Annotated in this window: 34 protein-coding genes (1 of these 34 running past the window's edge); 13 read left to right on the forward strand and 21 right to left on the reverse strand. The window is 70.6% G+C overall.

Annotated elements, in window-relative coordinates; translation table 11 throughout:
• Positions 1-229: 229 nt before the first annotated feature.
• The 8 genes from ABD340_RS34980 to ABD340_RS35015 all read right to left on the reverse strand — a co-directional run bounded on the left by ABD340_RS34980 (position 230) and on the right by ABD340_RS35015 (position 6,723).
• Positions 230-874, reverse strand: coding sequence for a DUF305 domain-containing protein (locus ABD340_RS34980; RefSeq protein WP_344594903.1), 645 nt, complete (start codon positions 872-874; stop codon positions 230-232).
• Positions 875-943: 69 nt separating this feature from the next.
• A complete protein-coding gene (locus ABD340_RS34985) occupies positions 944-1,348 on the reverse strand; it encodes a hypothetical protein (RefSeq protein WP_344594905.1) in 405 nt (134 codons plus the stop codon).
• Between the two features lie 595 nt (positions 1,349-1,943).
• Positions 1,944-2,474, reverse strand: a complete 531-nt coding sequence (locus ABD340_RS34990; RefSeq protein WP_344594906.1) for a carboxymuconolactone decarboxylase family protein — start codon at positions 2,472-2,474, stop codon at positions 1,944-1,946.
• Positions 2,475-2,674: 200 nt separating this feature from the next.
• A complete protein-coding gene (locus ABD340_RS34995; RefSeq protein WP_344594908.1) occupies positions 2,675-4,135 on the reverse strand; it encodes an MFS transporter in 1,461 nt (486 codons plus the stop codon).
• 120 nt (positions 4,136-4,255) lie between these two features.
• Complete coding sequence (locus ABD340_RS35000; RefSeq protein WP_344594910.1) at positions 4,256-4,609, reverse strand: hypothetical protein; 354 nt, start codon at positions 4,607-4,609, stop codon at positions 4,256-4,258.
• Between the two features lie 201 nt (positions 4,610-4,810).
• Entirely contained in the window at positions 4,811-5,935 is a 1,125-nt protein-coding gene (locus ABD340_RS35005) for a hypothetical protein (protein WP_344594911.1), read from the reverse strand.
• Positions 5,936-5,977: 42 nt separating this feature from the next.
• Positions 5,978-6,190, reverse strand: coding sequence for a DUF397 domain-containing protein (locus ABD340_RS35010; protein ID WP_344594913.1), 213 nt, complete (start codon positions 6,188-6,190; stop codon positions 5,978-5,980).
• Positions 6,191-6,198: 8 nt separating this feature from the next.
• A complete protein-coding gene (locus ABD340_RS35015) occupies positions 6,199-6,723 on the reverse strand; it encodes a DUF5753 domain-containing protein (RefSeq protein WP_344594914.1) in 525 nt (174 codons plus the stop codon).
• 138 nt (positions 6,724-6,861) lie between these two features.
• Here ABD340_RS35015 and ABD340_RS35020 point away from each other — a divergent pair, with 138 nt between their 5' ends.
• From ABD340_RS35020 to ABD340_RS35040, 5 genes are all read left to right on the forward strand, one after another.
• Positions 6,862-7,098: a hypothetical protein gene (locus ABD340_RS35020; RefSeq protein ID WP_344594916.1), complete on the forward strand. Its 237-nt coding sequence runs from the start codon at positions 6,862-6,864 to the stop codon at positions 7,096-7,098.
• 511 nt (positions 7,099-7,609) lie between these two features.
• Positions 7,610-7,810 carry a hypothetical protein gene (locus tag ABD340_RS35025; protein WP_344594917.1) on the forward strand — a complete coding sequence of 67 codons (201 nt, stop codon included), beginning with the start codon at positions 7,610-7,612 and terminating at the stop codon, positions 7,808-7,810.
• Positions 7,811-8,104: 294 nt separating this feature from the next.
• A complete protein-coding gene (locus tag ABD340_RS35030) occupies positions 8,105-8,845 on the forward strand; it encodes a hypothetical protein (RefSeq protein ID WP_344594918.1) in 741 nt (246 codons plus the stop codon).
• 91 nt (positions 8,846-8,936) lie between these two features.
• On the forward strand, positions 8,937-10,196 hold the full coding sequence (locus ABD340_RS35035; RefSeq protein WP_344594920.1) for an MFS transporter: 1,260 nt from the start codon (positions 8,937-8,939) through the stop codon (positions 10,194-10,196).
• 317 nt (positions 10,197-10,513) lie between these two features.
• Positions 10,514-13,342, forward strand: coding sequence for a SpoIIE family protein phosphatase (locus tag ABD340_RS35040; RefSeq protein WP_344594921.1), 2,829 nt, complete (start codon positions 10,514-10,516; stop codon positions 13,340-13,342).
• Positions 13,343-13,363: 21 nt separating this feature from the next.
• Here ABD340_RS35040 and ABD340_RS35045 read toward each other — a convergent pair whose 3' ends face one another.
• Entirely contained in the window at positions 13,364-21,187 is a 7,824-nt protein-coding gene (locus ABD340_RS35045) for a SpvB/TcaC N-terminal domain-containing protein (protein WP_344594922.1), read from the reverse strand.
• Positions 21,188-21,790: 603 nt separating this feature from the next.
• On the opposite strand from ABD340_RS35045, the gene ABD340_RS35050 reads away from it, so the two are divergent.
• The gene (locus tag ABD340_RS35050) at positions 21,791-31,726 is read left to right on the forward strand and encodes a Tc toxin subunit A-related protein (RefSeq protein ID WP_344594924.1); all 9,936 of its coding nucleotides are present in this window, start codon (positions 21,791-21,793) and stop codon (positions 31,724-31,726) included.
• A 25-nt stretch (positions 31,727-31,751) separates the two neighbouring features.
• Here ABD340_RS35050 and ABD340_RS35055 read toward each other — a convergent pair whose 3' ends face one another.
• The 4 genes from ABD340_RS35055 to ABD340_RS35070 form a co-directional block, all read right to left on the reverse strand.
• The gene (locus tag ABD340_RS35055; protein WP_344594926.1) at positions 31,752-33,350 is read right to left on the reverse strand and encodes a hypothetical protein; all 1,599 of its coding nucleotides are present in this window, start codon (positions 33,348-33,350) and stop codon (positions 31,752-31,754) included.
• The gene (locus tag ABD340_RS35060) at positions 33,350-34,270 is read right to left on the reverse strand and encodes an ABC transporter ATP-binding protein (protein WP_344594927.1); all 921 of its coding nucleotides are present in this window, start codon (positions 34,268-34,270) and stop codon (positions 33,350-33,352) included. Before ABD340_RS35060 ends, ABD340_RS35055 begins: the two co-directional genes overlap by 1 nt.
• A 126-nt stretch (positions 34,271-34,396) precedes the next feature.
• The gene (locus ABD340_RS35065) at positions 34,397-35,050 is read right to left on the reverse strand and encodes a response regulator (RefSeq protein WP_344594928.1); all 654 of its coding nucleotides are present in this window, start codon (positions 35,048-35,050) and stop codon (positions 34,397-34,399) included.
• Positions 35,047-36,120 carry a sensor histidine kinase gene (locus ABD340_RS35070; protein ID WP_344594929.1) on the reverse strand — a complete coding sequence of 358 codons (1,074 nt, stop codon included), beginning with the start codon at positions 36,118-36,120 and terminating at the stop codon, positions 35,047-35,049. The genes ABD340_RS35065 and ABD340_RS35070 overlap by 4 nt, the downstream gene beginning before the upstream one ends.
• Positions 36,121-36,238: 118 nt before the next feature.
• Between ABD340_RS35070 and ABD340_RS35075 the strand changes: the two genes are divergently transcribed.
• Entirely contained in the window at positions 36,239-38,104 is a 1,866-nt protein-coding gene (locus ABD340_RS35075) for a protein-arginine deiminase family protein (protein WP_344594931.1), read from the forward strand.
• Positions 38,105-38,179: 75 nt separating this feature from the next.
• On the opposite strand, the gene ABD340_RS35080 is transcribed toward ABD340_RS35075, so the two are convergent.
• The 3 genes from ABD340_RS35080 to ABD340_RS35090 all read right to left on the reverse strand — a co-directional run bounded on the left by ABD340_RS35080 (position 38,180) and on the right by ABD340_RS35090 (position 42,667).
• On the reverse strand, positions 38,180-39,352 hold the full coding sequence (locus ABD340_RS35080) for an ROK family transcriptional regulator (protein WP_344594932.1): 1,173 nt from the start codon (positions 39,350-39,352) through the stop codon (positions 38,180-38,182).
• A 203-nt stretch (positions 39,353-39,555) separates the two neighbouring features.
• Positions 39,556-40,935 (reverse strand): hypothetical protein, encoded by a 1,380-nt coding sequence (locus ABD340_RS35085; RefSeq protein WP_344594934.1) that lies wholly within the window; start codon positions 40,933-40,935, stop codon positions 39,556-39,558.
• Positions 40,936-41,002: 67 nt separating this feature from the next.
• Complete coding sequence (locus tag ABD340_RS35090; protein ID WP_344594935.1) at positions 41,003-42,667, reverse strand: prenyltransferase/squalene oxidase repeat-containing protein; 1,665 nt, start codon at positions 42,665-42,667, stop codon at positions 41,003-41,005.
• Positions 42,668-42,975: 308 nt separating this feature from the next.
• Here ABD340_RS35090 and ABD340_RS35095 point away from each other — a divergent pair, with 308 nt between their 5' ends.
• The 4 genes from ABD340_RS35095 to ABD340_RS35110 all read left to right on the forward strand — a co-directional run bounded on the left by ABD340_RS35095 (position 42,976) and on the right by ABD340_RS35110 (position 47,765).
• Positions 42,976-43,179 carry a hypothetical protein gene (locus ABD340_RS35095; protein WP_344594936.1) on the forward strand — a complete coding sequence of 68 codons (204 nt, stop codon included), beginning with the start codon at positions 42,976-42,978 and terminating at the stop codon, positions 43,177-43,179.
• A gap of 65 nt (positions 43,180-43,244) precedes the next feature.
• Entirely contained in the window at positions 43,245-44,768 is a 1,524-nt protein-coding gene (locus tag ABD340_RS35100) for an ABC1 kinase family protein (protein WP_344594938.1), read from the forward strand.
• 142 nt (positions 44,769-44,910) lie between these two features.
• Positions 44,911-45,876: a leucine-rich repeat domain-containing protein gene (locus ABD340_RS35105; protein ID WP_344594940.1), complete on the forward strand. Its 966-nt coding sequence runs from the start codon at positions 44,911-44,913 to the stop codon at positions 45,874-45,876.
• Positions 45,873-47,765 carry a hypothetical protein gene (locus ABD340_RS35110; RefSeq protein ID WP_344594941.1) on the forward strand — a complete coding sequence of 631 codons (1,893 nt, stop codon included), beginning with the start codon at positions 45,873-45,875 and terminating at the stop codon, positions 47,763-47,765. Before ABD340_RS35105 ends, ABD340_RS35110 begins: the two co-directional genes overlap by 4 nt.
• Before the next feature lie 40 nt (positions 47,766-47,805).
• On the opposite strand, the gene ABD340_RS35115 is transcribed toward ABD340_RS35110, so the two are convergent.
• Positions 47,806-49,728, reverse strand: coding sequence for an ATP-binding protein (locus tag ABD340_RS35115; RefSeq protein WP_344594942.1), 1,923 nt, complete (start codon positions 49,726-49,728; stop codon positions 47,806-47,808).
• Complete coding sequence (locus tag ABD340_RS35120; RefSeq protein ID WP_344594943.1) at positions 49,725-51,197, reverse strand: DUF2201 family putative metallopeptidase; 1,473 nt, start codon at positions 51,195-51,197, stop codon at positions 49,725-49,727. The genes ABD340_RS35115 and ABD340_RS35120 overlap by 4 nt, the downstream gene beginning before the upstream one ends.
• A gap of 469 nt (positions 51,198-51,666) precedes the next feature.
• Here ABD340_RS35120 and ABD340_RS35125 point away from each other — a divergent pair, with 469 nt between their 5' ends.
• A complete protein-coding gene (locus ABD340_RS35125) occupies positions 51,667-54,330 on the forward strand; it encodes a WD40 repeat domain-containing protein (protein WP_344594944.1) in 2,664 nt (887 codons plus the stop codon).
• Positions 54,331-54,414: 84 nt separating this feature from the next.
• On the opposite strand, the gene ABD340_RS35130 is transcribed toward ABD340_RS35125, so the two are convergent.
• Positions 54,415-54,807 (reverse strand): VOC family protein, encoded by a 393-nt coding sequence (locus ABD340_RS35130; RefSeq protein WP_344594946.1) that lies wholly within the window; start codon positions 54,805-54,807, stop codon positions 54,415-54,417.
• Between the two features lie 57 nt (positions 54,808-54,864).
• Here ABD340_RS35130 and ABD340_RS35135 point away from each other — a divergent pair, with 57 nt between their 5' ends.
• Positions 54,865-55,470, forward strand: coding sequence for a TetR/AcrR family transcriptional regulator (locus tag ABD340_RS35135; RefSeq protein WP_344594947.1), 606 nt, complete (start codon positions 54,865-54,867; stop codon positions 55,468-55,470).
• 82 nt (positions 55,471-55,552) lie between these two features.
• Here the strand turns inward: ABD340_RS35135 and ABD340_RS35140 are convergent, their stop codons facing one another.
• Together ABD340_RS35140 and ABD340_RS35145 are read right to left on the reverse strand one after the other, a co-directional pair.
• Positions 55,553-56,104 carry a dihydrofolate reductase family protein gene (locus ABD340_RS35140; protein WP_344594949.1) on the reverse strand — a complete coding sequence of 184 codons (552 nt, stop codon included), beginning with the start codon at positions 56,102-56,104 and terminating at the stop codon, positions 55,553-55,555.
• A 199-nt stretch (positions 56,105-56,303) separates the two neighbouring features.
• A protein-coding gene (locus ABD340_RS35145; RefSeq protein WP_344594950.1) for an aldehyde dehydrogenase family protein crosses the window boundary here: on the reverse strand, positions 56,304-57,671 show its 3' portion. It continues 114 nt past the right edge of the window; 1,368 of the gene's 1,482 nt are visible here — the last part of the coding sequence; its start codon lies off the right edge, out of view — the gene reads right to left on this strand; it ends in the stop codon at positions 56,304-56,306.

A 57,671-nucleotide genomic window follows, 5' to 3' on the forward strand; every position in this document is an offset into this window, starting at 1 on the left:
GGGCGATGGCGTTCTCCTCGGTCTTCGTCGTCAGCAACAGCCTCCGACTCCGCCGCTTCAAGCCCGTCAAGGGACAGCGGTCTGGGAGCGGTGGCACGACGGACTCCCGCAAGCCGCGAGAGGTCCGGACCGCCACTACCTGATCTCAGGTCCGCGGCGGTCGTCGCGGACGACGAGCGGGCCCGGCGCCGAGATCGGCGCCGGGCCTTTTCGTGTCATTCCTCCGGTGTCACATCTTCTTGAGCATCCCCTGCATCGTGGCGATCTCGGCGGTCTGCGAGGTGACGATGGTGCCCGCCATCGCCTTGGCGGCCGGGAACTGGCCCGCGGTCTGCTGCTTCTTGGCCATGGTGACGGCCCCCTGGTGGTGCTTGATCATCATCTCCAGGAAGGCCTTGTCGTAGGCCATGCCCGACAGCTTCTCGAGCTTCTGCATGTCCTGCGCGGACATCATCCCGTGCTCGCCTGCCTTCATTCCGCCGCCGTCGTTCATGCCGCCGTGGTCCATGCCGGTCATCTCCGGCGCGGGCATCGAGGCGCCCCAGCTGGTGAGCCAGGCGGTCATCTGCTTGATCTCCGGATCCTGGGCCTTCTCGATGTCGGCGGCCAGCTTCTTCACCTCCGGCATGGCGGCCTTCGTCTTGGCCGCCTTGGCCATCTCGAGCGCCTGCTGATGATGCGGGATCATCATCTGGCCGAACTTGACGTCCTCCTGGTTGTGCTGGCCCGCCTGCTGCCCGGCACCCGGTGCCGCGCTGCTGGACGTCGCCTGGCTCGGGCCGGCGGCCCCGCCCGATTCCTTGTCTCCTCCGCCGCACGCGGCGAGCGTGACGGCGAGGACGGGCGTGAGGATGAACGGGATCGTGTGCTTCATGGTGTGACCTTCCGTGTTGTCGTGACATGATCGGGAACGCGGACGCCGGGAGGCGACGCGCGGTCCCTGTCACAGCCGCAACACGGCCGATCTGAAGGTCAGGGGCGGGGGCGAGCGGCCCGAGCCCCGAGGACGTGCCCGAGTGGTAGTGGTGCGCGGGAGCAGAGACCCGGGCCGCAACACACGCAGTACGAGCAGGAGGAGCGCGGCGAGGGCCGAGAGTGCCAGCAGAGCCAGGCAGATCTCACCGCCGGCGTGTTGTTCGGGGTCGTGCGGCCGGTCGCTGTGCGATGTGCCGCGCTCGGTCGCCGCGCCGCCCGCTGGTGCGTGCACGGCGCTGACGTCCGGCATGCCCGAGGAGGCCATGGGGCTGTTGGAGGCTTGAAAGCCGTGCATGGCCATCACGCAGCAGGCCAGTGCCAGCCCGAGCAGGAGTGTCCAAGTCGCGCGATCTCGCGCGGGTGTCTTCAACATGGACCTCCCGCTCTCCAGAGACGACGGCATGGCACTGCGACGGTCAACTACATCCCTTAGTAAAGAAGGCGCCTAGGCGTGCGACCTCAGGCGGTGATGCGTGCGGGACGTAGTCGAATCCTCCCCTGTATCGCAGACTCGGCATTTGCTTGACCTACGTATACGCGCAGTGCGGCGGTTCGGATTGGCGCATCCTGCCGCCCTGCTCAGTGGCTACTATAAGCCTTAGTACGCGGCTGCGTTGCGGCGGGTTCGATCGCTCGGGGAATTCGTTGGTCCATGGTCCGTGCCGGCCGGACGTTCAGTCTCCGGAGTCGGGTTCACCAGTCCTAGCGCTTTTAGTAGCAGGTGGGCGGTCGACCGGAATGCTCATGCGTCCCGATCGTTCCGACGCGAGTGGACAGGGGAGTAGCTGGATACTACTCTCCTTAGTAGATGGAGAGAGCGATTCCCCGTCGCGAGAGGGCGTCCACGATGTCAGGGATACGCGGCGCCAGATGCGCCGCGTCCCCTCTCAATCTCCATAGGTGCCACGGGGCGGGACGCTGCCGCCCCGTGGCACTCTTCTTCTGCCAGCGACTGACCGCGGCCTCCGTCAACGTGTCCGAGCCTCGCCCGGTTGGATGCCCGCGACGAGGTTGAAGGCACCCGTGAGCATGTTGAGGGTCACCAGGCCGACGACCTCGGCGATGACGCGGTCGCTCCAGCCGTGCTCGCGCAGTGCGGTCACGTCGTCGCCGGTGAGGGAGGACGGCTCCGCCAGCACGCGGATCGCGAAGGCCAGCAGCGCCGCCTCACGGCTGTCGGTCGATGTGCCCTGCCGGGCCAAGGCGATGTCGGTCTCGCTCAACCCGGCGGCACGGCCGGCGGCGGTGTGGGCGGCCATGCACGTCCCGCAGCCGATCCACTCCTGCGCCGCGATGGAGAGTTTCTCGCTCAGCGCGCGCGGGAGTTTGGCCCGTTTCATCGCACGGGAGAAGTCGAGGTAGCCCTGGAGGAGCGCCGGAGAGTGGGCCATGGTGCTGACCATGTCCCCGACGGAGCCGCGGCGGCCGATGATCTCGTCCAGGAGCTCTCTGGACTTGGCCGGCGCGTCGGCGGGGTCGAGCGGAGGCAGGTTGCGCATTGCGATTTCTCCAGTTCTTCGAGGGGGTGGCCCGTGTGTCCGGGCCGAGTAGGTATGGACGGCACCGCCGGGCGGGGGTTCCGCCCGGCGGTGCCTTGGGCTAGACAGGGCAGGGCGGCCGGACCGGCTAACCGGCCTTGACCCGGGCTCTGGACATCGACATGGCATTCCTCGTGTCGGCGTGTCGTGGGCCGCCGGGGTCAGCGCCCCGCCGTCTCGCGGTCGCCCGCCTGGACGGCGCCGCTCTTCGGCCGCGGCTCCGGTCGCGGAGTGCGCAGCGTCAGCACAGCCAGCAGCGCCGCGGCCAGGGCGATGAGACCGGCGCCGATGAAGGCGGCGGAGAAGCCGTCGGTGAGCGCGGGCAGGTCACCGAGCCGGTCGGCTCCCTGCCCGGCGGCGACGGCGGTCATCGCGGCCAGGCCAAGGGCGGACCCGACCTGGTAGCTGGTGTTGACGATGCCGGAGGCCAGGCCGCCCTCCTCGGGACGGGCGGCGGAGATCGCGGTGCCCAGCGAGGGGATGAAGGCCAGCGACATGCCCAGCGCCGCCACCAGCGATGCCGGGAGCACGTCCACCCAGAAGTCGCCGCCGGGCCGGACCAGCGACAGCCAGCCCATGCCCGCCGCGAGAACGAGCAGACCGGTGACGGTGACCGCCTTCGGGCCGAAGCGGCCGATGGCCCGCGGCGCCAGGGTGATCATCCCGATCATGATCAGGATGGTCATCGGCAGCAGGGCCGCGCCGGAGGGGAAGGCGCTGTAGCCCAGCACCTGCTGCAGGTAGAGGTTGAGGAAGAACCACATCGGGATCCACGCCGCGCCCAGCAGCAGCTGGGCCAGGTTGGCGGCGCCCAGGTTCGGCGCGCGGAAGATCGACAGTGGCATCAGCGGTTCGCGGCGGGCGGCCTGGATTCCCAGGAACGCCGCGAGGAGCACGAGCCCGGCGGCCATCACGCCCCAGGTGGCGGCCGAGCCCCACCCGACTTCGGGAGCGCGGACGATCGCGTACACGGTGGTGCCCAGCCCGGCGGTCACGGTGAGGGTGCCGAGCACGTCGATCGAGCCGCGCGCCCCGGTGGTGCCGCCGGGCATCAGCTTCGGCGTGGCGGCCAGCGCCAGGACGGCGATGGGGATGTTGATGTAGAAGACCCAGGGCCAGGAGGCGTACTCGGTGATGACGCCGCCCAGGAAGACCCCGGCGGTGCCGCCGGCCGGGGCGGCCGCGCCGTAGAGGGCCAGGGCCCTGGTGAGTTGGCGCGGCTCGGATCCGAACAGCATCATCAGCAAGGTCAGGGCCGAGGGGGCGATGAGCGCGGCGCCCACGCCCTGCACGGCGCGGCCGGCCAGTTCGACGGCCACGGTGCCCGCGGCGCCCGCGACGGCCGAGCCGGCGAGCAGGACCAGCCATCCGGCGCTGAACATCTTCCGGGCGCCGAACAGGTCCGACAGCCGGCCGCCTAGCAGCAGCAGGCCGCCGAGGGCGACGACGTAGGCGTTGAAGACCCACGACAGGTCTTCTTGGGAGAACTCGAGGTCCTCCTGGATGCGGGGCAGCGCGACACCGATGATCGAGGTGTCCATGATCACCATGAACTGGGCGGCGGCGATGAGCGCCAGCGCCCAGTGGCGGCGCGCCGCCGATGGAGCCGATACAGGAGACATGACCCTTCCTTATACGCCTAGGGGGTATGTGATGATCGCAGCATACCCTAGGGGGGTAAATCTCAAACGGCAACCCGAGGGGCCATCGCGACGAGATGCACACGCGGGTCTGCCCGGACTTCAAGTACGGCGACACCGTCCGCACCGCGGAAACACCTGCGCGTAGAGGAACGCGTTACGTCGTCGCGGCCCGGTGGTCGATGTGCCGACGTCGCTCGTCAGTGCCTCGATGGTGGCTTTCACGGCCGCGCGGGGCTCGTCGCGCCGGGACACCAGGGCCCAGCAGTGCGGCGCCGGGTTCACGACCGGTCGCCGCGCGAGGTCGGGCGGCACCGGCATGGTCTGGCCCTTGGGCGAGTTGATGACCGGACGGCGGAGGCGGCGCACGTGGTCGAAGAAGGCCGGGCCGGTGATGCCGCCGTCGTCGTCGATGCTGCCGTCCGCGACCCGGGCCGCCTGCGTGTGGGACGGCATGACCCAGGCGTCGATGTGCAGTCGGGCGACACGCGAAGCGCGCGCGGCCAGGTCGTCCGGACGCCAGTTGACGTACCCGAGCCGGACCGGTTCGCGAGCCCCGGCGCCTCGCGGACGACCTCGTCCTCGGCTACCTCAACGCGTGGCCGTCCACCTCAGCGTGATCGTACGGAGGATCGGCGACGACCGGCTCATCAGCCACTACCAGGTATCAAGGCTCTGACGGACGCGGGTGGCGCGCTTGGCGTCGGCACGCAGCGCCGTGTCGATCTGCTTGCGGGCGACGTGGTCGAATGCGCGCGATCGGAGCCGCTCCAGCGCGGCCTCCGCCGACGGATCGTCGATGATGCCCAGAGCGTGGACCACCGCCGTGGCCACTGGGGCCTCGGGGTGATGGGCGAGGCCGAACGCGGTGTGGAGATAGACCGCCTCCAGTGCGGGCACGGCGGCCTTCCCCTCCAGCAGGGCAGTCGCCCACACCACCCCACGCGCCACCTCGACGTTGCGGACGTGGTCGAGCAGCACCTCCTGCTGCATCCCGTGGCGGCGCATTCGCGTCGGCTCGCACGTCAGCAGGATCCGCAGCGCCGTCCGCAAGAACTCACGGGCTTCCTCGGCCGTCCCCAGGTCGACGCACATACGCTGCCAGGCGCGCGTGGGCCGGTTCTTTCCGATCGTGGCCAGGTGCACCGCCAGCTCGATCGCCTCAGGCGCCGGATTCTCCTCGAACCAGTCGCGCAGCTCGATCGCCCACCGGTCGCGGGGCGGCAGCACCGAGATCGGCAGGGTGGTCGCCGGGCCGTCGACGCTCTTCAGGTGTGACCGCAGCTCCCTGATCAGCGCGGCGGTCCCGTCCCACCTGCTGATCGACCGCTGCGAGAGCCTGGTGTCGACGGCGCGCAGCGACGGCGCCGGCCTGCCGATGTCGGTGGTCGGCAGGCCGTTCAGCGCCACCTGTACCCAGCGGGCCCAGGAGACACCGTCGTGTGTTTCCAAGAATCGCCACAGGGCGTCGAGCTGGTCCGGCGTCCAGCTCAACCTGAGCCGGGTGAAACGCTGCACCCACTCGATGCCCGGGTCCTCACCGCTGAGTGCGAGGCAGAGCGCCGCGGCCCGCACGCTCGCGTCCTCCTCCGCAAGGCGCCGGTCCAATTCCGCACTCAGCCGCCGGAGCTCCTCGAACCGCACCGACATGTCACTGCTGCCGCCGACAACGGCCTCGTAGTCGTCCACCAGGTCCAGGACCCAGCGGCCATTGGCCAGGGCGTCCGACCACACCGAGTCGTCGATCGCGCCCACCTTGTCCGCGACGCTGTCGTAAAGCATGGAGCGATCATGGCAGCCCGCCCTGACACCTGACGGCCGGGCTTACCGCCCATCCGTGCCGCTTTTGATCACTTCAAGGAGTGTGTTCCACTCGTGGTGCCCGAAGGTGAGTGTCGGGCCTGCGGGGTCTGTGCTGTCGCGGACGGCGATGCCCGCACCCGCAAGATCGGCCACCTCGACACAGGCATTGCCGCTTCCGCTATGGCTGCTCTTCCGCCAGGCGGCGGTGCTCGGATCGAGGGCGCGACTGGACATGGTGACCTCTAATCCTTCGCGGCGGCATCGACCAACGCCACCGACTCCCCGGGGCTGAGTGCTGCTTCGCTAAGTTGTTTGAAAGCGATGCTACAACGGTCGATCTCTGCGGGACTTTCCAAATAGACGTCGCCATAGACGCCCTCGGTGTAGGCCACGTCCGGGTCGGCCTCGTCAGGGAAGCTCAGCATGATGAACAGTCCTTCGAGTCCTGCATGGGTCCCCGCCGAGAACGGGAGCACCTGAAAGCTGATGTTGGGGCGTCTGCTCTCCCTGGACAGATGCCGTAGCTGGTCCTTCATCAGATCCCAGCCACCGATCGGCCGTTGGAGGATCGCCTCGTCGATGATCGCGTGGAGATGTGGTGGGTGTGGTTCCCGGCGGAGCAGAGTCTGGCGCGCCATCCTGGCCATGACGCGGCGACGGATCTCCGATTCGCCGCCGCGAGGTATCCCGGCGCTGATGACCTCGCGAGCGTAATCCTGGGTTTGAAGGAGTCCCGGGATGAACGAGCACGGCAGGGGGCTGGGCATCGTCGAGGCGATCGTCTCGGCATGGGGTCACCGCCGAACGCGGTCACGGCTCGCCTCGCAGCCGGTTCAGGGCAAGGCCGTGTGGTCGCCCTACCGCTGCCTCCCACCTGGCCTCATTCACCCCATCGAATCCCGTCGGTGGTCGCCGCCCAGCACCTGAAGGACAACCTGGTGCAGCGCGGCATCACCGCAAGGCACAACAGCGGGGCGACTGGGATCTTCGTCATCATGACCGCAAGGATCAATATCTTGGTGTGCCATGCGGCGTTCTCCTGGACGAGCGGCGGTCTTCACCACCGTCATCCGCTCGTCGACCTGCAGGAAACCACCGAGCATGTCCTTCACGCCTTCGATGTGAATACGAGGTGGGGGTAGCTCGATCATCCCTTGTGGCTCACGTCATGATCTTGCGGGAAGATACCCAAGGCGGCAATGCGATGGCCGACTTGCCTGTCCCGGGTCACCGTCCGCTCCCTGTGAAGTCCTGCAGGCACTACATGGCCCCCTCGGCGAGCGCCGGATCTCAGCGGAGCAGGCGGTAAAGGGGGGTCGGCTGGTTGACATGCGTGCCCGTCCGCCCGGCGGCCACTGGAACCGGCCCCTGACCAGCGCGGGTTTCACAAATCCGCGCACGCCCGAGGTGATGGTGCGCGGTTGTGCCGGCGACAGCGCGCCGCGTGGCGGTCTACTCCCGCTGTGCCCGGACCGGAACCCGCCCGGCCGCCGCGTACGCCCCGTGACCTGCGCGAAGATCAACGAGTCTTGCCGACGCCCGGACCAGCGACAGGGCGGCTGCTTGCATGTTCCGCCATCTCGGCACGGTCCATCCCCGAGGCGCGCCCGGCACACCAGCAGGGCGCCACAAAAATCAGACGGAGGAAGACATATGCCGAAACGAATCGAAGTGCCGGACAATGACCCGACCTTGCACCTCGACGATGTCATGTACGACGCGATCGACGAGGCCAACAGGAGCGGCGAGTCCGTGACGGTGGTCTACGGGCACGCTGAGGAGCGCATCGAGCCCGGCACCAAGGAAAACCCGGCAGCGATCACCGGACGTCTGCTCGACCCGGCCGAGCGCTGACAGGAACCCGCCGGCGATGGTCCAGCCCGATGGGCTGGACCATCGTCACCCTGCCCGACGGCCCGCGCCGACCGGCTCTTTCGTGTGCTGCGGGTCGGAGGGTGCAGCGGTGTGGGACGTCCGCGGGGGCCGCACGGGGCGCCCTCCATGTCGCGTGAGCGAGCCCGGTCGAACTGCAGGACCGGATCGTGGGCGGTCGCTTCGTATGACTTATGCCACATGCCTACCCGGAAGATACCCCTAGGGGGTATTGTTCTCGTCAGTTGAAGATCAACGAGCGAGGAGGCGGACGACATGGACATGCACGCGATTCACGGCGGGCACGGGGTTCCGGGGGGCCTGCAGGTCTCTCAGGACGGGTACACGCTCGACCTGGCGGACACGATCGTCCAGCGGGGGAGCGTCGAGCTGCGGTTCCGGATCCTGGGGCCCGACAGGCGGCCGGTCACCGGGTACACGCCGATCCATGACCGCGAGCTTCATCTGATCGTGGTGCGGCGGGAGCTGACCGGGTTCTGGCATGTGCATCCCGAACGGGACGGTGCGGGGACCTGGTCGGTGCGGCTGGAGCTTGAGGAGGCGGGGTCGTACCGGGTGTTCACCGACATCGCGCCGCGAGAGCTGGGCCGGACGATCACGCTCGGCGCGGATCTGGCCGTCGCCGGGCCGTACGAGCCGCGCCCGGTTCCTGGGCCCGGGCGCTCGTTCACGGTGGACGGTTTCGAGGTCGAGCTGGCCGGTGATCTGGTCGCGGGCGAGGGACGTGCCCTCACCTTGAGCGTGAGCAGGGACGGCCGTCCGGTCACCGATCTGCAGCCCTACCTGGGGGCCTACGGCCATCTGGTGGTCCTGCGAGCCGGTGATCTGGCCTATGTGCACGTCCACCCGAACGGCGAGCCCGGGGACGGGGTGACCGAGCCGGGTCCCGACATCACCTTCCACGCCGTGGTGCCCGGTCCCGGGACGTACCGGCTGTTCCTGGACTTCAAGCACGGCGACGCCGTCCGCACCGCGCAGTTCACCCTCAACACCTGACCGATCCGAGGAGGAAAAGGCATGCACCGCTGTTGCGGTCGGCGCCATGACAAGCCCCCCTTATCCCGGCTCTTCCAAGGAGTTGTTCGAAATGAGAAAGATGCCGCTGGCCATCTGGGCCCTGGTGATCGCCGCCTTCGCGATGGGCGCGGACGAGTTCGTCGTCGCGGGGGTGGTCGAGGAGATCGCCCGTGCGCTGGACGTCAGCATCGGCGCGGTCGGCATGTTCGAGAGCGCCTACGCGATCGGGGTCGCGATCGGCGCCCCGCTGTTCACCGCGATCGGGGCCAAGGCCTCCCGTCGCTTCATGCTGCTGAGCTCGGCCGGGGTGTTCCTGGCCGGGAACGCCATCTCCCTGTTCGGCCCGTCCTACGGCTGGATCATGAGCGGCCGTATCGTCGCGGCGCTGGCACACGGCGCGTTCTTCGGCATCGCGGCGCTGTTCGCCGCCGAACTGGTCGCGGACCGGATGAAGGGCCGCGCGATCGCCACGGTCTTCGCCGGCTCCACCGCCGCCACCATCCTGGGCGCCCCCATCGGCGCCGCGGTCGGCAAGGCGCTCGGCTGGCGGGCCACCTTCGGCACCCTGGTGGTGTTCGGCACGCTCGCCTTGGTGGGCCTGCTACTCCTCATCCCGCGTGGCCTCGGCCACGACCAGCACCACGTGCATGACGCCGAGGACCTGGACGCGCATGCCCGGATGCACATGGGAGGAGGCGGCACGGCGCCGCTGAAGGCGCAGCTTGGTGCGCTGCGGCGGCCGGCGGTCCTGATCGGGCTGCTGACCACCCTGCTGGGCTACGGCGGCGTGTTCACCAGCTACGTCTACCTCGCGCCGCAGCTCACCCAGGCGACCGGCCTGGACGAAAGCTGGGTCACCCCGCTGTTCCTGCTGTTCGGTGTCGGGCTTTTCGCCGGCAACCAGCTCGGCGGCAAGCTCGCCGACCGCAACCTGCCTGCCGCCCTGGCCGGCACGGTCGGAGCCCTGGCCCTGACACTGTTCGCCATGACCCTGCTCATCCAGCACCCGGTCACCGCCATCATCGGCATCCTCGCCTACGGCACCGCCGCGTTCTCCGTCGTGGCGCCCCTGCAGCTACGCGTCATGCAGACGGCGGGTGACGCCCCCGACATCGCCTCGGCGGCCAACATCTCCGCCTTCACCCTCGGCTCCGCCCTGGGGATCTGGCTCGGCGGCGCCGCCATCGACGGCGGCCTAGGCATCACCTCCGTCAACTGGATCGGCGGCACCATCACTGCCGCCGGCCTCCTCCTCGCACTGGTCTCCATGCGACTGGACAAGACCACCCACGCCGAGCACCGGCCCGTCCAACTGACCCACCACCACTGAGAACAACCCACCACGCGGGCGCCCGGGATCCCGGGCGCCCCACGTGTGACATAACGGCGGCCCGTGGCGCTGTAAGAGGTGTCGGCTGCGGAGCCCCCAACGCGGCCGCTGTGTGAACCGCCTTGCCCGGTCCGGACTCCCCTGAACGGACCGAGCGAGGTCCCCGCATGTCGCGGCCCCCGGTCCCCAACCCGGGGGCCGCGACGTCTCCCGGCGAATTTTTTCCAAAAATTTATTGGTGATTGCAGGAGCCTTATGCGCGCTGCCACTTGTGTGGGTAACTAAACCCCGCCTGTTGCGATGCGATTGAGACAGACATGGCTCCGAACGAATCTTCCATCACCGGTACGGGCAAGAAGCGGCTGCGCGTACTCGCGTCGGTGAGCAGGGGACTCAGCGACAGCCAGGTCCTGGAGTGCGCGTTGGATCAGGCCGTGGCCCATTTCCATGCGCTCGGTGGGACGGTGCACTGGGGCGGTCTGGCCGGTAGTCACGAGCCGCGCCTGGTGCTCACGTGCGGGCTGCCCCGGACGGCCTTGCAGGCGTGGGACGAGGTAGGGGACGTCGTCGCCCGCACCCAGAGCGACGGCGTGCTCGTGCGGAGGCCGGTCGCCACCCCCACCAGGTCGTCCACCGTGATGGTGACCGCGGTTCCGCTGCGGAACTCCGAAACGACGCTCGGCGTCCTGTCCGTGCTGACCGATGGGCCCCGCGAGCCGACGGGCGACCAGCGGGCTTTCCTCGAAGGGCTGGCGAGCTGGCTGGCCGACCGGCTCGCGCTGTCGTCTCCTGATTCTGGAGTGCGCCAGGGCCGGTGGTGGCAGGAGGAATCCACCGACTCCCAGCTTCGGCAGGCGTTGAACGCGGTCAGGGTCGGTTCCTGGGAATGGGACATTCGCACAGGCGGATTGGCCTGGGACGAGGCGGGGCTGACGGTGATGGGCATCGAACCCTCCACCGGCCCTTACAACATCGATACCTGGGTGGACATCATTCATCCGGACGACATGCCCAGGGTGATGGCCGCGACCGAGAAGGCCGTCCGCACCAGGAGCATCTACGAGATCGAGTACCGTGCCTGCCGTCCGGACGGGACGGTCGGCTGGATGCAGGCGCGCGGCCGGGTGGTGATGGGGGAGGACGGCGAGCCCGCCCGCATGGTCGGCACGGTGTGGGACACCACCGAGGGCCGTCTCGCCCGGGAATCGGTCGACCACGCGCTGCGGTACATGACCGACGCGTTCCTCGCGGTGGACGGCGACTGGCGGATCACCTTCGTCAACCTCAGCGCCGAACGTCTGCTGGCGCCCACCGAAGGCCTGCACGGCCGCATGCTGTGGGACCTGCCCGCCGGCACGTTGCCCGGTCTAGAGGCTCAGTGCCGGCAAGCCGTCGCCGAGGGCGAGCCCGCCAGTTTCGATGTGCAGTGGCCGACCGATCACCGGTGGTACCACGTGCGGCTGGTGCCGGTGCCCGCCGGTCTGACGCTCTACCTCACCGACGTCACCGAGCGGCGGATCCGGGAGGCGGAGCGCAGGGCCGCCGAGCACGCGGCCGCGGAGCGGACCGCCTGGATCCAGAAGCTGACCCGCACCCTGGGCGAGGCGGTAGGGGTCCGGGACGTGGTGCGCGTCATCGCCGAGCGGGTGCTGCCGAGGTTGGGCGCCACGGCCCTGGCCGTGCTCGCGCTCGAAGACAACCGGCTGCGGGTGATCGGGTCCGCCGGGTACTCCCGGGACCTGCTGGGTCGCAGTGAGGAGCAGGGGCCTGTCGATCGTTCCGCCCTCGCCGACGTGTTCGAAGGGCCTGCCCCGGTCGTCATCGGCACAAGGGCCGAGTACCGCGAGCGGTACCCCGACCTCGCCCGTCTGACGGCCGGCGAGGGCATGGACGGCTGGGTCCTCCTGCCTCTGGCGGCTCCCGAGGCGCCCACGGGCTGCTGCGTGATCCCCTTGGCCCGGTCACGCCGGTTCACCGGCGAGGAACGCACCCTGCTCGCGTTGCTCAGCGGGCTCATCGCCCAGGCCGTGGCGAGGGCCCGGCTGTACGACACGGCGCAGACCCGCGCGCAGGCGCTGCAGCGCCTGCTGCTTCCCCGTGACCTGCCCGCCGTGCCCGGCGTCTTGGCGGCGGCGCGCTACCTGCCCGCCAGCAGCTCGGACGTCGGCGGCGACTGGTACGACGTCATCCCGTTGTCCGCGGAACGGGTCGCCCTGGTCATCGGGGACGTCATGGGGCACGGCCTGGCCGAGGCCGCCACGATGGGCCGGCTGCGCACCGCGGTGCGCACCCTCGCGGACCTCGAACTGCCACCCGGGGAACTGCTCACCCACCTCAACGACCTCGTCAGCGACCTCGGTGCCGACTACTGCGTCACCTGCCTGTACGCGGTGTACGACCCCACGACCGGCGCGTGCACCCTGGTCAGCGCCGGGCACCCCATGCCCGTCGTCGTCCATCCGGATGGAACGGTCGAGATTCCGGACGCGGCCCCCAACCCGCCGCTCGGCGCCGCCGAACCGCCTTTCGACACCGTCGATCTGCACCTGCCCGAACGCAGCCTTCTGGTGCTCTACACCGACGGCCTGGTCGAGTCCGCCTCCTACGACATCGATTCCGGTCTGGCGGATCTCACCCGGATTCTCACCGCGGGCCGCCGGCAGGACGATCTCGACAGCCTGTGCGAAGCCGTCATCACCGCCATGCGCCCCACCAGGCAACCGGCCACGGACGACGCCGCCCTGCTGATCGCCTCCGCCAACCGCCTGTCGGCCGAGGACGTCGCGACCTGGGAGCTGCCCGAGGATCCGATCGCCGCCGGGCAGGCCCGCAAGCACGTCCGGGAGCAACTCGACGCCTGGGATCTGGACGATCTGGTGATGACCACCGAGCTCGTGGCCAGCGAACTGGTAGGCAATGTGATCCGGCACGCCCGGGGGCCGGTCCGGCTGCGCCTGCTGCGCAGCCGGACCTTGATCTGCGAGGTGTCCGACGGCAGCCTCACCACCCCGCGGATCCGCCGCGCCGCCGACACCGACGAGGGCGGCCGCGGACTGCAGCTGATCGCCGCCCTCTGCCAGCGCTGGGGCGCCCGCTACACCACCGACGGCAAGAGCATCTGGACCGAGCAGGCCATCCCTGGATGAGCGGCCGGCCGCCGAGGGCGTTCACCGGCCGCCCAGCCATCGGTAGGCGGCTGCGGCGTCGGCCGAGGTGGGCCCGAGATCGACCCTCGACTGGGATTCCGCCTTCCGGTTCCACTCATTGTTCGGGTCGAGCGCGCCTCCAGGGCCGTGGCATTGGGCGCAGAAGGGGTTGCGGCCCTCCTGCAGCGCCCGGTCGATGAGCTTCTGGTCGTAGATGTTGTCGCCCTGGGGCTCGAAGACGAGTTGCGCGGTGGAGGTCGCCGTCCCCGCCCAGGTCCAGTCGTAGGCGTCCTTCGTGAGGCTCCAGGCCAGGTTGCCCGCGCTCCGGTCGCCCTCCCTCCAGGCGTCCGTGGTGTTGGCGAGCGGATTCGCCGTCTGGAGGGCGGCGTACGCGTCCCCGGTCCTGAGCAGGACGTAACCGGCGACGCCGATCATGATGGCCTTGCCGACGAGACCGCCGACCTTCCCCTTCGGACCTTTCACCTTGGGGCCTTTTCCCTTCGGCCCCTTCCCCTTCGGACTCTTCACCTCCCCTGTCTTGAGTTCGAGGTTCGGTTCCTTCTGCGCCAACCCCGGCTCCCGGGTCCAGTCCTTCGTGGGTCGCTCCGTGAAATCGACGGTGTCGGGCAAACGCTCTTTGCTCACCCTGGCAGCCTCTTGTTTGTACTTCTGCGTCTCCGGGCCCTTCGCCTGCTCGTCGAAATCGATGTGCTTGGCCGCGTTGTGGTGTGACGTGATCTTGCCTTTGAATTCGGGATCCCAGTGCGGCCTATCGCCGATGCCGGCCTTCACGGTGTCGGTCTTGGGGCGATAGACCGAAGTCATGTTCTTACCCATCTTCTTAGGGTTGAGTTTTACCTCGGCCGCCTGCTTGACCCCCAGGTTGTGATGCTGGTCGATCGGCGTTCTACCTTTTTTCTTCTTGTAGGTGTCGATCGTTTTCTGCATCGGGTCGGGTTTCTTCCCCTGCGCCTTCGCCGCGGCACGATTGCGTTCCATCTCGCGCGCCTTCTTGGCCGTGTCCTTTTTGCGCTGGTCCTCGTACTCCTTGGGCGCGGCGCCGGACGGGTCGTAGAACGCCAGGGGGTTGTTGAGCGCGTACACGTAGAGGTTGGGGCCGTTGGCGATTTCGTCCGGATCGCATGCCGTCCAGCGGCCCAGCCAGGGCGCGTAGTAGCGCGCACCGTGGTAGTACAGGCCGCTTTCCTCGTCGCGTTCCTTTCCGGTGAAGCGGTACCGGTTCGGTTCCACGGTCTGGCCGCTGACCGCCTGGTACGTGGTGCTGCCATAGGGCGAGCACTCCTCGTACGAGATGACCTGCGCGGCCTCGTCGAGTTCCAGGGCGCCCGCACCGACCTGCCCGCCGTACTGGTAGCGGACGCGCCGTCGCGGCACGCCCGGCTCGTCACCGGCGACCCGGGTCTCGACCATGGCGACGGTCTGCTCATCGTCGCTGACGTGCAGGGTCTCGCGCTCCAGCGGGTCGGAGCCGTGGCGGCGGTAGATCTCGAAGCCGCCGAGGTAGAGACGCTCGTCCTTGATCTGCCCGGGCGCGGACTCGGTCACCTTGCGCACGCGCTGGCCCGACGAGTCGTACACGTGGAAGGTGCGCTCGCCGTTGTTCCCCGAGTGCCGCTGCGTCATCCGCAACTGGTCGTCGAAGTCCCACTCCATGACCGGCAGGTGGGGCATGCACAGCAGGTTGCCGTTGGCGTCGTAACCGTACGGCTCGGTGAGGCCGCCGACGGTCGTGCTGGTCAGGCGGTTCGAGTACTCGTTCGGGTCGAGCGTGCTCGGCTCCTCGTAGGCGTAGGTACGCGTCCAGCCTGCGTGGGCCGGGTCGCAGCCCCGGTGCTGCATCGATTCGATGTTGTCGACGACGTCGTACCTATAGCGCTCCAAGTAGCGCCCCATCGCGTTGCCGTCCTCGGGGTGCTGCAGGCGCAGCCGTGCGAGGTCATCGGAGGAGTGCGGGGTGGGCGCGTTCGGGGTGCCGCCGGTCTGGCCGAGGTGCTCGCGTCCGGTCGCCTCGATGAGCCGGTAGACGGCGTCATAGGTGAAGTCGGAGCCCGGCGCCACCCGCCTGTTGCGGAAGAACACGGTCTGCTGGGCGTCGTCACGCACGTGGGTGGTGTTGCCCACCGGGTCGTAGGTGTAGTGGACGTTCCGTACCTGGCAGCCGGGCCAGCCCGTCGGCGCAGGGTCGGGGCAGTCCTCCGGGAAGGCGGCGGGGTCGCGCCGGGTGAGGAGGTGGGTGAGTTGGAAGGTCAGCGGGTCGTAGGCGTAGATGGTACGGACGCCGTTGCCGTTGTCGACGAGTGTGCGCCGGCCCATGGCGTCGTAGTCGATGCCGGTGACCGCGTGCAGGCTCGCGGTGGCGGGGTCGAGCAGTTCGTTGGGCTCGGCGGCCTGGTCGAGCCAGACGTCCACCTTTTCCAGCAGTCCGGCGACGTTGCGCAGGGGCTGCATGACGTTCACCACCGTGCCGGGCCGGTCGCTGTGCGGCGCTATCAGCTGGACGGGACGGTTGAGCGCGTCGTAGCGGGTGCGTTCGATGAAGGTCTCGTCCTCGAACGGCACGTCGGCGGAGACGTCGATGATGCCGGCGTAGTCCCGGGCGAACCGGCGCTTGGTCGACAGCACGTTGCCTTTGAAGTCGCAGTCGTCGGTGATGACGACCCCCGACTGGTCGTGCACCTCGACCGCTCTGCCGCGCAGGTTGCCGATCTCGGGGTCGGGCCGGCTCTCGCCGTAGACGGTGCGTCCGATGAGGACCTCGGCGCCTTCTCCCTCCCGCAGCAGGACGCCGGTCGGACGGCGCAGCGCGTCGTAGACGGTGCGGAACCGCCGGTCGCCGTCCCAGACGAGGCAGGGGTTCCCGGCCGCGTCCGGCAGGGTGCGCAGCTCACCGGCCTCCATGCTGAACCTGCCGATGCGGGCGCCGAGCACGGCGTACTCGAAACGCGCGACGACGCGGCCCTTCGCGTCGATGGCCTCGCGCTGCTGGTTCTCGATGTCGAGGACGACCTCGGTGCGGTGGAACTCCTCGATCGCCGGTGCGCCGGCGGACGCGTTGCTGTAGGCGAACCTGTTGTGCACGACCGTGGCGACGGTACGGCCGAGTGAGTCGGCGTGCGCGACGGTGGGCGTCGCGGCGTGCACCCCTGTCCGCTCGGCCGCCCGTGTCTCGTGGCCGCGGTCGACCGGGTCGGGGTAGCGCGTCGCGAACGCCTCCGCCTCGGCCGGATCGGTGCGCAGGGCGTACCACGTCGGCAGGTACTCGGCGGAGGCGATCCGGGCGAAGTGCGGCCCGACGTCCGGGTCGGCGGCGGGGTCGGCCACCAGCATGGTGTCGTTGGCGTCCCAGGTCTCCTGCCGCCACGGATCGAAGACCACCTTCTCCCAGGTGTGGTCGGGATGGAGCGTGGCGACCGTCCGCGCCAGCGGATCGTAGAACCGGAGGGTCGAGACGCCGACCCGGACGTCGGACTCGAAGTGGTGGGTGCCGGTGAAGAACGGCTCGTACTCGCGGATCGGATTGCCCTTGTTGTCGAACACCGTCCAGCCGGTGCCGACCCACCTCGGGTCGGCGTCCTGCGCTGCCCCCGGTACGGGACCCGGCTCGGCACGGGCCTTCCGCTGGATCTCGCGGCCGAACCCGTCGCTGTACGACAGTTCGACCTGGATCGGCACGGTCTCCGCCGCGCCGACATGCTCCTCCCGGGCGAACACGGCGGTCGGGGTCGGTACGCCGCCGTCCGGGCCCGCGGAGCGCCGGTACGCCGTCAGGTCGATCACGACGCGGGTCGAGGCCTCACCGAGCAGCGTCGCGGCCATCGCGCCGGTGGGGTCGGCGAGAACCGCGTCGATCTCCGCCTGCGTCAGGTCGGCGCGGAATTCGGGGGTGAGCCGGTCGCCGGGCACCGGCACCTCCTCCGGTTTGCCCATGACCGCGGTGCCGGCGACCGCGCCGAGGGCGTCGAAGGCGATCGCCGTCCGGTTGCGGTTCGCGTCCATCACGAGGGTGGGCTGCAGGACGCGGTAGTCGTTCGCGCCGCGAACCGGCGGCAGCGCTGGGTCGAGGCCGCGTTCGCCCGCGGTGACACGGTTGCCCAGCGCGTCGCGCGTCTCCAGGACGAGCAGATCGTGGGAGTCGTAGGTGACGAAATGCTCGGTGCTCACCTCCTCGGTGTGGAACACGTCGCGGAAGCGGTGCGGCAGGAAGAAGTGGGCGCGGGCGTGGGCGGCCTCCGCGGCGGGCGGGTCGGCCGGGCCTGGCGAGTAGAAGACCCGCCCTGACGGGGCCCACCACCCGTCGTCGCCATCGAGGCGTACATAGCGGGCCTCGTCCGCGAGCATGGCGTCGGTGACGCGGTCGCCGTGGACGGCGCCGACGAGGCCGGGCGTGAGGGCGAGGCTGTAGCTCTCGTACGGAAGCGCAAGCGGCTCCACGGCGCCCAGCGGCAGCGGGCCTGTGAGGGAGTCGCGCCGGAAGTACCCGCGCACGTGGTCGATCAGGCGCTTCTCGCACCTGCCGGGGGTGGGCGCCTGCTCGTAGGCCAGCGGCGCGGCGGCCCTCGCCGCGGCGTCGATCTCGTCGAAGGTGAGGCGGCGGCCTTCGGCCGGTGCGACACCGGTGAGCTCGTAGGTACGCGAGGCGCACGGCAACGGAACGCGGAAGGCTTCCGGGGTGTCGATGGCGTTGGTGACGTCGTTCTCGGCGTAGGTGGCCAGCATCCGCGCCTGGCCGTCACGGACCCTCTCGGGCAGCGCCGGGTCGGGGGCGCGGCGCCCGTAGCCGATGGTGACCGACCGCCGTTCGTTGCCGTGGTCGTCCACCTCCAGGACTACCGCGTGGCCGATGCGCGGGTCGGCGGGATCGCGCTCGTACTGGTAGGTGAGCGCTTCCCGGGCGTGCACCAGGAACACCGCGTGCGGGTTGCCCGCACAGGGCTGCAGCATCCGGACGGCGTAGTTCTGCTCGGTGACGGTGTAGGGATGGCCGTACGGGTACTCGGTGGTGCCCTGGCCGTCGAGGGCGTACACCTCGCGGCGCAGGATCGATCCGCGCAGCGCGCGGCACGCCTGGCGTTCCTCCTCTACGGTCAGCCCGTCCGGCAGCACCGTGTCGTCGAGCAGCAGCGCGCCGTCTTGCCCGCCGCTGCGTAGCGCGTCGGTCAGGCCGGGCTCGCGGTAGTACTCGCCGGGATCGCCGACATCGGGCAGCCCGGCGAAGGCGTTCGAGACGTGCTCCGGCCCGACGTGGACGCCGGTGTGCGTCCAGCTGCGGGTGAGGATCGGCGGTACGCGGGAGGAGTCGTCCTCGTTCTCGGCGGGCGGTGACGGGTCGAGCGGGTGCTCGGTGTCCCACTGCTCCACCATGCCGAAACCGCGGAACTCGCGTTCCACCGGGTCGTAGTCGCCGTGGTGGTAGGCGTACCGGGTGACGAAGCGGAGCCGGCTGACGCGGTCGAAGGCCTCGACCCGCTCGACGACGTGGACCGGGAACGGCAGCCGGGTGAGCCACGGGCGGCCGGCCTCGCGATCCGCCATGTAGAACACCGTCGAGGGGACGTAGCGGACCGTCGTCTCCGCGCCGAGGTCGTTGACCGCCCGCGTGAGCAGGTGCGGCTTCACCCCGCCCATCAGGTCGACGTACCGCACCGGCCGCCCCGCGCCGGCGGGCGACCGCGACGACCACACCAGGCACATGGTGCCGTTGCCGAGCAGGTCGACGGGGGTGATCATGGCGAAGTCGTGCGCGGGCGGCGGGACGTCGAGGCGGCGCGGCCCGCTCAGGCCGTTGCCCGACCGGTTGAGATAGAGGTGGACGCCGTCGCGGTGCAGGTAGACGATGTCGGTGGTGCCCGACCCGTCAAGGTCGGCGAGCAGGACGCGGCGCTCGTCGAACTCCTCGGGCGAGTCGAACACCGGCGCGCCGTCCATGGTGATCTTGGCGCCGAACCGGCCGTGGCCCAGGTTCGGCCAGTAGCAGACCTCCCCGTTGCGGACGCGCACCAGGTCGGTGAGACCGTCGCCGCTCATGTCGGCCAGCAGCGCCGAATGGCCCTCCTCGGCGAAGACGACCCGCGGCCCGCTGTCCTCCTCGTCGTACGGCCGGGCCACCCGCCGCGCGGGCAGGAAGCCCTCTTCGGCCAGCGACGGGTGCCAGACGAGGGCGTCGTCCTCGGTGACGAGCACGTCCGCGAGTCCGTCGCCGGTGAGGTCGACCAGCCGCAGGTTCGCCGCACCGGTGTCGCGGTCGAGGCGGGAGGCGAACGGCCGGAACGGCCCCCAGCCCTCGCCGTCGTCGTGCTCGTGGAACCCGGGCAGCGGGCCGTCCAGCGTGACCAGGTCGGGCCGCCCGTCGCCCGCCAGGTCCATGAAGCGGGCGGCTCCGGAGTCGCCGGTCAGCGGCGTGTTCGGCGCCAGGGGGACCGGCTCGGCGCGGCCGAACCGTGCCCGGGGCGACAGCGGGCTGGTGTTGCGGTGGTAGAACCACGCGCCGGCCTGCTCGACGAGCACGCCGGAGATGCCCTCGCCGTGCAGGTCGACCCACTGGTGGTCGCGGCCGTCCAGACCGTCCGGCAGCGTCGCCGGGTCGATGTCGTGCATCTCGTCGTGAATGGCGGGGCGGGTGTACTCGAACTCGACCGGCGGGAGCGACTGTTCGAGGTAGGCGGCGAACTCGACGCCGTCCCGCACGGCGACCGGCCGGGTGTCGTCGCGTGCGTAGCCCTTGTGCGTCACGCGCCGCAGGAGCGAGCCGAACCGGGTGCTGCCCTGGTGGGCCAGCTCCTCGTCGACGTTCACCGCCCGGTCGAGGTCGGCGTAGTCGAACTCGGTGGAGCTCACCAGCCCGTCGTAGCCCGGCTCCCCGGTGGCGGTGGCGGGGATGTGGTGGAACATCAGGACGCGGCGGCAGCGGCGGTGGGTGCGCACTTCGAAGCCCGCGCGGTACGCCGAGAACGGGTCGGGGCGTGCCGACCACGCGTGCCGTGCCGACGGCGATGCCCGGACGAACCGGTGCTGCTCGTCGTCCGGCACGCCCGGGACGGGAGCGAGCGGCTCGACGTGCCCCTCGTCGTAGTCGAAGACGGCCTCGAACAGCCATTCGGCCTTGCTGAGATCCGGCTCGAGGAGGCGCGAGACGCGGTTGCCGTACCGGACGCGCTTGAGGTAGCGGTTCGCACCGCGGGCACGGTGCTGTTCGCTCGTGCGCGTGAGGTCGACGCCGCCGGCGTCCTCCTCCGCGTACTCGTAGACGAGCGCGTTGCCCTTGTCGTCGAAGCTCTCGCAGGCGAGCCAGCTGAACACCCTGGGGCCGTCGGCGACGCGCGACCGGTGGTCGGTGCCGTACCGCGTGGTCACGCCGTCGGACGTGACGGAGCGCCAGTGGACGTCGCCGCTGTCGAGGTGCGTCCAGCGCTCGATCCGGGCGAACAGGCCCTCGGTGCGCGGCCGGTAGCGGTGGACGACGTATCCGGGAGCGGTGTCCGCGTCGGCGAACCGCGTGCGGTCGGGGCGCAGCACGGGGACGAGGTCCTCGGCGCCGGAGAGGATGTAGACGTCGGACTCGTCGCCGTCGCGGTACTCGGGCACGCCCTTGTCGGTCCTGCGGGTGATCATGGGCGTGGACAGGCGCCACCCGAACCCGAAGGGGCCGTTGCCGTTGGCGGAGTCATAGGACAGCGCCAGTTCGGGATGGAAGCCCGAACGGGCCTCGCTCGTCACGATCGGCACGCTCATGGATCCGGTGCCGGTCGCGGGGTCGGCAGCGAACTTCTCGCCGAGCCCGCGGACGGCGCCACCGCCCTTGGGCGGCGAGACGGCGGGTACCTGCACGCGCGAGAAGGCAAGATTCGGCATTCTGCACCATCTCGTCCGGCCGGCCCGTGAGAGGACCGGCAACTGGATGTGTCGGGGATCATCCGTGGCTTTCCCCGCGGGCTTTGTGATTAATCCGGGACGCCCGTCTCCGGTGCGACACAGAAACGGAACGCCGCACGGGCCTTCCGGTGTGACCGGCCCCTATATCAGCGAACGAAGATCCATTAATCCGGTTGCGGAAAGAATCTTGATCACGGTGCGGGCGTGGACGTCGTTTTATTGGTGAATCGGGGTGAATGTAAGGGACTTCTGGATGGGGCGGCCGAGTGATCGACAAAGTCGGTTCCGGGCGGTTGGAAGATCGCGAAGAGTCCTCCTGTGCGGCGTTCGAAAAGTCCGCGCGTCCGGCGGTTTGGCGGACGCGCCGCCCAGGAAGAAAGGAGGGGGAGTCGCCCCCCTGGAGCCGTCGAGCGGTGGACGGCGCTCCCGGTCGCCAACGGATCTTCGACCTGTGATCCGTGCGGTCCGGGCGCCCGCCCGCCCTTCGGCGCCGACGACTCGCTGTCGATGTTTGCGCAGGCCAGGGCTTCACGACCGGCAGGGCGGAAGGACGCGGACATGGCACTCATCGTGATACGGCTGCACCCGGCCGAACCCACCAAGGGAACCGATTTCACGCCCTATCTCGACGGCTTGGAGATCGAGGCATTCGATCTTTCCATGGCCTCACCCCTGGAGGGCGCGTCATTGGGGGTGGCGACCTACCGGGCGCCGGTCGACCCGCCGCCGACCGACCCTTTCCGCCCTAATCAGAATTCGGATATCGTGCAGCACTGGGGTCCGGAGGAGGTTCAGCCCCCGCCGCCTCTTCCCGTGCCCGACGAGTTCAAGGCCGTGGCCACGGCGGTGATCCGGGTCCCGTCCACCGGCGAAGCCGAGCACTCCGCACCGGATCTGCGGCTGGTCATCAGGCGGAACGGCAATACCATCGTCCACCGGCAGTCGTACTTCAACGTCCCGGTGGATCCGCAGCAGAATCGTCCGCCCCGTCGTAATTTCCCGGATATTCCGACTTCCAGCCTGTATCTAACGCTTCCCGCACCGGGCACCGGGCTGGACACCGACGACTATGTCGAGGTGCCCTCGGACGGCACCCCGCCCCGTTTCACCGACCTGCGCAACGCCGTGCAGGCCGTCCTCGACGGTGATCCGGGAAGCGCGGCGCCGCTGCCGATCGCGGACCTGACGCCGCTGCAGGCCCGGCATGTCGCCTACGAGATCGTCTGGAACCAGTCGTTCCGGCCGCTGCCCGCGCCGAAGGCCCGGTTCATCGGTCCGCACGCGTCCAGGGAGCTCGACGCGCTCTACACCCTCCCCGACAGCGGCAGGGAACAGGGCGACGAGGTCAGCCGGGCCACCTTCGAAGGCGACCTGGACAGTTACTACGCCACCGGCAACGCCGATTCCGAACGGCTCGCGCCCTTCGTGTACGCCTTGGCCGCGGCTCTCAGGGCCGAGGCGATGAGCACCGCCGCGGCCAAGGCGGGCCTGCTGATGCCCGTCTCGCTGGCGCAGGCCCCGTCCGGGGCCAGGTTCAAGTCGGTACGCGTCGTCCTCGCGTCGGCCGTCCCCCTCGCCGACCCGCCCGCACCCCTGCAGCCCGCCTTCACCGTCCCCGCCGAGTACTTCTACGCGCTCGGCGCCACGCTGCCCACGAGCATCTCCGCCGAGCAGCGCTACCAGCTCCACACGCTGGAAGAGGAGGAGACGCTCAAGTCCGCCTTGCGGGCGGCCCTCGACTCCGGTGTGATCAAAGCGCCGGCGGGAACCGGCGTCGCCCAGGCCGCCAGGCGGCTGCGCGCCCTGGGCGCGGTCCAGGGCTCGGCGCCGGAGTACGCGTTGAGCGGGGCCGATCCCGCCCGCGCCAACGTGCGGGCGCTGGTCGAGGCTTGGCTGGCGTATCAGGGCGAGGACGTCCAGGGCTTCTGGTCCGGCGTCACCGACCCGGGCCGGCTCGCCGGCCATCTGGAACTCGTCCTGCTGGTGCTCACCGGCGCCCACGCCGCGCTCATCGGCGCGATCAAGACCGGGATGGGCGCGGACGCCGCGGACGACATCGACGACCGGCCGGCCGCCGACTGGCAGGCGCTGTTCGCCGGACCTGACGCCGCGGACCTGCTGCCCGACTTCACCAAGCCGGGCAGCGTCGCCGAACGGGTGGCGGCCTTCATCCGCCACGTCCAGCAGTTCTTCTCGGTCGTGCAGGAGGCGGCGCCGGTCTTCGAGGCACCGCCGGACGGGCCGCCCCGCCTCCCCAGGCCCCGGGGCGACCTCATCACCGAATTCATCACGACCTTCCCCGGCGGGGACTTCGAGTTCGGGCAGGAGTGGACGGACGCCCGGATCGCGGAGATCCAGGACCATATCGGCGCCATGCTGCCGGAAGACGAGGCGGCGCAGGACTGGCTCTACCAAGCGCTGGCCGCGCTCAACGAGCTGAGCCTCCTGACCGGTGCGGTGGAAACGGGTGACACCACGGGCTCGGGGGGCACGCCGCCGCCCTGGACTACCGAGCAGGCGTACTCGATCATGGAGGCGCTGTACGCCCGCGGGTTCACCGCCCGCGCCCAGATCGCCGACCAGGCCAGGGAGGACTTCCGGGTCGCGCTGACCGGGACGGTCGCCTGGGAGTACGCCGACACGCTCTTCGACCGCGCCGGTGGACGTCCGGACGCGTCCCCGGACGGCGAGGCACCGGACGGCGAGGCACTGGGCGGCGAGCCGTCGGGCGAAGGCGGGTTCAGGCCTGTGAACCCCGACGGCCGCCTGGTCAACTGCGTCCCCCAACCGCACCGTTCGCCCTTCGGTCCCGTCGCCTACCTGTACGACCTGCTCCAGCTGACCGAGGACTCCACCTGCGAGGAGCCGGGCGAGGGCGAGCCGGAGGGGGAGGAGGCCGGCACGCTCGCCGAGCTGGTCGCGGGCCGGCGGGGCAAGCTGGGCGAGCTGGCCGCGAGCCGACCGAACCTCGAGACTCCCGTGCCCGTGATCGACCTGGTCAACGAATGCCTGGAGGCCGCCGTCGACGGCCCGCCGGGCAGCGGCGGCGTCGTGTACGACACGCATGCCGAATCGCTCGGCGGCCACTCGCTGGCCGAGCACGACCCGGCGACGCTGTTCGCGGCGCTGCCCGAGCACTCCACCCCCGCCACCCCGGTCAAGCGGCCCGGCGCCTACGAAACGCTCAAGGCCGACTTCTCCAAGCCGTCCCTGCCCTACGCGCAGGCTCTGGACATCAACCGCACCTACCTGTCCCACCTGCGCACCAGCCGGTACGCGGCCATGCGCCACTTCCGCGCGAACATCACCGAACTGGCGCTCGATCCCGCCAACCAGCCGCCCGACTTCCAGCAGCACCTGTGGCGCTACCCGGTCAAGCGCGACCTCGCGGCCGAGTACCTGCACCTGTCCCCGGAGGAGCTCGACCGGCTGTTCACCCGCGACATACCCGAGCAGGGGCCGGCCGGGCAGCTCGTCCTGCACGAGCTGTACGGCTTCGATGCCGACACGGTCGGGGAGACGCACTGGACCGAGATCGTCGTCCGGCTCCCGGAGTTCCTGAAGCGCACCGGGCTGAGCTGGTGCGAGTTCCTGGAACTGTGGCGCTCGGCGTTCGTCCGCTTCGCGCGGGCCAGCACCGAGGGGCCGCGCAGATTCCCCGACTGCGAGCCGTGCGACCTGGGCGCCTACCGGATCCGCTTCCAGGACCCCGCGTCGCCCGCGGACGCGTTGCGGCGGCTGGCGGTGTTCATCCGGCTGTGGCGCAAGCTCCAGGGAGTGGCGAACGCGCGCTACGACTTCGCCCGGCTCCGCGACCTCTGCGTCGTGTTCGAGCTGTTCGGACCCGATGGAGCGATCAACCCCGACTTCGTGCGCAGGCTCGCCGCGTTCCAGATCCTGCGTGACGACTTCGGGATCGCCCTCACCGATCCGCTCGATCCCCCCGCGCCGGACGCGACCGGTCCCGACCGCACGCACCTGCTGGCGCTGTGGGCCGGTCCCGGTGCGGCCAAGCGGGCCTGGGCGCTGGACGAGCTCCTCGACCAGGTGGCGGCCTACGCGCAGGACCGGCACGGCTGCGCGCCGCGCGGCCCCGAGTTCATGAAGCTGCTGGTCGACAATCTCGGCCCGCTGTCACTGCTCGCCGGTTTCGACCCCGACCCGGCCGGCGGCGACCGCTGGGACGCGTGCCCGGCCCACACGCTGCGCTTCGCCGAGGTGCTGGCCAAGATCTACGCGTCCGACTTCGGTGTCGGCGAGGTGCTGCTGCTGTGCACCGCCGACCCGCACCTGGACGGCGACGATCCCTTCCCGCTCCAACCCGACAACGAGGCGCTGGACGACCCGCTGGCGCTGCCCGACGACGAGTCCGGCCATTCGCTGTGGGCGCTGCGGGGGCGCCTCACGGTGGCCGAGGGACGGCTCACCGACGAGGACGCGGCCGCCTGGACCTGGGACCGGATCGAGCAGACCCTCCGGGACCGGTTCGGCTACAGCCCGCCTCCGGCCGGGCCGGACCCGTTGCGGAGGCTCGGCACGCACTTCTTCCCGGCCGCCGCCGCCGCGGCGGGCATCCCGGTGGCGCCGGGGGACCGCCAGTACCGGCAGGCCCTCGCACCGACGTCCGCGCCGATGTGGAACACCCCGCCGGGGCCGTTCCGCTACGACACCGCCACCCACGAGCTGTACGCCGAGCTGCCGCTGAGCGGCGAGGCGGTGCTCGCCAAGCTGGCCCGGATCCGCCAGCTGAGCGAGGTCGAGCAGCGGGCCGTCCGCCAGCTGTACTTCTGGCCCCGCGCCGATCTGGCCCCGTTCGCGTTCATCTTCGCCGACCTGCGCGAGGCCGAGGAGCAGCTGATCGAGGAACCGGACGAGGAACCGCGGTGGGCGTGGTTCCAGCGGCGGTTCGCCCTCTTCTACCGGCGGTGCGAGCTGATCGCCGAGCATCTGGCCGCCCACGTCGACGCCTGGAGCGGGCGGCCGACCACCGAGCGCGCGGAGCTGGCATGGAGCGTGCTGCGGCAGCTGTCGGCCGACGAGAACGCCGGCACCTCGCCCTGGGAGCGCGACAGCGGAGAGCCTCCGTCGATGCTCTGGCCGGACCGCCCGTCCGCCGGCGCCTTCGCGGCCCTGCTCGGCCTCGCCGGCACCGGCCTGCCGGGGGAGTACACGGCGGAGGGCCGGGGCCTGGTCTGGCGCGAGACGCGCGGGCCGCTGTCGGTGTTCGGCGCCGGGGAGAACGCGGGCAACAGCCCGATCCCGACCGTCGTCCCGGCCCTGGACCTGGCCCCGACGGCAGGGGAACGCGAGTTCGTCGACTTCCGCAACGGCTTCGCCACCGCGAACGTGGACGGCCGCCCGCTCGGCGGGGCCGAGGGCTACACCGTGCGCTGGACGGGCACGCTGCTGATCGAGGCGGACGGCCGCTACGAGTTCCGGGCCGGCGCGCCCACCCCGGACGGCCGGCCGCCGGACTTCGAGGCCGCGGGCGGGCGCTGGCTCGTCACGCTGCGGCGCGGCCAGCGCCGCTGGATCGTGCTCAGCCACGACTGGCCGGACGAGACCGTCCCCGGTGACCGCGCCGATCCGCTGCGGCTGCTGCGCGGCGCCTACCAGCTCAGCGTCGAGCTGGTCCAGCCCCGCCCGGTCCATCGCGACGCCGAGGACCTGGCACCGGCCGTCGGGGGGTTCCAGCTCAAGTACGCGGGCCCGGACACCGGCGACGCCCTGATCGCGATCCCGCACTCGCAGCTGTTCGGCGAGCTCAAGGACGGCACCCTGGGGGCGGGCGTCCAGGGCCTGGAGGGGACGGCGCGGCAGTACCTGGAGCGGCACTACACCAGCAGCCTGCGCGACATCCGCCGCACGTACCAGCGCGCGTTCACGGCGCTGCTGTCCGCCCACCGTTTCGGGCTGTCGGCCCGGCCGGTCGCCGACGACGGGCAGGCCGAGATCGGCTACCTGCTCGCCCACCCCGACCTGTTCGCCGGAGCGTCGGCCTACCGGACGGGCGATGCACCGGCGGGCGCGTTCGCCGGCCATCACGCCTGGTTCGCCCCCGACCTGCTGCCGCTGCGCGACAACTACATGGCTCCGTCCCCGGCCCGGGACCAGCGGGCCGAGCCGTCGGCGCGGCGGCGGCAGGCGCTCTTCGACCAGTGGGAGCGGATCTTCGACTACACGTCCGTGCGGCGGGCCACGGAGCCGGCGCCCGAGCCGCCGCTGTGGCTGCTGTTCCACGAGGCCGCCGAGGACCACCCCGACATCAACGCCCAGCTGCAGCGCCATCTGCACGTGGATCTGCGGCACATCCCGCAGGCGCTCACCTATGTCGGGCACACCGTGACCACCTCCGACCTGCGGGACGACCGCTGGACGGTGCGGGTCTGGCATGCCGACCGGTGGCTCGACCGGCTCCGCGAGGACTTCCTGATCGAGGACATCCGGACCGCTCGGCCCGACCTGTGGGCGGCCGACGACCCCGGCGCGGCCGTCGGCGACGGTTCGGGCAACGCCGACCTCACCAGGTTCGTGCGGGACGGCTGCCTGGAGAACGGCGAGCCCCGCCGCTACACCGACGTCCGGGGCCTCAACGACGGACTGCGGTTGCGCGGGCGCGCCGGGCTGCTGGCGCACCTCGATCTGGACCCGCCCGCGGTCCAGGAACTGCTGCTCATGGACGTGGACGCCGGGCTGTGCCAGCGGGCGACCAGGATTGAGGAGGCCGTCAGCGCGGTCCAGACGTTCGTCCAGCGGGCGCGGCTCGGGCTGGAGCCGACCTTGCGGGTTCCGGCGCCGTTCGCGCTGCTGTGGGACCGCCGCTTCGCCACCTACCGGATCTGGGAGAGGTGCGTCCGCCGCCGGTACCACCGCGAGAACTGGATCGACTGGGAGGAACTGCGGGAGGCCCGGCGCGGGGAGGCGTTCCGTTTCGTCGAGGACGAACTGCGCCGCATGTCCCTGACGGCGCCCGTCCCCGGTGGCCTGCTGTACTGGCCGGGTGAGCGGCCGCCCGCCCATCCAGGCCTGACCGCGCTGCAGGCTCGCGAACCGGCGCTGCTGCGCCCCGTCGACCTCGACCACCATGGATTCGACCTGCAGGGCACGCCCCAGCGCCACGCCCGCCCGTCCTGGCTCGCGGCGGCGGTCCTCCCGCAGCCGCACCACACCATCGGAACCGGCGACCTAGTCCCGCTGGACGCGCCGATGGAGCCGTCGGAGCCGCAGCGTCCGCTGCCGTTGTGGGTTCAGGCCGCGATCCGCCTGGGGGTGCGCTTCGTCCGGATCGCCGCGGCGGGGGAGCCCCCGGCCTCGGCCGAGTTCGCCCCGCATCGGGAGGGGTGCGAGCCCGCCTGCTGCCAGGACTGCGGCAAGCCGCACAGTGCGGTGGTCGACGAGTACTACTTCTGGTTGCTCGACTCCCGCTTCTACAAGGCCGTCACCCAGGTCGCCGACGACGGCCACGGCCAGATGCCGGCCCCGACCGACCCGACCGACCCGACCGACACCGAAGACCCCGGCGGCAAGGTGCCGTGGAGCTGGCACGACGCGAACATCCTGCCGCGCCTGCTGCAGTGGTCGAGCGACCCGGCGGTCCACCTGGCCTGGTGCCGGGTGCACGACGGCGAGTTCACCCAGCCCCGGCGGTCATCGGAGCCCTTGCGCGTGGACGCGCCGGAGCCCGAGCTGGCCTTCGCCGGCAGGAGCGACGACTCGCTGCGGTTCACGGTCGAGGGCGGCGAGGCCCCGCAGGGGTATCCGTCCACGTCCGAGCCGGGTTTCCGCTACGACCTGGCGACCGACACCGCGACGCCCCTGCCACTGCTGTACGAGACCCCGCCGCCCCCGCATTACCCGGGCGGTCTGACGAGCTTCCCGTACTTCGCCTTCCACGCGCCCGGAACGCCGATCCTGCCCGCGTCGGCGCACGCCCCGGCCGTCGCCGTCGCGGCGAGCCTGCGCGCCCGCTGCCAGTTCGAGGCGGCCTTGCGCTGGTACGACCTCGCCTTCGCCCCGCTGCGGTCCGATTCGAGCTGGCTGTGCGACAGCGGCACGAACCACGACGAAGCCACTCCGTCGGCCGATCACGCCAAGCTGCGGGACCGGTCGATCCTGCTCAACTATCTGGAGACGCTCGACGAATGGGGCTCGGCACTGCTGCGGGGCAACACGCCGGAGTCGTTCCAGCAGGCCCGGCTGGTGTTCGAGACGGTGGCCAGGCTGCTCGGCCAGGCCCCGCCCACGGTGCTCGCGGAAGACCCCTACGACTACCCCGTGCCCGTGGCGGACTTCGTCCCCGACCACGCGCCGCTCAACCCGCGCCTGCTGGCGATCTACGAACGCAACGCCGACCGGCTCGCACTCGTCCACGCCTGCCTGAACGCCGAGCGGCTGCGGCGCGACCGGCGGCCCTACTGGAGCGACTCCACGCCGGAAGAGAGCACCCAGCCCTGCCTGGACGAGCTCGACTGGTGCGCCCCCGACAACCGCTACCGGTTCGTGTTCCTGATCCAGAAGGCGCACGAGCTGGCCGCCGACCTGCGCAACCTGGGCAACTCCCTGCTCACCGCCTTTGAGAAGGGCGACGCCGAGTACCTCGCCGCGCTGCACGCGACGCACGAACGCCAGCTGGCCGACCTCACCGTCCAGATCCGCCAGAACCAGTGGCGCGAGGCCGACTGGAACGCGCAGGCGCAGCGCAAGGCCAAGGAGATCGCCCAGACCCGCCAGCGGTACCACAACCTGCTGATCGAGAACGGGCTGAGCAACCGCGAGGAGGAGCACGTCTTCCTCACCTACGCCGCGCTGGCGCTCCGGGCGACGGGCAACATCGCCGAGGCCATCGCGCAGGGCATCGGCGCGACCCCGGACATCTTCGCCGGCGTCGCCGGGTTCGGCGGATCGCCGCTGTTCTACCAGCAGATACCCATCGGTACGAAGCTGGCCTCGGTGTTCGCGACCGCCGCCCGGATCGCCAACTCGCTGGGGGAGATCTCCACGACCACCGGAGGGCTGCGCCTGACCCAGTCCGGCTGGGAACGGCGCGAGGAGGAATGGCTGCATCAGGTCGACGTCCTCGGCCTCGAGATCCAGCAGGCCGAGCGGCACATCCTGGCCGCCGAGCGGCGCCGGGAGATCGCCCTGCGCGAGCTGAACACCCACCAGCAGCAGGTCGAGACCTCCGCCGAGGTGCACGACTTCCTGAGGGACAAGTTCACCAACCACCAGCTCTACCTGTTCCTGCAGCAGGAGACGGCGGCGATGCACGCGCAGACCTACGAGCTGGCCCTGTACGTGGCGCGTCAGGCGGAGCGGGCGTTCAACTACGAACTCGGGCACACCACGCGCTCGTTCATCACCGGCGAGGTCTGGGACGGGCTGCACGAGGGGCTCCAGGCGGGGGACCGGCTGGCCCTCGCGCTCAAACGGATGGAGCACGCCTACCTCGACGACAACCGCCGCGAGTACGAGATCACCAAGCACCTGTCGCTGCGCCTGCTCTTCCCGCTGGAGTTCCTGACGCTGCAGGCCACCGGCAGCTGCGAGATCGAGATACCGGAATGGCTGTTCGACCAGGACTACCCGGGGCACTTCATGCGGCGGATCAGGAACGTCAGCCTCAGCGTCCCGTGCGTCGTCGGCCCGTACGTCGGGGTGCAGTCAAGGCTGACCCTGCTCAGCAGCACGACCCGCGTCGATCCGCGCCTGACCGCCCCGCCGCACGCCTGCTGCCCGGACGGACGGCCGGGCAACGGCTACGAGGCCGCCCCCAACGATCCCCGCGTCGTCACCCGGCACACGGCGTCCGAGGCGATCGCGACCTCGGGCGGGCAGAGCGACAGCGGGATGTTCGAGCTGAAATTCGGCGACGACCGGTACCTGCCGTTCGAGTTCGCCGGCGCGGCCGGCCGGTGGCGGATCGAGCTGCCGGCCGAGAACAACCACTTCGACCTCGCCACCCTGTCCGACGTCGTCCTGCACCTCAACTACACGGCGCGCGAGGGCGGCGACGAGCTGCGCCGCGCCGCGAGCGAGATCGCGCGGCGCCACCTGCCCGGCTCCGGCGTCCGCTACTTCGACGTCGAGCACGACCTGCCGGACGCGTGGCGGCTGTTCGATCGGCGCTCGCGCGACCGTGCGATCCGGCTGACCCTGGGCCGGACCATGTTCCCGTTCCTGCGCGGGCGGCGCGATCCGCGGGTGACGCGGATCGGGCTGTTCCTCGAGGTCCCGGGCGCGACCCCGAGTACCCACCACACGATCGAGTTCGAGCGGTCACCGGGGTCGCGTCCCATCGACGTCCGCTGCGTCGCCGCCGCGGACTGGCCGGACCTCTTCTGCGGTGTACTGGAACTGCCGGAAGCCGCGGTCCTGGGCGGCGCGCCCGAAGTGCTGGGCGTGCTCCGGCTCCCTCCGGACCTGGGGCAGGCCTCCCGCGCCCACCTGCTGTGCTGGTACGACGTCGTCGACCGGAGCGCGCCCCACCGCCGGTGAGGACCGCTCGGTTCCAAGGCCCGCGTCAGTTCGGGCGCGGGCGAAGACGCGTGCGTCGCAGATTGCCCGCGTGCCGGTGTGCGGGGCCGGTGAGCAGCGCGAGCGTCAGCAGCAGCGCGGCGAGGACGCCGATGGCCAGCGGGCTGGGTCCTGCCAGTTGGCCATCGGTTCGGACGGCGCCCATGAAGTCCAGGGCTGCGAGGCCGTTGAACACCCCGTACCACAGCGGTGGATAGACGGCCTGGAAGAGTTTCGGTGTGCGGGAGAGCGTCCCGGCGGCGAGGGACAGAGAGGGGATCAGGAGCGCGCCGCCGAGCCACGCGCCTGTTCCGGCCCAGTCGGCGGTCGCGGCCATCCTGGCGAGCGGGGTCAGGCCCAGCAGGGCCGTTACGGCGAATCCGGCCGTCCACTCGGCGAGCACCCGGCGGTACGTGGCCGGATACGCGGCAATGAGCCCGTCGACGCCGTCCCGGTGGTGCCGGGTTCCCAGCCTCGACCAGAGCAGGACGGGCCACACCCATGCCAGCGGCAGCAACACCGAGCTGACGGCGTCGAGCGGGCCCGCCAGCCCGGCGACCGCCAGGCCCGCCGCGACCAGCCACCACCAAATGGGCGCGTCGCGCAGGATGAGACTCAACTCGCCGACCAGCAGTCTGCCGAACGTTCCGCCACGGGTCGGTGCCGTCGACGGAAGGCCGCGGAAACCGGACGCGGACGCGGGTACGTGTTCGGTCTGCGGAGCCTGCTCGGGCGCCTTGCGGAGACGGCCCCGCGCGGGGTCGAACCGGCCGAACCAGGCGACCGGCAGCAGCGCCACGGCAACGGCGGCCAGGACGAGCACCGCACGTCCGACGATGAAGGCCGGGGACAGGGGGAACCCTTCCCAGGCGAAGGTCTTCAGCGGTTCGGGAACCTCGGTCAGGCCGAGGCTGAAAGAGTCACCGGGCGATCCGATGCCATGGCCGGCCTTGGCGTCGCGTAGGGACCGGCTGATGTGCCGGGCGCCGAGGAGGTCGAACGGGGCCCGCGCGGACAGGCTGCCGATCGTGCCCGCCATCCAGACGAAGAACCAGGCGATGCCGCCGACACCGCTGCGCAGCACCGGGACGGTCTCGGACAGCAGGGCCGCGGCCGCCGTCGGCGCCACCAGCGGCAGTGCGATCACCGCGAACGGTGTCAGCAGCGCGATCGGGTCGATCCCGCGGTCCTCGCCGCGCGCGAGTTGCATCACCACCGCGGTCCCGGCCAGCACCGCCACCATCGAGCCGAGCACCATGGTGTTGCTGAGAAGCTTCGCCGCCAGGTAGGCGGAGGTGCGCAGGGGGGTGGCTGCGAGCAGGCGGCCCACGCCCGTGCGATCGTCGCGGTCGACGGCGTTGCGGACGACGTAGAAGCCGCCGAGCGTCAGCCACAGCGCGCTCGCCAGCGCGGTCACCGTACCGGCGTAGGCGCTGTTGTAGACGCCGCGGTGCTCGCCGATGTACATGATCACCAGGCGGCTTCCGGTGTCCGGCATGGCCAGATACCCCAGGCCGATCGCGGCCAGCAGGGTGATCGCGTAGGCGGGGCGGCGCACCCGGTCACGGAAGTCTCCCAGTGCCGTTCCGCCGATCGTGCGAAGCATCACCGGGCACCTCCCGGCATTCCCGCCGCCATGCCGGCGACGCCGGTGGCAGGACTGGAGTGGGCGTGGAGCAGGCCGAGGTAGGCGTCCTCAAGGTCGGGCTTGGCCGGGACCGCCTGCGGTCCGGGCGGGCCGGCGGCCAGTACGCGCATCCGCACGCCGTCGGCCGTACGGATCATGCGGCTGACCACGTGGCGTGCCCGTACGGCGTCCGCCTCGGCGGGGGCGACCAGCAGCTCCCACACCTGGCCCTGTGGCAGCTGGAGCAGCTGGTCGGGGGTGCCGTGGCGGAGCAGCCGGCCGCCCGTCACGATGGCGATGCGGGAGGCCACCGACTCGATGTCGGAGACGATGTGGGTGGACAGCATGACCACCCGGTCGGCTGCCAGGTCGGCGAGCACGTTGCGGAACCGTGCCCGCTCCTGGGGGTCGAGTCCGGCCGTGGGCTCGTCCACAATGATCACTTTCGGGTCGGCGAGCAGCGCCTGCGCGATCCCGACCCGCCGCAGCATCCCGCCGGAGTACTTGCCCAGCGGCCGCTTGGCGGCCCCGGTGAGAGCGACCATCTCCAGCAGTTCGTCGATGCGCGCCCGCGCCGAGCGCGCCGACAGGCCCTTAGCCGCGGCCAGGTAGGCCAGGAACTCCCGGGCGGTCAGGTTGGGGTACACGCCGAAGTCCTGCGGCAGGTAGCCCAGATTCCGGCGCAGCGCGTCAGGAGCGGCGACGGCATCGGCGCCCTCGAACAGAAGCCTTCCCGAGGTGGGGCGGGTGACGGTGGCGGCGATCCGCATCAGCGACGACTTGCCGGCGCCGTTGGGGCCCAGCAGGCCCACAAGGCCCGGGCCCAGGCTCATCGTGACGCCGTCGACGGCGAGTTTGCCGCCCCTGTACATCTTGGTGATGTCGATCAGTTCGAGCATGGCCTCAAGGCTCCGGGCTCCGGGCGCCCGCCACATCTGCCGTCCGGCAGATATCCGGCCGTTCCGGGGCGGTCAGGATAGGCCGAAAGGAGGAGGCGACACGGAAGGGAGGAGGCGCGCGGGAGGTCAGCGGCGGGCGAGGCCGTGCTGCCAGGCCCATGAGGCGATCTCCACCCGGTTGCGGGCGCCCAGCTTGCGGTGGATGTTGGCCACGTGCGTCTTGGCGGTGCCGGCGGCGATGAACAGCTCGGCGGCGATCTCGGCGTTGGTACGGCCCAGGGCGACCAGCCGTACGACCTCGGCCTCCCGGTCGGTGAGCGGTACCTCCGGCTCGTCCCGCGGGGCGGGGCGGCGAGGGGTGAACCGGTCGAGCAGCCGCACGGTGATCGCGGGGCTGATCATCGCGTCGCCGGCGGCCGCCGCGCGGACGCCTTCGACGAGCAGTGCCGGGGCCGACCGCTTGAGCAGGAACCCGCAGGCGCCGTCGCGCAACGCGGCGTGCACGTACTCGTCGAGGTCGAACGCGGTGACGACGACGACCCGGAGCGGATCCGGCACGTCCGGTCCCGCGAGCCGCCGGGTGACCTCCAGCCCGTCGATGCCCGGCATCCGGATGTCGGTCAGGACCACGTCGGGACGGAGCCGCCGGGCCAGCGCGACGGCGGTGACTCCGTCGGCCGCGTCCCCGACGACCTCCAGGTCGGGCTGGGCCGACAGGATGATCCGGTAACCGCCGCGGATGTCGTCCTGGTCGTCGGCGATGAGGACGCGAACGGTCATGACCGGGACCCTGCCCGGGCGGGAAGCGGGAGCAGGGCGGAGACCCGCCAGCCGCGCTCGCCGCGGGGACCGGCCGCGAACTCGCCGCCGCCGGCCTCGACCCGCTCGGCGAGGCCGGCGAGGCCGCGGCCGCCTTCGCCGGGTGTCCGGTGAGCGCGGGACGTCCCGCCCGGCCCGTCGTCGGTCACGGTGACGCGGACGGCGGGGCCGGGGACCTCGGTCACCGCGACCTCGACGGCGGCGGCGCCGGCGGCGTGCCGCCGGACGTTGGTCAGCGCCTCGACGATCACCCGGTACGCGGTCGCCGACGCCTCGCCCGGCGGATCGGCCTGCACGACCAGGTGCACCTCGGCGGCCGTGGACTCGGCGAAGCGGTCCGCGAGGTCGGGCAGGTCGGACAGCGTGTAGCGGGGGTCGTGGTCGTCGCGGTCGTCGTGCAGGACGCGGACGGTACGGTCCATCGACGCCATCGCGCGCACCCCGGCGTCCTCGATCCGCCGCAGCGCCGCCAGCGCGACCCTCGGATCGCCGCTGACCTGCGCCGCCTGCGCCTGCACGACGATGCCGCTGACGTCGTGCGCGACGAAGTCGTGCAGGTCGCGTGCCAGGTCGAGGCGCTGGAGTCGGCGGGCGTGCTCGACGGCGCGGGCCCGCCGCGCGTCCAGGTAGCGCGGATAGGCGCCCGCGGCGGCGGCCGCGGCCGCGGCCATGGCGCAGAACAGGCAGCCGAGCACGGCACCGCGCGTCGTGGCGGGCGGCACGACATGGAGGGTCAGCCGCAGCGGCAGCGCGATGACCGCGGCGGTCAGCGCCGTCCCCGCCGCCAGCGCGGCGCGCGCGGGCGCCCGGCGTGCCACCACCCGGAGCAGCAGCAGCGAAGTGGCGAACTCGGCCAGCCACCAGAGCGCGGCCCCGTTCTCGGCCGGCCCCCGGTAGGCGGCGGTGACGGCGAGCGACACGGCCGCGAGCGCGCCGGCGCCCTCCGCCCTCCGCGAGCGCGGGCAGGCGAGGAGCACGCCGCAGGTCAGCACGGCGGAGCCGATGATCGGGATGTCCCCGGCGCTAGCCATCCCGGCCGCCGGGCGGGCTATGCCGAACGGTGTAGGTCCTCGCCCGGAAGATCTCCCGGACGGCCGATGCCGGGGCGGGGGTGCGGTGACGAGGCTGGTCCGCATGAACGATCACCCGATGATCATACGGAGCGGGGTGACCGCGCTCATGGCGATCGCCGCCCTGGCCGCGCTCACCGCCCCGGCGCCGGCCGAGGAGGCTCCGGGCACGCTGCTGCGCGTGGACGCCGGCCGCGACGGGACCCTGTCGGCCGCTGACGACGCCGGGCGCGCGACCTGGACCTCCGGCCGCGGAGCGATCATGCTGCCGAACCTGGACGACGACACGTCCCGCTGCCCCGCGACCGGCTCGTCCGGCGCCCGGCTCACCGACGCCGCGCTGGCCGCCTGTCATGACGCGGCCGACGCCGTCGTGAACGGCGCGGCCGATCTCGCCGACCTGGCACCGATGCGGCTGCTGCCCGTGCCCGGGACGACCGACTCGGCGCGGGCGACGCTGACGCCCGACCCGCGCTCCCGCGACAAGGTGCGCGTCTTCATCGAGCGGGACGGCCGGTACGTCGCTCTCGGGGCGGACGGCGCCGTACGTCCCGGCGAGCTTCGCGACGGGGCGAAGTTCGCGGTCGAGGCGCGCGACATCGTCCGCGATCCGGCCGTGTGGGCGGGCTTCAGCGACCTCACGCTGACCGTGACCGACCAGGGAAAGATCAGCACAGACCGGGTACGGCTGAAGGTCGCCCCCGTGCTCTTCCAGCACGACCTCCTGCCCCTGCGGCGGGCCGTCGTGGCCGACCCCGCACAGCCCGCCTCTCTCGAAGGGGGCGAGGCGCCCGGCGAGCCCAGTCCGGGCGCGGCCGAGTACCGCCGGGATCTGCGGCGCGGTCTGGACGCCGAGGGACTGAACCGTCCGTTCGTCGAATCGCCCGCGGGCGGCGACCAGTGGATGGGCGACATGTTCAAGGCCGGCTACGCCTCGATGCCGGGACCGGGTGGCAGGGAGCACCGCATCACGGTGAACCTCAGGTCCCCCGCGATCATGCCGGACTCCACGGACCGGGACCGGCCGCTGCGCGACGCGTCCCGCCCCGTCTTCACGATGATGCGTGGCAAGGACGTCGCGGGGATCCAGGAGTTCGACGCCACCCGCATCGACCGGCCGGACGACAACCTCTACTATGGTTCGGCCAGTTCATCCGGCAATTTCGGGACGATCCCCCCACACGGCAAGTATCCGACCGGCCGGATCGTCTACGGCGGATCGGGGAAGTTCTCCCCGGACTCCGACTTCACCCGGATGCTCGCCGCCCAGGGCCGGCAGGATCCGATCGCGGTGGACACGAGCTGGCTCGGCGTCGGGCACCTCGACGAGTTCCTGCACTTCGTCCCCGCCAAGAACGGCCGCGGCTGGGCGGCCGTGGTCGCTGATCCGCGCATGGGCATGGACCTGCTGGAGAAGCTGGCGGCCGGGGGCGGCGGAGGTCAGCGGCTCGTCGAAGGCGTGGACCCGCAGAAGACCGACGACCCGAACATCACCGTCGCGGAGGCGCTGCGCAAGCCCGAACTGCAGGAGGGCGTCCGTCTCGCGAGCCAGGGCATCGACGGGGCACTGCGGCGACTCCGCGAGCAGGCGGGGATCACCGAGCAGGACATCATCCGCATCCCGGCTCTCTTCAAGAAGCTCGACATCCCTGCGGACTATCCGCGCGAGAACCTGGTGGCGACCTACCTCCCCAATGCCGCCAACGGGATCAGCACCGGCACCGGCGGCTATCTCGCACCCGCCCAGCACAGCCCCCGCACCGGCGGAAAGGACCTGTTCGAGCTCACCACCGAACGGGCGCTGGCCCAGGCCGGTGTCCGCGTCCGCTGGATCGAGGACTGGGAGTACTCCCACAACGTCGGCACCGTCGGCGGCGACATCCACTGCGTCACCAACGTGCAACGCGACCTGAGCGGCACGGCCCCGTGGTGGAAGCCCGCCTGACGGCGGCCGTGGACCAGGACACCGCCGCCCGGGAGAATCGGGCGGCGGTCTCGTCTCCGACCGCCCCTGCGGCCGTCACGCCTCGGCGAGCAGCCTTGCCATTCCCGACTGGCTGAAGACCTCCCGGGACGCCAGTGCGATCGCGCCGGTGATTCCGGCGTCGGTGCCGAGCTGGCTGGAGGTGATGATGAGCTTGCGCGTCGCCAGCGGCAGGGCCTGTTCGTAGACGGCGGCGCGGACCCCGGACAGGATCTCGTCCTGCAGTTCTGTCAGGGGGCCGCCGAGGACCAGCATGCGCGGGTTCAGGGTGTGCACGAGCATCGCCACGACCTCGCCGATGTGGGCGGCCGCCTGGCGGATCCGGTGCAGCGCCCGGGTGTCGCTGTCGGCCACCAGGCGGGCCAGCTCGCGCGGGGCGTGCAGGCCGTCGCCGAACGAGGACGACGCGATGCCGAGATCCGCGAGCACCGCGCGATGGCTCGCCACGGCCTCCAGGCAGCCGGTCTTGCCGCACCTGCAGATGACGTCGCCGCGCGTGGACGCCCGGATGTGCCCGATGTCGCCCGCGGCGCCGTCGGCGCCGCGGTGCACCGACCCGTCCGCCGTCACGATGCCGGCGCCTATGCCGGACGCGACCTTGATGGCCAGCAGCGGCGTGTCGGCCATCTCCTGGGTGGCCTCGCCCAGCGCCATGAGGTTCACGTCGTTGTCGACGGTGACCGGGGCGCCGAACTGCTTGCGCAGATGGTCGCCGACGGGGTAGGCGTCCCAGCCGGGCATTATCGGCGGGCGCACCGCGCAGCCGCGCTGGAAGTCGACCGGTGCCGGTAGCCCTGCGACGACGTGGCGCACCCGGGCCGTGTCCTGGCCGTGCTCGGCGAGCATCGAGCGCAGCCGCTCGGTCACCGCGGCCAGCAGTTCCTCGGGGCCGCCGTCGACGGACATGTCGACGATGTCGCGGCCGAGGACGGTGCCGCTGAGGTCGGAGATCGCCAGCTGGGTCGCGGCGACGTCCACGTCCAGCACCGCGATGGTGCCGGCCAGCGGGCTGACGGCCAGCGCCCGGGGCGGCCGGCCGCGCACCGACTGGTTCGCCTCGCTCTCCTGGACGATGCCGAGGTCGATCAGGTTGTCCACCTGCTGGCTGACCGTCGAGCGGGCGAGGCCGGTGAGGCGCGCGATGGCCGCACGGCTGGTCGCCTCGCGGGAGGCGATCATGCAGAGCACCTTGTGGAGTGCGATCGCCACGGGCGGCAGGGGCTGTTCACCGCCCGGAGGCGCATCTTTTTGCATGCGATAAAACTAAAGACGACACCTTGTGCCTGTCAATGAGCTCAATCATGCTCTGTATCTCCCGATAAGTCCACTCTGTGGAGGTCTGAACGTGGCGCACCCGCGCCCGAGCGATCATGAGCCGCGGCCGGGCCCGCGCCCCGGTCGCAGGCCCGGAATCAGGGTCGCCGTCGCATCTCGGCGATTTGCTGGTTGAGCTCGCTGACCTGCCAGGCCAGCTCGCGGATGAGCCGCTTGTGGTGCTTTCGCTTCTTGCCCTTCTTGCCGGGCCACAGGAGGCTCAGGGAGCCGCCCGCCGGACCGGTGCCGGGGTGCGCCCACCGGTGCTGCCGGGAGCAGCCGGGCCAGCAGGCGCCGGATCCTGTCAGGGCCGTCGCGCATGTGCCCTGGACGGTGCCCTCCTGGCCGGACGGCACGTACACCACGTGCACCGTGCCGCCCGGGATCGGCCGATCACCGACGCAGACGTGTGCCGGGTGCGCGCATGCGGCGACGGGCGGAGTCTCGGAGCCGCCGTCGGAGGTGTCGGGGGCGGTTTCGGCGGTGGCCGTGTTGGACGTGGAGGTCAGCGGCTCTTCCTCTCCACGGGTGTTGACGTAGGTGGCGGTGGCCTGGTTGGCCAGCGTGCGGCCGGCGCCGTCGCGCTCGACGCGGACCTGGAACTCGACGGTGACACCCCCGGGCAGGTCGGCGGTGGAGACCAGGGTGCCGCCGCGATCGGCGGTGGCGCCCTGCCCCAGCGGCAGGGTGAGCGTGCGGGTCTGCGGGTCGTAGCGGCCGTCGGCGGCGTCGCCGGGCCCGTCGACGATCCGCAGCGAGCCGGGGACGTAGCCGGCGCCGTCGGGGACGGCGTCGCGCAGGATCAGGCTCTCGGCCGGGACGCCGCCGTGGTTCTTCAGGTTGACGGTGCAGGTGATGGTGTCGCCGACCGCGGTGTCGCTCTCGGGCTCGGCGGTCGCCGTCACCACCACGCACGGCTCCGTCCCGAACACGATGTCGTCCAGGAAGTTGCCGACGGTGGGGTCACCGGTGCCCGTGGCGCCGGCCTCGAAGGCGAACCGGGTCACGGTCTGGCCAGAGGGCACCTTGTAGACGCCCGAGTGCGGGCCCCATGCCGCGACGCCGTCGGTGAAGGTCCAGGTCTTGTCGGCCTGGCCGTCCGGCGGCCCGATCTTCACCGACATGGTGTCGTCGCCGCTGCGTCCGCGATGCCGCAGGCTCCAGTACAGCGTGCTGCCGGGCGTGGTCTCCAGGTCCTGGTAGAGCGTCGAGGCCTCGTTGGCGTTCAGCTCGGCGTACTGCTCGCCGTGCGCGGCCTCCCTGCCGCTGCGCTGGTGCCAGATCTCGATCAGGTGGTCGGACGCCGTCGTCCGCCAGCCCGGCACCGACCTGTCACCCGGCCGGGAGGCGTCCGGCAGCCGGTTCTCGATACCGCTGCTGACCTTGGGTTCTTCGAAGCTGCCATTGACGAGGGCGACCTGCTTGGGGACGTCCTGCAGCGTGGGGGACTGCGAGGCGCGGGCATCACGGGGGGCCATGTGGTCCTTTCACGCTGTCGGGGGATCACACCCACCTTTATCATGACTCTGAGTAATTGATACTTGGCTATGGGTGATTCGCCGGGTCTCTCGGCCAAGGATCTGTCAACGATCTCCCAAGGATCTTCCTTTGGGTGAGGGTCGAACGGGTGCGGAGCCGGTGGGTCGCCGTCAGGATCACCGCGTCGATGACGGCGCTGGGAGCGCACAGATCCTTGCCCCGCCACAGGGGCGGGTGGTCACCGCCGGTGGAGGAGAGGCGTCGCAGGGCGGCCGCGCCTTTGACCAGCGTGACCGGCGATGCCTGGTAAGGCGCGGCCAGGACGGTGTGCAACGCGTAGGCGGTCTCTTCGGCGGTGCCATTCCAGACGCCCCAGGACCCGTCGGGGCGCTGGGTGGTGTGGACCCACCGGATCGCGCGGGTCACGGCCGCGTCTTCGTCGTCGTCCCCGTAGCGGCTCAGGGCCAAAACGGCGCAGTAGGTGGCGTAGTAGGGGGAGACGTGCCAGGGGTCGTCCCAGTGACCGCTGTGGCGCTGGTGACCGCGCAACCACCGAGTGATCTTGGCGATGGCCGGTGCGTGCCGTGCGCGCCGGTGCGGGTGGAGCGCGATGTGGGAGCCGAACGCCTCCAGCGCGTGGGCGTTGGCGGCGGTCGACGGTAGCGACTCCCCGTGCCAGCCCTGGAAATGGGTGGCGGTCTCGAAGCGCTGCAAGATCTCGATAGGGACGTCCTCGCGCAGGGTGGTGAGGGCGTAGAGCATGGTGCTGGTGGTCTCGCAGGCGCTGGGCAGCCCGGGCGCCGGACCGGTGGCGCCACGGGCGACCGATCGCCGAATACGGTTTCGCAGGGCCGGTGGGACGGCGGCGGCCAACCCTCCGCGCGCCAGTGCCGCGACCACCTGGGCCTGCTCGAACTCGGCCGCGGCCCACAGGCTGGGCACAGGGCCGCCGTGCCGGCGGGCGAAATGGTCGAGCCAGCGCGCGCAGGCGGGGGCGCGCTCGTCGGCGCGCCGGCGGGCCACCCACGCGGCGGTGGCCGCTGGTGAGCCCCCGACCGCTCCGTCGACGGGGTGCAGGGCGGCCGCCCCGCGGTCCGCTTCGCCGGTCGCCTCCAGCAGGTGGCCGGCCGCGGGCCGCGGGCCGGAGGCGCGGGAAGGTGCCGGTTCCCCCGGGCTGAACGCCGGGCGCGCCGGGGCCTGGTGCGGTGCCGGCAGCGGGGAGTGGCGTTCGAGGCGCCGGTGTGCAGCCTGAGGGCGTTCGCAGCGGCACAGCCGCCGGTTGATCTCACCGATCAGGTGCGGCACGAGGGTGCCGGCTCCAAGGGTGCTGGGCGGTCGCCGGGACGGGGCGCCGAGCAGGTCGCGCAGCGCCCGGAGCCCGCGGTCGGCCGCCGCCGCCAGCAGATCCGCGGCATCGGTCCGGCTCTCCGCGTGGATGGACGGGCGGTCCTGGGCGCAGGCCAGATGCAGAAGCGCCTCGGTGGCGCTGAGCGTGGGGACCAGCGCGTCGATCCCGGGTCCGCCCCAGGCGCCGTCCCGCTGTTGCCGGGCCATGAGGTAGTCGATCCGCGCGTGGTGGCCCCACACCCACGGTGCCAGGCGCACCAGCCGGGCCGTCTCGTAGATCGACAAGGACAGGTGCCCGCCTGGGCCGGCGGTGATTCGGGCGAGCAGCCGGTCGGCGTCGGTCGCCTCGGCTGCCGGATCCAATGCCGACACGGCGGCCCTCACCACACTCCTCGGCCAAGACGCGCGCTCGCGGCCGACCCTAACCCGATATCCCCGTCCGGGCAGGCCATTGATGGCTGTCCGATCGGACATTCACGCCTGGCCGGAGACCCGCGAAAATAAAACTCAAATCGGACCTATGGCGCAAGTGGGACAATGTAATTTCCAACTCGGCCTTTTTGGGTCCAGGTGACGCTCACTTCAAGGTTATTGACAATCCAGGGTCATCCGCAGGCATACTCCTTGACAAGAGCGGCGCGTCGCGGGCGAACGGCACCGCTCGAACCCAGCCATGTTCGAAAGGTGGCACCATGGCCAGAAGGTCCGTCTTCGACGACATGATCGTGCGCGGCGAGAAGCTCGGCAACAGGAATTCCAAGGCGCTGCGGAAGACGCTGAGAGTCAAGAAGAAGAAAGGCGGTAAGAAGCGGGCGAAGCGGAACGAGCGGCACATCCGCGAGCTGGCCGGGCAGGTGGCCGCCCTCAGCCAGCAGATCGCCGAGCTGAAGAAGTAGCCGGCGGTTCGAGCACCGCGCCGATGTCGGCTGACGAGCCGGCCCGCACCGGGTAGGGAGAACACGTGCCCGCAGGCAGGGCCGGCCGTACAGCCAAGATCGTGTCCCGAACGGTCGCCGGCGAGGCGGCCCGCAGCGTCCGGGCGCGCCTGGGCTCGCCGCGCGGTTCCAGTGAGCTGCAACAGCAGGAACGGGCGAAGGCCATCCGGTCGATGCTGGAGGACCTGGGGCCGATCTACATCAAGTTCGGGCAGATGATGGCGACCCGGCCTGATTTCGTCCCGCAGCATGTGATGGACGAACTCGCCAACCTCAACGACTGGGCCCGCGTTGAGCCGTTCTCGGTCTTCGAGCCGGTCATCGAGGCCGAGTTCGGAGCGCACTGGCGGTCGCGTTTCCGCCGGATCCATACCGAGCAACCGCTCGGCGCGGCCTCGGTCGCCCAGGTCTATCGAGCCGAGTGGTCCGACGGGCGCCCCTGCGTGCTGAAAGTGCAGCGCCCCGGCAGCTCCGCGGCGATGCTGGGGGACATGGCGGTGCTGCGCAAGCTCGCGGGCCTGATCCACAAGGCCGCCCCGCACTTCTGCGAGGTCGTCGACATCAAGTCGATGCTGGAGGTGCTGTTCACGGCCATGGAGTCCGAGGTGGACTTCACCCGTGAGGCCCGCAACATGAAGGACGCGCGCAAGGCCGTCAAGCGCTTCAAGCAGCTGAAGGTCCCCAAGGTGATCGACGCCGCGCCCCGGGTCCTGGTGCAGACGATGGTCGACGGAACCCCGGTCAACCGGCTGAAGGACGACGAGCTTTCGAACCGCCAGCGCAAGAAGATCGCCTACCAGCTGATGGCCTTCATGTTCCGCGGATACTTCGTCGACCGCGCCTTTCACGCCGACCCCCATCCCGGCAACATCCTCGTCGATCACGACGGAAAGGCGCATCTGATCGACTGGGGGATGTACGGCAAGATCGACCGGACCACGAGCCTGACCATGCTCAGCTCCATGCTGGCGGTCGCCCGCGGCGACGGCGCGGCCATGGCGAGAAACTGGATCAGGATCGGCTCGCTGACGCCTTGGAGCGACAGCACACGTTTCGTCAACGACGTGTGCAACATCATCCCCTACTGGGCGAACGCGTCGTTGCAAGAGCTGAACTTCGGCGTCGCCCTGATGTCGCTGGCCCGCTACGCCACCGAGCGCGGAATCCAGGTCAGCCCCGTCATCTCCTTGATGGGCAAGTCCATGGGGAACATCGAAGGATCGGTGCGGTACGTCTATCCCAAGCTCAAACTCGACAAGGCATTGGGCAACACCCTGCAGGACATCATCCAGGACGTCTTGAAAGAAAGCCTCAGCGGCGAACAGGGCATCCAGTTGCTCCTCGACCTCCTCCACTCGATCAACACCGCTCCCGGACAGTTGCAGGCCGTCCTCAGCGACGTGACCAATCGCCAGATCGGCATCAACACCCGAACCAACCTGGGCGATCCCGTCGCTCCACGGCAGCGTCTCGTGCACAACGTGCCGCTGCGCTCGACGGTCGCCGCGGCCGCGGCCGAGACGATCATCCGGCGCACCCTCGGCGATTGACACCCACCCGGGGCCGCGCACACCCCGATCGTCATCGAGAGTCGACGGTGAGGTGGTCGTGCACCAGGATGTCGGTCGGCAGCGCGCACATGGCCAACGGTCTGGCGTCGGCCTTCCGGCCATTCGCCCAGAGGCGGGTTGAATGTCGGTCCTCGACCATAAGATTCCTCGGGTGGAAAATACGGCACTTGAAGAGAGGTTGCGGGACCATCCCGGCGACCTGGGCTCGTGGCGCCTCTACGGCGACCGGCTCACCGAGCGGGGCGACGCGCGGGGAAGGCTGATCGATCTCGAACTGCGCCGGGCACGCCTCAGCCCCGCTCATCGCGATGCCCTCGAACGCGAGTCCGCGGCGCTGGTGGAGAAGCACCAGGAGAGCTGGGACGCGGCGCTGCCGGCCGGGGTGACCGTCCTTGAACGCCGGTACGGATTCGCCACGAAGGTCGCCGTCGAATGGGCCGAGGGTGCGCCCGTGCTGATCGAGCAGGCCCTGCGGGCCCCCTTCGTGACCGCATTGCGCATCGCGCCGACTTCCGGAGAGAACTGGGATGAGGAGGACTTCGACGATGAACCGAGCTCGACCCCGTCCCTGTCCTACGAGGCCGGGGCCCTCGCGACGCTGAATCTCGGCCGGCTCGTCGAACTCGATCTGTCGTACCTGCGCATGGGCGCGCTCGGTGCCGAGGCCGTCGCCGTCTCGACGTATCTGCGCGTTGGAGCGGCCGAGGTCAAAGCCCTCGCCGGCTCGGCCGCGCAAGAGCGAATCGAGACGCTCGACCTGCGGTACTGCCGCGTCGGGGACGCCGGCCTGGCGGCTCTCGCGGCGTCCCCGAGCTTTGGTGGTGTTCGCCGACTGCACCTCCAGAGCAACGTGCTCAGTGCGAAGTGCGTGTCCTCGCTGCACCGTTTCGAGAAGCTGGCCGAGCTCGACCTGCGCTACAACTCGATCGGCGAGGAGGGGGTGCGGGCCCTGCTCGCGGCGCCGTTCATCGGTTCGCTCAAGCGGTTGCTCCTGTACCGCGCCGATGTCGGAGAAGACGGCGCGAAAATGCTCGCGCAAGCCCCCCAGCTCCCACCCGCGCTCCGCAGCTACTGGAGAAGCCAATGAGCATCGAGCTCCGCGATCGTTTCTTCGCCCTGTCGACCGGCCAGGCCCCTGAGGAGGAGGTCGCCCGGTACCGCGCCGAGGTCGACGCGACCGACGCCGAACCTGTCGCGACGCTCGACGGGCTGGCGATCTCCTGGCACCCGACGGCGCGGTTCAAGGCGGTGCGCTTCGTCGATGCCGAACGGATCGACGAAGGCGTGCGCGAATCGTTCGCCCGGCCCGTTGAGACGGCGCCGTACCTGGCGGCCGTCTTCGCCGATCCGCGCGAGATGTCGTTCCGGACGTTCGAGAACATCCTCCCGCTCGACCGCCTGTTCTCCGGCGTTGCACTGGAACCCGAACTCACCGAGCGCGAGGAGTTCGCCAAGGACGCCTACACCTTCTCGCTGCGGCTCCCGGACTCCGCCCGGGCCTGCCTCGAAGGCCTGGACGCGCTGGACCTCTACGTCCCGCCGCTCAACGCCGGCTCGCGCGGCGGCGACCGTTTCATCTTCCACTCTGCACTGCTCGCCGAAGCGCTCACCCAAGCGGTCGCCAAAGCGATGCCCGAGTCACAGATCGAGGGCTTCTCGCATGTGAACCCCGTGTTCCGGTGCAACCGCTTCGAGCCCGGTGATGCCAACTTCCATCGCCATCTCGATACGCCCTACTACGACGCCGCGCGCAAGCACGTCTCCCGCTACACGGTCCTGCTCTACCTCACCGGCGGCGAGGGCGCGCCGGCCCTCGACCTCACCGGCGGCGCCGCGCTCACCGACATCGCGCCCTTCACCTGCGTGATCTTCGACCAGCGCTACGAGCACGAGGGCGCGCCCTACCTCGAGGGCCGCAAGGTCTTCCTGCGCACCGAACTCATCTTCACCGACCCCCAGGTCACGCACGATCCCGAGATCGGCGCGCTGTTCAGCAAGGCCTGCTACCTGACCGGCGAGAGCGTCTTCGCCCCCGAACTCGCCCGCCACGCCGACGCCTACTACAACCAGGTCGCCGCCGCGCACTGGAACGGCCTCGCACCCGACGCCACGCGCGAGCCGTTCGTCCACAAGCGGTTCCGCGGAGTGGACTTCATCGCCAACGGCTACGACTTCTGGTTCGCCAAGAGCGATGACCGGTCACTGGCCGAGTGCGCCGCGATCACGCTGCTGGACTATTTCAACTGCAAGATCGGTGACACCGCCTTCCGCGACCAGTGCGACTCGGAGGTGATCGAGGCCGACGACACCGACTGGATCCCCGCCTTCCTCAAGGAGCGGAACGGAGAGTCGCCGGTCGTGCCGTTCGACAAGTCCATGCTGTTCCCGGAGCCGGAGAAGCACCTCACCGACGAGCTGCCCTCCTGCGGTTGCGGGATCTGCGGCGGGTTCTTCCTCGGCCCCAATTTCGACACCACGCGCAACGCCGACATCATCGAGGAGTACACGCGCGCACAGGACTCGGCGAAGGCGGACATCATGCCGGCGCCGATCCTGATGATGGGCGAGGACGTCATTCTCGATCCGGACATGTTCGTCGTCGAGGGCGACCGCATCCACGTGCTCGGCAAGGATTCGCTGACGCCGGTGAACTTCGCCTCCTGCCAGGGCGGTCCTCCCGTTCCCCCGGCCGAGAACTTCATCACCACCGCGTCCACAGTCGACGTGGCGCACTTCCTCGTCCCGCCGATTTTGTTCGAGGAGTCCGCCGACTGCTACCACCTGAAGTTCGACTTCTTCCGCAACTCTTGGATGGCGGATCACCAGCAGTCCACCGTGTCCGTCCCGATGATCCGCCCGTTCGAGGACGGCGACATCGACTACGACTGGGAGGACTACGACTACGACGAGGACGACGAAGACGAGGACGACCTCGAAGACGAGGGCAAGGACGAGATCAAGGCCGAGGCCGAATAGTCCTTGCCCCCCCTTCTAGGGATGGCGGGGCGTTTCCCGCTCAGTCGGCCGCGGACAGCTCGGCCATCCGGGCCAGGGCGGTCACCCAGAAGCGCTGCCGTTCCGGGGTCTGCCCGACCAGGTAGGTGGCCCGCAGCTTCGGCGGCAGGTACGGCAGCAGCCGGGCCACCACGTCGAGATGCTTTTCCAGCTGGGACACCTCGGCATTGGAGAACACCTGGTGGACCAGGTCGGTGTCGTCGGTGCCCTCCGAGTTCGTCTCGGCCGCGGCCGACAGCCGGGCTTCCCAGCTCGCGCGGTTCTCGGCGAACTCGGCCAGGCCGATGCGCGGCCGTCCGGCCAGGCGGGCCTCCAGCCCGGACAGCGGCACCGGGGCGTACTCGCCGTCGCCGAGATAGATCAGGCCCGTCTGCAGCGGCATGTCCTCCCGGTGCAGCTTGATCAGCCGTTCCATGGTGCGTTTGGTGATCCAGTCCCGGCCCTCGTCGTCGATGTCGTTCTTCCACCAGTCAAGGACCGTCTCGGCCGTCTCACCGTAGGTCGAGATCAGCCATTCGTTGGCCGGGATGTCGTCCGGATGCACCTCGTAGCTGATCGTGAAGCGGCTGGCCTGGGCCACGTTGTTGCTGGCGACCAGCAGCTTGCGGCCCAGGTGGTACGGCGGGTTCTGCAACGCGATCTGCGCTCGCAGGCCGGGGATCGCGCGCCCGGCGAGCGTCCACTCCTGGGTGATCTCCATCAGCTTGGCGAAGGTCGCCTTGTCCTTCGGCCGGTTGTACTCGTCCCAGACCAGCACCTTGGGCTCGGGGGAGAGCAGCGACCGGGCGAGCATGGCGTCCAGCGAGCCCTCCGGGGTGGGCACCGGCACGCACAGGTCCTCGACGTTGGTCACCGGCAGCGAGAAGTAGACCGGCTCGCGGCCGGTCTCCTCGCGGGCGATCTGCTTGGTGATCTCCGTCTTGCCGCATCCCGGCGGTCCTTGCAGCAGGACGGCCCAGCGGTGGGTCATCGCGGCCCGGAGGATGCGGCGGACCGGGTCGGCCACGGTGGACGGGTTTTTCACCCCGACCGCCGCGGCGATTCCGTTGAGCACTTCCTCAGTGCGGTCCCGGCCGGGCTTGCCGTCCTTCTTCTCCTCGGTCAGCGCCAGCCGCTGGCCGTTCAGCAAAGGCAGCCCCCAGGCCAGCGGAAACCGGGCGCGGGCACAGTCCAGCACATGCTGCAAGGTGCGCGGTGAGAGCAGGTGGCGCAGGTTCGGGCCGAGGGAGGCCCACTGCCGGAACACCTCGCGCAGGTCCCAGTCGGGATACCGCTCGGCCAGCGCCAGCCGCCACGCGGTGTCGTTCGCGGTCAGCCGGATGGTGACCATCCGGTCCAGGATCGCCAGGTCGGACCGTTGCACGCTGGTCTCGGCCAGCGACTCGTTATCGGTGAGGAACACTCCGATACAGCCCAGCTCGCGCAGGTCGTACTCGCCCAGGGTCCAGTTGCAGGCGATCTGCATGAGCTGCGACTGCACAGTGCTGCCGGCCTGCAACGAGTCGTCGATCAGCAGGACGAACGGGTTGCCCGGGACGAGCTGCCGCATGACGAGCTGGCGGAGTACCAGCTCTCCGCTGCGGTCGTCGCGTACCGGGGCGTTGACCAGCAGGTCGTCCGGGGTGAGGTTGGCCGCCGGTACGACCACCAGGGTCGTGCCGGGAAACCGTTTCGGGATGTACGACGTGAACGTGGACGTCTTGCCGATGCCGTGCTCGCCGAAGATCTGCCCGGTCTGCCCGATGGAGATCATCGCGTCGATGAACTTCTCGAGCTTCGCGGTGGGTCCGTCCTCCGGCGGGTCCGGGTACGTGGCGGTCGCTTTCCACTTCCGTCCCGTGGCCGGCCTCCCGCCCTTCGGCGGCGTCTTCCGGTCCGGTCGGGACAGCTCCGTGGCGGTCACTTCTGGGTTCTCCTCGGTCATCGTCCGGACGTGACGCGGTGGCAGGCCATCGGGGGATGGTGCCGGTCCGGCCAGTCGTCGCCGTCGTCGGTGATCAGCCAGATCCATCGGTCGGGGGCCGCGGGCGTGACGTGCGGCGCGTACCCGTCGGTGACCATGATGATCGCGTCGGGTTCCACCTCGAACCGCTTGCCGTCCATCTCCAGCCGGCCCTCGGCGTAGTCGACGACGTTCTGGAAATCGGTGCCGCCCCCGCCCAGCACCCGCTCCCCGGGGACGAACGGCATCACCACGCCGTCGAAGCTGAGCCAGTGGCTCTCCACCCCGTCGGTCTGCCCGACCAGAGTGGTCAGCCACTCGACCACGGAGTCGGGCATGGAGCCCGACGTGTCGAACGCGATCAGCACCACCTTCCTCCGCTCCGGTCCGCGCCGGGTCAGCATCGGGTCGTGGCCCAGCGCGAGCATGATCGCGCCGTGCTTCTTCGGGTAGATCAGGCGGTCGCTCTCGTCCAGCTTCGAGGCGAGCACGTCGGTCAACCACCGCTGCCACCAGTCGACGCGGCGGGTCTTCGGCGTGGTGCCGCGCAGCTTTTCCAAGCCCAGGCTGCCCCACAGCCGACTCAGCCGCTCCCCGCCGTCGGCCGTGCGGTCGGCCAGGTCGAGAAGCTCGTCGCGCGCCGCCGGATTGCGCCGCAGCGCGGCCTGCATCACTTCGCGCAGCACCTCATTGCCCAACTGCTCCACGGCTTCGCCGTCAAGCGGGACGTCCGCCCCATCGCCCGCGCCGCCATGCCCGTGCATGCAGTACCCCCGTCGGGGTTCGCCGAGGGACTTCATCCGGCGCAACTCGCTGTACACCGTGAGGTCGGTTTCACTGAACTCGTCGTACGGGAGCGGGGACAGATTCTGCCGCCGCAGATCTTCTTGGTACGCCTGGTAGACCAGATCCGGGTCGACGCCGACCGGCCCCCGCGAGCCGTCGGCCCCTTCGCGTGCCGGCATCGTGGGCAGGCCGGGTCGTTGCAGCCGCCGCAGGGCGACGTGATTGATGGCCACCTCGGCGGCCAGCCTGAACGCCGGATCGGTGCGCAGCTCCTCGTCCACGTGCAGGTGCCGGTGCATCAGATGCCGGGCCTCGTGGAACAGCACGAACTTGACCCCGTCGAAGTCCAGGTCCATGAAGAAGTACGGGTTGTAGAGCAGGGCGCAACTGCCGTCACCGGTGGCCATCACCGCGGCGGTGGGGATCGCGGTGGTCGGGATGTGGTGGTGGCATTTGGAGTACAGCCAGGAGGTCACCACGCTCTGCCCGACCCCGAAGTCCAGCAACGCGGCCTCCTTGCGCTGCCGCGCCTCTTCCACCACCTCAGGGTCGGCCGGCTCCTCCGCCAGCAGTCGCCGCAGGTCCGCCAGGTGGGGCACCGGCCGGCCCGGACGATCCGGGCGGGTGCGCCCGGCGCCGGCCGTATGGTGATCGGCGGCACTCACCGGAGCGCCCTTACGACGGCGGAGACCGGTCCGGGAAAGCCCGGCGTCCTGAGCAACGGCACCCATGCCTCCAGATTCCCTTGATCTGGACGAGTTCCCTGGTCACCCGCGCCGCCTTCCGGCATGCGGCGCCCCGTGGTGACTCGTCCCGTACCGACCGCAGGCACGATAGCGGGTCGAGGCGACAAACCACGCCGACCCAACCACCGGGTGGCTGAACTTTCGCGAGCCACCTCGACGATCCGTCCGTACCGCTGAGCTGACCCCCTTCAAAGCCACGCGGTACGGCAACCGTCGATCGCAGCGCCGAACACGCTGACTCGCTGTTCAGGTGGCACGCGGTGGTGCGGGGCCGAGGCCCGAACCGGCGACCGCCGTCACCCGAACCCGGATTCGCTGTCACCGCCGTCTGCCACAGTATGCGGTGAAATGATCAACCGGACGCGGAAAGCGGGTTCCCTTGTCGAGCGTGAGCGGCTCCTCGGCCACCGGTCTTCTGAGCGCGGACGTCCTCCAGCGGATCGAGCGGCTGGGCGGTCACATACCCGACGGTTTCCGACCCCGGGAATGGTCGGTGGACACGACCGCGGGCGAGCACGAGGTGCCTGCCGCCGTCCAAGCGCTGCTCGCGGTGGAATGGCCTGCGGGCCAGGGTTTGTGCACCGATGACGAGTTCCGGTGGGAGGTGCACCTGCCGTCGCACGGTGAGGTGGACGCCCTGGTGGTCGAAGACGAGCCGAGGGCCTGGTACGCCATCGGCTATGACGAGGGCCAGTGGTACCTGCTCGTCGACCTCGCCGAGGCGCACACCGACGACTTCCCCGTGTACCGCGTCGATCACGACGGGAGCGACGACGCCGGCAGCCGGCGCCGGCTTTCGTCCGTCCTCGGCGATCTGCGGGTGGTGACCGATCGCATCGTCTTCCCCAGCCGCATCGCGGACGGGGAGGCCGCGGACGAAGCTCTGGTCATCGACGCCGAAGCCCTGGTGAACACGGACCCGCTCACCCTGTTGCCGCTCCTGGACCGGGCGACGACCGAGCAGGACAGGCTGGCCGCCACCGTGTACCGGTCCTCGCTGGCACGGCACCGCGATGCCGACGCCGCGACCCGCCGGCAGATTCTCGCTCTGGACGCGGCGCGCCTCGGCGCGCCCGACCTGTCCCGGAACCTTGCCGATGTGCCGGTTCCGGGCGCGCCGGCGCAGGACTGGACGATCGAGTGGGCCACCGGGGCGAAGCTCGACCACCGGCTGCTGGCGCAGTTGGACGTCGGGGGCCCGCAGGCGATCACCGAGCTGCAGGGCCGGACGGTGGTCGCGACCGTGGACGGCTGGACGCTCCACGTGCACGACCTGGCCACCGGGGAAAGCCTCGTCGAGGCCGGCCTGGAGTGCGACCAGGAGTTCGCGGCGATCGCGCTGGCGGAAATCGACGGACGGTGGATCGCGGTCACGGGCAGCAGCTGCCCCGGCTGCGACCACCATTACAGGTGCGAAGGCCGGATCCAACGGTGGAACCTGGCCGACGGCAATCCGATCGCCGATCCGGTCCGCGCGCACGCCAGGTCGGTGGACGCGCTGGCCGTGACCCGCGTCGACGGCAGGCCGGTCATTCTCAGCGGCGGGCACGACTGCATGCTGCGCATGTGGGACCTGCGTACCGGCGAGCCGATCGGAACGCCGTCGATCGGCCACCGCACTTCGGTGGGGTACGGGGGGATCGCCGCCGTGGCCGTCGGCGAGCTGGACGGGCGGCCGATCGCGGTCACCGGCGCCTGGGACGGCGCCGCGCGAGTGTGGGATCTGGCCGATGGCGGAACGCCGGGGACGATCCTCACGGCCAACACGGACTACCAGTATGAAGACGCCGGGATCTTCCACGTGAGCCTCGGCGAGCTGGACGGCGTTCCGGTCGCGGTGACGAGCGGCGACGACGATGCACGGGCGTGGGACCTGCGGAGCGGGCAGCAGCTCGGCCCGGTGATAACGGACTACTGCAAATGCTCCGACCTGGTTGAAGTCGACGGCCGGCCGGTCGTCGTCACCGTCGATTCCGACGGCTGGGTGCGGAAGTGGGACCTGCGCACCAGGCGGGAACTCGGCTCTGGGGTCAACGTGTTCACGGCGGACCGCCGGATAGTCCGCGCGCTGACCGCGGTGCGGGCGCTGGGACGTGTGGTGGCGGTGGTTCCCGACTACAGGGCGACCGCCGTCGTCGACCTGCTCGCCGAAGCTCCGGGTACGTCTCGCGTCGGTCACACGAACACGATCGAGGCGCTCACCGTCGCCGACTCCGAGGTGGCGGTCACCGGAAGCGAGGACGGCACCGCACGGATCTGGCGCCTGGACGACGGCACCCCCGTGTGCCCGCCTTTGTCCGACCACTGGGTGCGGGTCAAAGCGGTGGCGACGGCGCGTGTCGGAGGCCGCTCCGCCGTGCTGACCTCTGACGGCGACACCATCCGGGTGTGGGACCGGGCGACCGGTGAGCTGTCGCGCGAGATCAAGGCCGAGGGCGGCCACCAAATGCTGACGCTGTCGGCCGCGTACCTGGACGGCCGAGCCGTGGCGGTCACCAAAGGTTACGACGCCCGGGTGCTGACCTGGGACCTGGAAGGTGCGGCACGCGCGGGCCACCCGCCGTTCACCATGCGGAAGGAGTACTCCCGCTCGATGGCGACCGTCGAGCTGGACGGGCGGTATCTCGCCCTGGTCGAGGACGACGGCGCCGTCCGGGTGCTGGACCTGGTGGCCGGTGAGCAGCTGCACACCCTTGATCACGAGGGCGGCGTTCTTGCGATCGCGGTCGCCGGGTCGCGGGAACGCGTGACCGCTGTGACGGCGACGTACCAAGACCTGCAGGTCTGGGACGTGGCCACCGGGACGCGGACCGGCACGCTCGACGCCGGGTGGTCGGTGAGAGCGCTGGCTCTCGCGGACATCGACGGACGCCTCGTCGCCGCCTCCGGTGGAAGCGACGGGACCGTGCGCACTTGGGACTTGGCGGACGGCCGGCCGTACGGTGCGGCGCTGACCTTCCCTGAAGAGGTGAACCGGCTCGCCCTCACAGGCCAAGGCCGCCTGGTCGTCGCCTTCGGCTCGGACCTGGCCGTCTTCTCCCCCCGGAAGTAGGCGCCCCGCTGACCTTCGGCCACCTCGGCTGGTCGTGGCGCGGGAACTGCTGGGCCGCCCGCACGCCCCCTGAACCTCAGCCGGTCATCGCGGGTACGTCCTGCTGTAGGGGACGGTCATCAACTCCATGTTGTGGCCGGTGGGGTCTTCGAAGAAGACGCCGCGGCCGCCGTACTCGTGGTTGATCTCGCCGGGCTTGTGGTGGTGCGGGTCGGCCCAGTAGGTGATGTCGGCCTCCCGGACGCGCGCGAAGGCGGCGTCGAACTCCGCGTCGCTCATCAGGAACGCGTAGTGCTGCGGCTGGATCTCTGCCGCCGGGTCGTCGACGTAGTCCAGCGTGATGCCGTTGGACAGCACGATCGGCAGGAACGGGCCCCACTGGTCCTCGACGGGCAGGTCCAGGATGCCCGCCAGGAAGGCGGCCGACGCGGCCTTGTCGCGGGCGTGGACGATGGTGTGGTTCAACTCGACGCTCATGCGATCATGTTAGTACAACGTTCCAGTTGATGGAACATTGTTCCAAGTGGAGGATTCATGGCCGTGGACCTGCCCGGTGTCGTCCGGCTGCGCGATCGGCGCGAGGCGCTGACCCTGCGGGCGATCCTCACCGCGGCGCGGCGGCTGTTCGCCGAACGCGGCTACGCGCGTACCCCCATCCGGCTCATCGCCAAGGAGGCCGGGGTCGCGCCGCAGACCATCTACGCGCACTTCGGTTCCAAGGCCGGCGTCCTCAACGGCCTGGTCGACCTGATGGACGACGAGGCCGGCATGCCCGACCTGATGGCCGAACTGCAGCACACGGGCGACCCCGTCGAACTGGTCGGCCTGCTCGCCCGGGCCTCCCGCCAGATGCGGGAACGCTGCGGCGACATCATCACGATCCTGATCTCCGGCGCCGCCGTCGACCCCGACATCGCCGCCACCCGGGCGGAGGGCGCCCGGCGCAACCGCCTCGGTGTCGAGATGGTCGTCGAGCGCCTGCGCGGAACCGGCCACCACGTCGCCCCGAAGGCCGCCGACATCGCCGTCGCGCTGATGGGCGACGGCGTCCACGAGAGCCTCGTCGGCGACGCGGGCTGGACGCACGACGACTACGAGGCCTGGCTGAAGCGCACCCTCGTCGCCGCCGTGCTGCGATGACGCGCCGGCAGACGGCAGTCGGCCGGACACCGCGAGGGCTGCCACCCCCGGCGGTGTCCGGCCGGCCGTCATACGGCCCCGCTCAGCTCTTGGCGTCGTCCGCGCCGGAGTAGGCGAGGTGCACCACGCCGGTGGCATCGAAGGTCGTCGAGGACACCAGCTTCAACGGCACGGTCTGGCCCTCGGTGAAGAGCTTCGCGCCATGTCCGACGACGATAGGGTGCACGAGCAGGTGCAGCTCATCGACCAGGCCCTGCTCGAGCATCCAGCGCACCAAGGCGGCGCTGCCCGTCGTGCCGAGCCGGGTGTCGGCCTTCAGCCTGGTCAGCTCCGCCGCCGCATCGCCGTTGATCAACGACGAGTTCTCCCAGGTCGCCTCGGTCAGCGTGTTCGACACGACGTACTTGCGCGCGCTGTTCATGACCTTGGTCATCGGGTCGGCGGGGTCGGCGTTCGGCCAGTAGGAGGCGAACCCCTCGTAGGTGTGCCGGCCGAGCAGGGTGGCCTCGGCCTCGCCCATCAGCCCACCGACGACGGCGCCCATCTGGTCGTCGAAGTAGGGGAAGTGCCAGGTCTCCGGCGACTCGATCACGCCGTCGAGGGAGATGAAGAGGCTGGACTTGATGAATCCCATAGGGATGCTCCTTCGAAAGAGTCCGGGGCGGGCGGCCCTGGACGGGAACCGTCAATCACAGGTCGAACGGCGACCCGGCGGATCGACACGCCGTCGACGCTTTTCCGTGAAAGCCGACGTCATCCAACCAGCTGTTGATCTCCCTCTAACAGGGCATTTCTCGTGATCAGTGCCGCGGCGGCCGGACCCGGCCAGCCGGTTACGCGCTGATGTAGACGTTCTTGGTCTGCAGGAACTCGTACAGACCCTCCTTGCCGCCTTCCCGTCCGAAGCCGCTCTGCTTGTAACCGCCGAACGGGGCGCCGGGCGGCTGCCCGGACACGCCGTTGACGAGCACGGTGCCGGACTGGAAGCGGGGGACGAGGCGGTGCACCCGCGAGACGTCGCGGGTCTGGAGGTAGGTGCCGAGGCCGTACGGGGTCGAGTCGGCCAGCTCGACCGCCTCCTCCTCGCTGTCGAACGGTGTGATCGACAGCACCGGGCCGAAGATCTCCTGCTGTGCGGGCTCGCTGTGCGGGTCCACATCGGCGAGGACGGTCGGCTCGATGAAGTAGCCGTCACGGAAGTCGGGCGCCAGGGTCGACCGCTCGACGCCGCGGCCCCCGGTGACGACCCGGCCGTCCTTGCCCGCGCGGTCGATCACGCCGAGGACGCGGTCGCGGGCGGCCCGATCGACGAGGGGGCCGACGTTCGTGCGCTGGTCGAACGGGTCGCCCACCCGCAGTGCGGCGACGCCCTGCCCGGTGGCCTCGACCACCTGGTCGTACACGTCGCGATGCACCAGCATCCGGGTGGTGAGGTTGCAGCCCTGCCCGGCCAGGGTGGTGCAGGACCCGACCGTCAGAGCGATGGCCCGGCCGAGGTCGGCGTCGGGGAAGACGACGTTCGCCGCCTTGCCCCCCAGTTCCAGGACGACCGGTTTCAGGGTGTGCCGGGCGGCCTCCAGGATCTTCTTGGCGGTCGGGATGCCGCCCGTGAAGGAGATCTTGGCGACGTCCGGGTGGCGGACCAGCCTGTCCCCGGCGTCCGGCCCGCCCGGCAGGACGTGCAGCACTCCCGGGGGAAGGCCCGCCTCCAGGGCGATCTCGGCGAACCGGGCGACGGCGTACGGCGACTGCTCGGGAGCCTTGACGACGACGCAGTTGCCCGCGGCCAAAGCCGGTGCGACCTTCATGCCGACCGAGATGATCGGCCCGTTCCAGGTCAGGATGATGCCGACGACGCCGTACGGTTCCGGGAGCGTGTAGTCGAGGCCCTGGCCCATGCTCGGGCTGGGGGGAATCGTCGCTCCCTCCAGCTTGTCCGCCCAGCCGGCGTAGTACCCGAACCATTTCGTGCAGAGGTATGCCAGCGCCGCCGACGTGGTGGCGGGGACGCCGAGTTCGAGCGTGGCGAGGCGGCTGAGCTCGGGCACCCGGGCTTCCATCAGCTCCTCCACCCGCTGCAGGATGCGCCGGCGCTTGTCCGGTGACATCGCCCGCCACTCGGGGGACGCCTTCTTGGCGGCGGCGACGGCCGCGTCCACTTCCGCCGGGCCGCTGAGCACGACGGTGCCGTTCACGCGGGC

The sequence above is a fragment of the Actinomadura vinacea genome (assembly GCF_039532545.1).
GTDB lineage: Bacteria > Actinomycetota > Actinomycetes > Streptosporangiales > Streptosporangiaceae > Spirillospora > Spirillospora vinacea.

Bases quoted from the DNA above. Each gene is read 5' to 3' on its own strand.
- ABD340_RS35050 (WP_344594924.1), top strand. From the start codon at position 21,791: ATGGCACTCATCGTGATACGGCTGCACCCGGCCGAACCCACCAAGGGA.
- ABD340_RS35140 (WP_344594949.1), bottom strand. From the start codon at position 56,104: ATGGGATTCATCAAGTCCAGCCTCTTCATCTCCCTCGACGGCGTGATC.
- ABD340_RS35005 (WP_344594911.1), bottom strand. From the start codon at position 5,935: ATGCTTTACGACAGCGTCGCGGACAAGGTGGGCGCGATCGACGACTCG.
- ABD340_RS35040 (WP_344594921.1), top strand. From the start codon at position 10,514: ATGGCTCCGAACGAATCTTCCATCACCGGTACGGGCAAGAAGCGGCTG.
- ABD340_RS35130 (WP_344594946.1), bottom strand. From the start codon at position 54,807: ATGAGCGTCGAGTTGAACCACACCATCGTCCACGCCCGCGACAAGGCC.
- ABD340_RS34985 (WP_344594905.1), bottom strand. From the start codon at position 1,348: ATGTTGAAGACACCCGCGCGAGATCGCGCGACTTGGACACTCCTGCTC.
- ABD340_RS35115 (WP_344594942.1), bottom strand. From the start codon at position 49,728: ATGACCGAGGAGAACCCAGAAGTGACCGCCACGGAGCTGTCCCGACCG.
- ABD340_RS35085 (WP_344594934.1), bottom strand. From the start codon at position 40,935: ATGGCCCCCCGTGATGCCCGCGCCTCGCAGTCCCCCACGCTGCAGGAC.
- ABD340_RS34990 (WP_344594906.1), bottom strand. From the start codon at position 2,474: ATGCGCAACCTGCCTCCGCTCGACCCCGCCGACGCGCCGGCCAAGTCC.
- ABD340_RS35000 (WP_344594910.1), bottom strand. From the start codon at position 4,609: ATGCCGTCCCACACGCAGGCGGCCCGGGTCGCGGACGGCAGCATCGAC.
- ABD340_RS35015 (WP_344594914.1), bottom strand. From the start codon at position 6,723: ATGCCCAGCCCCCTGCCGTGCTCGTTCATCCCGGGACTCCTTCAAACC.
- ABD340_RS35065 (WP_344594928.1), bottom strand. From the start codon at position 35,050: ATGACCGTTCGCGTCCTCATCGCCGACGACCAGGACGACATCCGCGGC.
- ABD340_RS35075 (WP_344594931.1), top strand. From the start codon at position 36,239: ATGATCATACGGAGCGGGGTGACCGCGCTCATGGCGATCGCCGCCCTG.
- ABD340_RS35110 (WP_344594941.1), top strand. From the start codon at position 45,873: ATGAGCATCGAGCTCCGCGATCGTTTCTTCGCCCTGTCGACCGGCCAG.
- ABD340_RS34995 (WP_344594908.1), bottom strand. From the start codon at position 4,135: ATGTCTCCTGTATCGGCTCCATCGGCGGCGCGCCGCCACTGGGCGCTG.
- ABD340_RS35135 (WP_344594947.1), top strand. From the start codon at position 54,865: ATGGCCGTGGACCTGCCCGGTGTCGTCCGGCTGCGCGATCGGCGCGAG.
- ABD340_RS35105 (WP_344594940.1), top strand. From the start codon at position 44,911: ATGTCGGTCCTCGACCATAAGATTCCTCGGGTGGAAAATACGGCACTT.
- ABD340_RS35025 (WP_344594917.1), top strand. From the start codon at position 7,610: ATGCCGAAACGAATCGAAGTGCCGGACAATGACCCGACCTTGCACCTC.
- ABD340_RS35070 (WP_344594929.1), bottom strand. From the start codon at position 36,120: ATGGCTAGCGCCGGGGACATCCCGATCATCGGCTCCGCCGTGCTGACC.
- ABD340_RS35095 (WP_344594936.1), top strand. From the start codon at position 42,976: ATGGCCAGAAGGTCCGTCTTCGACGACATGATCGTGCGCGGCGAGAAG.
- ABD340_RS35010 (WP_344594913.1), bottom strand. From the start codon at position 6,190: ATGTCCAGTCGCGCCCTCGATCCGAGCACCGCCGCCTGGCGGAAGAGC.
- ABD340_RS35060 (WP_344594927.1), bottom strand. From the start codon at position 34,270: ATGCTCGAACTGATCGACATCACCAAGATGTACAGGGGCGGCAAACTC.
- ABD340_RS35055 (WP_344594926.1), bottom strand. From the start codon at position 33,350: ATGCTTCGCACGATCGGCGGAACGGCACTGGGAGACTTCCGTGACCGG.
- ABD340_RS35030 (WP_344594918.1), top strand. From the start codon at position 8,105: ATGGACATGCACGCGATTCACGGCGGGCACGGGGTTCCGGGGGGCCTG.
- ABD340_RS35035 (WP_344594920.1), top strand. From the start codon at position 8,937: ATGAGAAAGATGCCGCTGGCCATCTGGGCCCTGGTGATCGCCGCCTTC.
- ABD340_RS34980 (WP_344594903.1), bottom strand. From the start codon at position 874: ATGAAGCACACGATCCCGTTCATCCTCACGCCCGTCCTCGCCGTCACG.